General features: G+C 73.6%; 58 protein-coding genes (1 of these 58 running past the window's edge). 22 read left to right on the top strand and 36 right to left on the bottom strand.

Annotation, left to right across the window (positions count from 1 at the left end):
- Positions 1 to 541 carry the 5' portion of a hypothetical protein gene (locus O2V61_RS04620; RefSeq protein WP_269182148.1) on the bottom strand. It extends 479 nt beyond the left edge of the window, so the window shows 541 of its 1020 coding nt (coding positions 1–541); it begins with the start codon at positions 539 to 541; its stop codon lies beyond the left edge, outside the window.
- A gap of 122 nt (positions 542 to 663) precedes the next feature.
- On the opposite strand from O2V61_RS04620, the gene O2V61_RS04615 reads away from it, so the two are divergent.
- The gene (locus O2V61_RS04615; protein WP_269182147.1) at positions 664 to 1293 is read left to right on the top strand and encodes a TetR family transcriptional regulator; all 630 of its coding nucleotides are present in this window, start codon (positions 664 to 666) and stop codon (positions 1291 to 1293) included.
- Positions 1294 to 1497: 204 nt separating this feature from the next.
- Positions 1498 to 3009 carry an MFS transporter gene (locus O2V61_RS04610; RefSeq protein ID WP_269182146.1) on the top strand — a complete coding sequence of 504 codons (1512 nt, stop codon included), beginning with the start codon at positions 1498 to 1500 and terminating at the stop codon, positions 3007 to 3009.
- 46 nt (positions 3010 to 3055) lie between these two features.
- Here O2V61_RS04610 and O2V61_RS04605 read toward each other — a convergent pair whose 3' ends face one another.
- The 7 genes from O2V61_RS04605 to prfB all read right to left on the bottom strand — a co-directional run bounded on the left by O2V61_RS04605 (position 3056) and on the right by prfB (position 9408).
- On the bottom strand, positions 3056 to 4051 hold the full coding sequence (locus tag O2V61_RS04605; RefSeq protein ID WP_269182145.1) for a GNAT family N-acetyltransferase: 996 nt from the start codon (positions 4049 to 4051) through the stop codon (positions 3056 to 3058).
- An 11-nt stretch (positions 4052 to 4062) separates the two neighbouring features.
- A complete protein-coding gene (locus O2V61_RS04600) occupies positions 4063 to 4956 on the bottom strand; it encodes an amidohydrolase family protein (protein ID WP_269182144.1) in 894 nt (297 codons plus the stop codon).
- Complete coding sequence (locus O2V61_RS04595; RefSeq protein ID WP_269182143.1) at positions 4953 to 5873, bottom strand: NADP-dependent oxidoreductase; 921 nt, start codon at positions 5871 to 5873, stop codon at positions 4953 to 4955. The genes O2V61_RS04600 and O2V61_RS04595 overlap by 4 nt, the downstream gene beginning before the upstream one ends.
- Before the next feature lie 5 nt (positions 5874 to 5878).
- A complete protein-coding gene (gene smpB, locus O2V61_RS04590) occupies positions 5879 to 6355 on the bottom strand; it encodes an SsrA-binding protein SmpB (protein WP_269182142.1) in 477 nt (158 codons plus the stop codon).
- Positions 6356 to 6488: 133 nt separating this feature from the next.
- Positions 6489 to 7373, bottom strand: a complete 885-nt coding sequence (gene ftsX / locus O2V61_RS04585; RefSeq protein ID WP_269182141.1) for a permease-like cell division protein FtsX — start codon at positions 7371 to 7373, stop codon at positions 6489 to 6491.
- Positions 7374 to 7430: 57 nt separating this feature from the next.
- On the bottom strand, positions 7431 to 8120 hold the full coding sequence (gene ftsE / locus O2V61_RS04580) for a cell division ATP-binding protein FtsE (protein WP_269171084.1): 690 nt from the start codon (positions 8118 to 8120) through the stop codon (positions 7431 to 7433).
- A 175-nt stretch (positions 8121 to 8295) separates the two neighbouring features.
- Positions 8296 to 9408: a peptide chain release factor 2 gene (prfB, locus tag O2V61_RS04575; RefSeq protein ID WP_269182140.1), complete on the bottom strand. Its 1113-nt coding sequence runs from the start codon at positions 9406 to 9408 to the stop codon at positions 8296 to 8298.
- A 45-nt stretch (positions 9409 to 9453) separates the two neighbouring features.
- On the opposite strand from prfB, the gene O2V61_RS04570 reads away from it, so the two are divergent.
- A complete protein-coding gene (locus tag O2V61_RS04570; RefSeq protein WP_269182139.1) occupies positions 9454 to 9768 on the top strand; it encodes a DUF6343 family protein in 315 nt (104 codons plus the stop codon).
- Positions 9769 to 9795: 27 nt separating this feature from the next.
- On the opposite strand, the gene O2V61_RS04565 is transcribed toward O2V61_RS04570, so the two are convergent.
- The gene (locus O2V61_RS04565; protein WP_269182138.1) at positions 9796 to 11550 is read right to left on the bottom strand and encodes a putative bifunctional diguanylate cyclase/phosphodiesterase; all 1755 of its coding nucleotides are present in this window, start codon (positions 11548 to 11550) and stop codon (positions 9796 to 9798) included.
- Between the two features lie 259 nt (positions 11551 to 11809).
- On the opposite strand from O2V61_RS04565, the gene O2V61_RS04560 reads away from it, so the two are divergent.
- From O2V61_RS04560 to O2V61_RS04550, 3 genes are all read left to right on the top strand, one after another.
- Positions 11810 to 12046, top strand: a complete 237-nt coding sequence (locus O2V61_RS04560; protein ID WP_269182137.1) for a hypothetical protein — start codon at positions 11810 to 11812, stop codon at positions 12044 to 12046.
- Positions 12047 to 12163: 117 nt separating this feature from the next.
- Positions 12164 to 12400, top strand: a complete 237-nt coding sequence (locus tag O2V61_RS04555) for a hypothetical protein (RefSeq protein ID WP_269182136.1) — start codon at positions 12164 to 12166, stop codon at positions 12398 to 12400.
- A 141-nt stretch (positions 12401 to 12541) separates the two neighbouring features.
- Positions 12542 to 12727 (top strand): hypothetical protein, encoded by a 186-nt coding sequence (locus O2V61_RS04550; RefSeq protein WP_269182135.1) that lies wholly within the window; start codon positions 12542 to 12544, stop codon positions 12725 to 12727.
- Between the two features lie 10 nt (positions 12728 to 12737).
- On the opposite strand, the gene O2V61_RS04545 is transcribed toward O2V61_RS04550, so the two are convergent.
- Genes O2V61_RS04545 through O2V61_RS04535 form a run of 3 tightly spaced genes read right to left on the bottom strand, consistent with a single transcriptional unit; the run spans position 12738 to position 16225 of the window.
- On the bottom strand, positions 12738 to 15245 hold the full coding sequence (locus O2V61_RS04545; protein WP_269182134.1) for an FtsX-like permease family protein: 2508 nt from the start codon (positions 15243 to 15245) through the stop codon (positions 12738 to 12740).
- A 3-nt stretch (positions 15246 to 15248) separates the two neighbouring features.
- Positions 15249 to 15992, bottom strand: a complete 744-nt coding sequence (locus tag O2V61_RS04540) for an ABC transporter ATP-binding protein (RefSeq protein ID WP_269182133.1) — start codon at positions 15990 to 15992, stop codon at positions 15249 to 15251.
- Positions 15989 to 16225 carry a hypothetical protein gene (locus O2V61_RS04535; RefSeq protein WP_269182132.1) on the bottom strand — a complete coding sequence of 79 codons (237 nt, stop codon included), beginning with the start codon at positions 16223 to 16225 and terminating at the stop codon, positions 15989 to 15991. The genes O2V61_RS04540 and O2V61_RS04535 overlap by 4 nt, the downstream gene beginning before the upstream one ends.
- Before the next feature lie 198 nt (positions 16226 to 16423).
- Here O2V61_RS04535 and O2V61_RS04530 point away from each other — a divergent pair, with 198 nt between their 5' ends.
- Entirely contained in the window at positions 16424 to 16654 is a 231-nt protein-coding gene (locus O2V61_RS04530) for a hypothetical protein (protein WP_269171075.1), read from the top strand.
- Between the two features lie 58 nt (positions 16655 to 16712).
- Here the strand turns inward: O2V61_RS04530 and O2V61_RS04525 are convergent, their stop codons facing one another.
- Complete coding sequence (locus O2V61_RS04525) at positions 16713 to 18344, bottom strand: ABC-F family ATP-binding cassette domain-containing protein (RefSeq protein WP_269182131.1); 1632 nt, start codon at positions 18342 to 18344, stop codon at positions 16713 to 16715.
- A 427-nt stretch (positions 18345 to 18771) separates the two neighbouring features.
- On the opposite strand from O2V61_RS04525, the gene O2V61_RS04520 reads away from it, so the two are divergent.
- The 3 genes from O2V61_RS04520 to O2V61_RS04510 all read left to right on the top strand — a co-directional run bounded on the left by O2V61_RS04520 (position 18772) and on the right by O2V61_RS04510 (position 21955).
- On the top strand, positions 18772 to 19707 hold the full coding sequence (locus O2V61_RS04520) for a sugar phosphate isomerase/epimerase family protein (RefSeq protein ID WP_269182130.1): 936 nt from the start codon (positions 18772 to 18774) through the stop codon (positions 19705 to 19707).
- Between the two features lie 132 nt (positions 19708 to 19839).
- A complete protein-coding gene (locus O2V61_RS04515) occupies positions 19840 to 21414 on the top strand; it encodes an FMN-binding glutamate synthase family protein (RefSeq protein WP_269182129.1) in 1575 nt (524 codons plus the stop codon).
- 196 nt (positions 21415 to 21610) lie between these two features.
- Positions 21611 to 21955 carry a hypothetical protein gene (locus tag O2V61_RS04510; RefSeq protein WP_269182128.1) on the top strand — a complete coding sequence of 115 codons (345 nt, stop codon included), beginning with the start codon at positions 21611 to 21613 and terminating at the stop codon, positions 21953 to 21955.
- A 23-nt stretch (positions 21956 to 21978) separates the two neighbouring features.
- Here O2V61_RS04510 and O2V61_RS04505 read toward each other — a convergent pair whose 3' ends face one another.
- The 6 genes from O2V61_RS04505 to O2V61_RS04480 all read right to left on the bottom strand — a co-directional run bounded on the left by O2V61_RS04505 (position 21979) and on the right by O2V61_RS04480 (position 26194).
- Positions 21979 to 22446, bottom strand: coding sequence for a hypothetical protein (locus tag O2V61_RS04505; RefSeq protein ID WP_269182127.1), 468 nt, complete (start codon positions 22444 to 22446; stop codon positions 21979 to 21981).
- A complete protein-coding gene (locus tag O2V61_RS04500) occupies positions 22443 to 22850 on the bottom strand; it encodes a TadE/TadG family type IV pilus assembly protein (protein ID WP_269182126.1) in 408 nt (135 codons plus the stop codon). Before O2V61_RS04500 ends, O2V61_RS04505 begins: the two co-directional genes overlap by 4 nt.
- On the bottom strand, positions 22840 to 23046 hold the full coding sequence (locus O2V61_RS04495) for a hypothetical protein (protein ID WP_269160612.1): 207 nt from the start codon (positions 23044 to 23046) through the stop codon (positions 22840 to 22842). The genes O2V61_RS04500 and O2V61_RS04495 overlap by 11 nt, the downstream gene beginning before the upstream one ends.
- 28 nt (positions 23047 to 23074) lie before the next feature.
- Positions 23075 to 24016 carry a type II secretion system F family protein gene (locus tag O2V61_RS04490; protein ID WP_269182125.1) on the bottom strand — a complete coding sequence of 314 codons (942 nt, stop codon included), beginning with the start codon at positions 24014 to 24016 and terminating at the stop codon, positions 23075 to 23077.
- 70 nt (positions 24017 to 24086) lie between these two features.
- Positions 24087 to 24950 carry a type II secretion system F family protein gene (locus O2V61_RS04485; protein WP_269171068.1) on the bottom strand — a complete coding sequence of 288 codons (864 nt, stop codon included), beginning with the start codon at positions 24948 to 24950 and terminating at the stop codon, positions 24087 to 24089.
- A complete protein-coding gene (locus O2V61_RS04480; RefSeq protein ID WP_269182124.1) occupies positions 24947 to 26194 on the bottom strand; it encodes a CpaF family protein in 1248 nt (415 codons plus the stop codon). Before O2V61_RS04480 ends, O2V61_RS04485 begins: the two co-directional genes overlap by 4 nt.
- A gap of 659 nt (positions 26195 to 26853) precedes the next feature.
- On the opposite strand from O2V61_RS04480, the gene O2V61_RS04475 reads away from it, so the two are divergent.
- Positions 26854 to 28119, top strand: coding sequence for a DUF3152 domain-containing protein (locus O2V61_RS04475; protein ID WP_269182123.1), 1266 nt, complete (start codon positions 26854 to 26856; stop codon positions 28117 to 28119).
- A 116-nt stretch (positions 28120 to 28235) separates the two neighbouring features.
- Positions 28236 to 29693 carry a sodium/glutamate symporter gene (locus O2V61_RS04470; protein ID WP_269182122.1) on the top strand — a complete coding sequence of 486 codons (1458 nt, stop codon included), beginning with the start codon at positions 28236 to 28238 and terminating at the stop codon, positions 29691 to 29693.
- Positions 29694 to 29705: 12 nt separating this feature from the next.
- Here O2V61_RS04470 and O2V61_RS04465 read toward each other — a convergent pair whose 3' ends face one another.
- Positions 29706 to 31244 carry an acetolactate synthase large subunit gene (locus O2V61_RS04465; RefSeq protein ID WP_269182121.1) on the bottom strand — a complete coding sequence of 513 codons (1539 nt, stop codon included), beginning with the start codon at positions 31242 to 31244 and terminating at the stop codon, positions 29706 to 29708.
- A gap of 98 nt (positions 31245 to 31342) precedes the next feature.
- On the opposite strand from O2V61_RS04465, the gene O2V61_RS04460 reads away from it, so the two are divergent.
- On the top strand, positions 31343 to 32017 hold the full coding sequence (locus O2V61_RS04460; protein WP_269182120.1) for a DNA alkylation repair protein: 675 nt from the start codon (positions 31343 to 31345) through the stop codon (positions 32015 to 32017).
- Positions 32018 to 32114: 97 nt separating this feature from the next.
- On the opposite strand, the gene O2V61_RS04455 is transcribed toward O2V61_RS04460, so the two are convergent.
- Positions 32115 to 33053 carry an NADP-dependent oxidoreductase gene (locus O2V61_RS04455; RefSeq protein WP_269182119.1) on the bottom strand — a complete coding sequence of 313 codons (939 nt, stop codon included), beginning with the start codon at positions 33051 to 33053 and terminating at the stop codon, positions 32115 to 32117.
- A gap of 94 nt (positions 33054 to 33147) precedes the next feature.
- A complete protein-coding gene (locus O2V61_RS04450; protein ID WP_269182118.1) occupies positions 33148 to 34344 on the bottom strand; it encodes an acyl-CoA dehydrogenase family protein in 1197 nt (398 codons plus the stop codon).
- 110 nt (positions 34345 to 34454) lie between these two features.
- On the opposite strand from O2V61_RS04450, the gene O2V61_RS04445 reads away from it, so the two are divergent.
- Positions 34455 to 35153, top strand: a complete 699-nt coding sequence (locus O2V61_RS04445) for a hypothetical protein (protein WP_269182117.1) — start codon at positions 34455 to 34457, stop codon at positions 35151 to 35153.
- Between the two features lie 16 nt (positions 35154 to 35169).
- Entirely contained in the window at positions 35170 to 35586 is a 417-nt protein-coding gene (locus O2V61_RS04440) for a DUF4190 domain-containing protein (protein WP_269182116.1), read from the top strand.
- A 12-nt stretch (positions 35587 to 35598) separates the two neighbouring features.
- Here the strand turns inward: O2V61_RS04440 and O2V61_RS04435 are convergent, their stop codons facing one another.
- Genes O2V61_RS04435 through O2V61_RS04425 form a run of 3 tightly spaced genes read right to left on the bottom strand, consistent with a single transcriptional unit; the run spans position 35599 to position 38455 of the window.
- The gene (locus O2V61_RS04435) at positions 35599 to 36552 is read right to left on the bottom strand and encodes an HpcH/HpaI aldolase/citrate lyase family protein (protein WP_269182115.1); all 954 of its coding nucleotides are present in this window, start codon (positions 36550 to 36552) and stop codon (positions 35599 to 35601) included.
- Between the two features lie 53 nt (positions 36553 to 36605).
- A complete protein-coding gene (locus tag O2V61_RS04430; RefSeq protein ID WP_269182114.1) occupies positions 36606 to 37535 on the bottom strand; it encodes a DMT family transporter in 930 nt (309 codons plus the stop codon).
- A gap of 38 nt (positions 37536 to 37573) precedes the next feature.
- Positions 37574 to 38455, bottom strand: a complete 882-nt coding sequence (locus O2V61_RS04425; RefSeq protein WP_269182113.1) for a PhzF family phenazine biosynthesis protein — start codon at positions 38453 to 38455, stop codon at positions 37574 to 37576.
- Positions 38456 to 38548: 93 nt separating this feature from the next.
- Between O2V61_RS04425 and O2V61_RS04420 the strand changes: the two genes are divergently transcribed.
- Entirely contained in the window at positions 38549 to 39787 is a 1239-nt protein-coding gene (locus O2V61_RS04420) for a magnesium transporter MgtE N-terminal domain-containing protein (protein WP_269182112.1), read from the top strand.
- The gene (locus O2V61_RS04415; protein WP_269182111.1) at positions 39780 to 40325 is read left to right on the top strand and encodes a DUF1003 domain-containing protein; all 546 of its coding nucleotides are present in this window, start codon (positions 39780 to 39782) and stop codon (positions 40323 to 40325) included. The genes O2V61_RS04420 and O2V61_RS04415 overlap by 8 nt, the downstream gene beginning before the upstream one ends.
- On the opposite strand, the gene O2V61_RS04410 is transcribed toward O2V61_RS04415, so the two are convergent.
- Positions 40318 to 40827 carry an AAA family ATPase gene (locus O2V61_RS04410; RefSeq protein WP_269182110.1) on the bottom strand — a complete coding sequence of 170 codons (510 nt, stop codon included), beginning with the start codon at positions 40825 to 40827 and terminating at the stop codon, positions 40318 to 40320. The genes O2V61_RS04415 and O2V61_RS04410 overlap by 8 nt on opposite strands.
- A 10-nt stretch (positions 40828 to 40837) precedes the next feature.
- The gene (locus tag O2V61_RS04405; protein WP_269182109.1) at positions 40838 to 41476 is read right to left on the bottom strand and encodes a DUF6518 family protein; all 639 of its coding nucleotides are present in this window, start codon (positions 41474 to 41476) and stop codon (positions 40838 to 40840) included.
- A gap of 115 nt (positions 41477 to 41591) precedes the next feature.
- Between O2V61_RS04405 and O2V61_RS04400 the strand changes: the two genes are divergently transcribed.
- A complete protein-coding gene (locus O2V61_RS04400; RefSeq protein ID WP_269182108.1) occupies positions 41592 to 42194 on the top strand; it encodes an acyl-CoA-like ligand-binding transcription factor in 603 nt (200 codons plus the stop codon).
- Between the two features lie 41 nt (positions 42195 to 42235).
- A complete protein-coding gene (locus O2V61_RS04395) occupies positions 42236 to 43813 on the top strand; it encodes an MDR family MFS transporter (RefSeq protein ID WP_269182107.1) in 1578 nt (525 codons plus the stop codon).
- A 48-nt stretch (positions 43814 to 43861) separates the two neighbouring features.
- On the opposite strand, the gene O2V61_RS04390 is transcribed toward O2V61_RS04395, so the two are convergent.
- The 3 genes from O2V61_RS04390 to O2V61_RS04380 are packed head-to-tail and all read right to left on the bottom strand — an operon-like array spanning position 43862 to position 46448.
- Positions 43862 to 44179 carry an AzlD domain-containing protein gene (locus O2V61_RS04390; protein WP_269182106.1) on the bottom strand — a complete coding sequence of 106 codons (318 nt, stop codon included), beginning with the start codon at positions 44177 to 44179 and terminating at the stop codon, positions 43862 to 43864.
- Entirely contained in the window at positions 44176 to 44868 is a 693-nt protein-coding gene (locus tag O2V61_RS04385) for an AzlC family ABC transporter permease (RefSeq protein WP_269182105.1), read from the bottom strand. The genes O2V61_RS04390 and O2V61_RS04385 overlap by 4 nt, the downstream gene beginning before the upstream one ends.
- A gap of 50 nt (positions 44869 to 44918) precedes the next feature.
- On the bottom strand, positions 44919 to 46448 hold the full coding sequence (locus O2V61_RS04380; RefSeq protein WP_269182104.1) for an esterase: 1530 nt from the start codon (positions 46446 to 46448) through the stop codon (positions 44919 to 44921).
- Between the two features lie 296 nt (positions 46449 to 46744).
- Here O2V61_RS04380 and O2V61_RS04375 point away from each other — a divergent pair, with 296 nt between their 5' ends.
- A complete protein-coding gene (locus O2V61_RS04375; RefSeq protein ID WP_269182103.1) occupies positions 46745 to 47905 on the top strand; it encodes an Mrp/NBP35 family ATP-binding protein in 1161 nt (386 codons plus the stop codon).
- A 69-nt stretch (positions 47906 to 47974) separates the two neighbouring features.
- Here the strand turns inward: O2V61_RS04375 and O2V61_RS04370 are convergent, their stop codons facing one another.
- From O2V61_RS04370 to sigE, 4 genes are all read right to left on the bottom strand, one after another.
- The gene (locus O2V61_RS04370; protein ID WP_269171031.1) at positions 47975 to 48370 is read right to left on the bottom strand and encodes a twin-arginine translocase TatA/TatE family subunit; all 396 of its coding nucleotides are present in this window, start codon (positions 48368 to 48370) and stop codon (positions 47975 to 47977) included.
- A gap of 99 nt (positions 48371 to 48469) precedes the next feature.
- The gene (locus tag O2V61_RS04365) at positions 48470 to 49831 is read right to left on the bottom strand and encodes a S1C family serine protease (protein WP_269182102.1); all 1362 of its coding nucleotides are present in this window, start codon (positions 49829 to 49831) and stop codon (positions 48470 to 48472) included.
- A gap of 245 nt (positions 49832 to 50076) precedes the next feature.
- The gene (locus tag O2V61_RS04360; protein WP_269182101.1) at positions 50077 to 50655 is read right to left on the bottom strand and encodes an anti-sigma factor family protein; all 579 of its coding nucleotides are present in this window, start codon (positions 50653 to 50655) and stop codon (positions 50077 to 50079) included.
- Positions 50652 to 51257 carry an RNA polymerase sigma factor SigE gene (sigE, locus tag O2V61_RS04355; RefSeq protein WP_269182100.1) on the bottom strand — a complete coding sequence of 202 codons (606 nt, stop codon included), beginning with the start codon at positions 51255 to 51257 and terminating at the stop codon, positions 50652 to 50654. The genes O2V61_RS04360 and sigE overlap by 4 nt, the downstream gene beginning before the upstream one ends.
- 218 nt (positions 51258 to 51475) lie before the next feature.
- On the opposite strand from sigE, the gene O2V61_RS04350 reads away from it, so the two are divergent.
- Positions 51476 to 52153 carry an O-methyltransferase gene (locus O2V61_RS04350; protein ID WP_269182099.1) on the top strand — a complete coding sequence of 226 codons (678 nt, stop codon included), beginning with the start codon at positions 51476 to 51478 and terminating at the stop codon, positions 52151 to 52153.
- Here O2V61_RS04350 and O2V61_RS04345 read toward each other — a convergent pair.
- Together O2V61_RS04345 and glgC are read right to left on the bottom strand one after the other, a co-directional pair.
- Positions 52150 to 52668: a 2'-5' RNA ligase family protein gene (locus O2V61_RS04345; RefSeq protein ID WP_269182098.1), complete on the bottom strand. Its 519-nt coding sequence runs from the start codon at positions 52666 to 52668 to the stop codon at positions 52150 to 52152. The genes O2V61_RS04350 and O2V61_RS04345 overlap by 4 nt on opposite strands.
- A gap of 6 nt (positions 52669 to 52674) precedes the next feature.
- Positions 52675 to 53895, bottom strand: coding sequence for a glucose-1-phosphate adenylyltransferase (glgC, locus tag O2V61_RS04340; RefSeq protein WP_269182097.1), 1221 nt, complete (start codon positions 53893 to 53895; stop codon positions 52675 to 52677).
- A gap of 327 nt (positions 53896 to 54222) precedes the next feature.
- Between glgC and O2V61_RS04335 the strand changes: the two genes are divergently transcribed.
- Positions 54223 to 56174, top strand: a 1952-nt coding sequence (locus O2V61_RS04335) for a glycosyl hydrolase (protein ID WP_269182096.1), incomplete at its 3' end; no start/stop codon positions are given.

Raw genomic sequence — 56174 nt, 5'->3', positions numbered from 1 at the left:
GGTCGGCGCGGCTGACGGCGGCGGTGTTCCCGGCCCCCGGCGACGCCGCACCCAGGGTGTCGAGCACGATCCGGACGTCGTTCTCGGCCCGGTCGACGCCGTACTCGTAGGAGCAGGCAGCGCTGTTGTCGCCGTCGCACACGCCGTAGCGGTTGCCGCCCAGCCGCGGCCAGGTGGTCACCTGCTCGCGCACCTCGCCGGGGTTGGCGGTGTTCACGTACAGCTGCGCCCGCGGCTGGGCCGGCACGGCACCCGAGGAGTCGTTCGCCCACTCCCACTGGTCGGCCAGACAGGGGTTCTCCGTGGTGGCGATCCCGCCGTTGACGCCGATGACCGCGAACGCCGCGTCGTCGGGCAGCGTCAGGCCGCACTGGGGGTGGGAGACGTCGTACCCGACGGTGGCCTGCACGATCGGGCTCTGCGCCGTGGTGCTGCGACGTTCGGCGGCGGGATCCTCGGCGGCACCGGCTGCCGGCACACCGAGCACCGTGGCGCCCATCGCGGCCGCGGCCACGACGGCCGTCCGCAGGATGCTCCGCATCACGTCGACCCTACGCCTCTCCACGCGCCGGTACAGCCGTCTCGGGACCGGACACCGCCGTCCAGAAACCCGAACGGGGTAAAACTCTGTACTGAGTTCAGGTTCGGGTCTACGGTGCTCCCATGACCGGATCCGGGCGGGAGAAGACCCCGTACTGCCCGGTCGGTCGCGTGCTGGGCCTCCGGGAGCGCAAGAAGCTCGAGGCCTGGCGGACGATCCGCTCGACCGCACTCCGCCTGATCAGCGAGCGCGGGTTCGACGCGGTGAGCGTGGAGGACATCGCCGCCGAGGCCGGTGTCTCCCGGACGACCTTCTTCAGCTACTTCCGCAGCAAGGAAGCCGTCGTCTACGACCTCGATCCGCAGGAGCTGCAGCAGTGGCGCGAGCTCCTGGCGGACGCCCCGGGGGACGAGCCGCTGTGGGAGGCGCTCACCGGGCTCGTCCTCAGCCTGGCGGAGCTCCTCGCCGACCGGCTGCCCCTGCAGAAGCGGCTGTTCCAGCAGTCACCGGAGCTCTGCGACTCGTCGCGGGACGTCTGTGACAGCTTCGGGCCCGACCTGCGGGAGTGGGTCGCCCGGCGCACCCCCGACGGTGACGAGCTGCACGCCGCGCTGGTCCTCAACACCGCCTTCGCCGCGTTCAACACGGCGATCGAGGCCTGGGACCCCGACGACTCCTTCGACCACTTCCTGGACCTCGCCCGCGACTGCCTGCGACTGGCCGGCGGCGGACTGGCCCGATCCGTGAGCTGACCCGCTCTCCACCCCACCGGCCCCGACCCCGCCGGCCCTCCTCCGGCAGGCACTCCGCACCCCGACCGCGCACCGTCGCGCCGTCGCGCCTGCCCGGGCTCCTCCCGCACCACGCGACCGCGCGACGCCGCCCGGCCGTGCGCCCTCCCCTGCCCTCATCCCCTCAGCCCGCACTGCGCCCTGCGCAGGAAGGACGGCTCCGCCATGCCCGCAGACAGCCTCACCACCCCGTCGGGGAGCACCGTCCCCGATGCGCCACCGCCGCCCGCACCGGACACCGAGGGCCCGGACCCCCGCCGCTGGCTGGCCCTCGCCGTCATCGCCGTCGCCCAGCTGATGGTCGTGCTGGACGCCTCGATCGTGAACATCGCCCTCCCCGACGCCGGCCTCGACCTGGGCATCAGCGCGGCCAACATCCAGTGGGTGGTCACCGCCTACACGCTCGCCTTCGGCGGGCTGCTGCTGCTCGGCGGGCGGATCGCCGACTTCACCGGCCGCAAGCGCGCCTTCCTGATCGGCCTGATCGGCTTCGCCGGCGCCTCGGCGCTGGGCGGCCTGGCCCCCAACCAGGAGCTGCTGTTCGCCGCCCGCGGTCTGCAGGGCGCGTTCGCGGCGCTGCTGGCGCCGGCCGCGCTGTCGCTGCTGGCGGTCACCTTCACCGACCCCAAGGAGCGGGCCCGTGCCTTCGGTGTCTTCGGTGCCATCTCCGGCGGTGGCGCCGCGATCGGCCTGATCCTCGGCGGGGTGCTCACCGAGTACGCCTCGTGGCGCTGGACGCTGGGCGTCAACGTGCCGATCGCGCTGGCCACCGCCGTCTTCGCGATCGGCCTGGTGAAGGAGAGCCGCGCCGACGGCGACCGGCGCTACGACGTGCCCGGCGTGCTGCTGTCGGCCGCCGGCCTGGTCAGCCTGGTCTACGGCTTCAGCAAGGCCGCCGAGGAGGGCGTGGGCTGGACCGACCCGGTCACGCTGACCCTGCTGGCCGCGGCCACCGTCCTGCTGGTGTCGTTCGTGCTCTACGAGCAGCGCGCCAGCCACCCGCTGCTGCCGCTGCGCGTGGTCCTGGACCGCAACCGGGGCGGCTCCTACCTGGTCTTCCTGCTGGTGGGCGCGGGGATCTTCGCGATCTTCCTGTTCCTGACCTTCTACTTCCAGCAGACCCTGGGCTACAGCCCGCTGGAGTCCGGCTTCGCGTTCCTGCCCTTCAGCGGCGGGATCATCCTGGGCGCCGGGGTCGTCTCCCAGGTCCTCCCCCGGGTCGGGCCGCGGCCGCTGATCATCGGTGGTCTGGTCGTGGCCGCGCTGGGCATGCTGTGGCTGACCCGGATCGGCGCGACCAGCTCCTACGTCGTCGAGGTGCTCCCCGCCCTGCTGGCGATCAGCCTCGGCATGGCCGCGGTGTTCGTACCGGCGTCCAGCACGGCGCTGGTCGGGGTGGCGAGCCATGACACGGGGATCGCCTCGGCCGTGCTCAACACCAGCCAGCAGGTGGGCGGCTCGCTCGGCCTGGCCCTGCTGAACACCTTCTACGCCTCGGCGGTCACCGGGTACCTGGTCGACAACCCGGGCGCGGCCCCGGGCGAGGCGTTCGTGCAGGGGTACCACGTGGCCTTCATCTGGGCCGCGGTGTTCCTGGCGGTCGCCCTGGTCTTGAGCATCGTGCTGATCCGGGCGAAGAAGGACGACCTGCCCGCCGAGGTGGCCCTGGCCGCCTGACCCGATCGGGAGGGGCCGGCGTCACGACGTCGGCCCCTCCCGCACGTCAGCTCAGGGGCGCCAGCCGCCGGGACCAGGAGACCTGGGTGCGGGCGGTGGTGAAACCCAGGCTCTCGTACAGCCCCAGCGCGCCGGTGACGTTCTCGCTGTCGACCTCCAGACCCGAGGTCTGGCAGTCCTGTGCCGCCGCGGCGTGCATCGCCTCGATGATCACCGCCTTGGAGACCCCCCGGCCCCGCGCGGACGGGAGGACGCCGATCTGGCCGAAGTAGCTCTCCCGGGAGCCGCTGGCCGCGGCGGTCGCCTCGGAGACGTAGGCGAGCGCGTAGCCCAGCACCTCGCCGTCCTCCACGGCCAACACCGACAGGTCCGGGCGGAAGGTCCGCATGCCGGTGAACATGACCTGCCAGGAGGCGACGTCGCGCTCGCTGGAGCCGTAGTGCTCGGTGAAGGCGGCGTTGTGCGCCAGCCGCACCTCCTCGTCCCGGTCCCAGGTGAACGGCACCAGGTCGATGCCGTCGAGCCGGCGCCGCGGCGGCAGGTCGGTGAGCGGCCGCTCCATGTGGAAGAACCAGCGGACCGCCTCCAGCCCGGCCCGGCGCACCAGCGCCTCCAGCGAGGGCATCGTCGTGTACACGGTGGCGGTCAGCCGGGCCGGCGACTCGGGGTTCCGCTCGGCGTGCAGCTCCTCGCCCCGCCCCAGCTGCCAGGCCAGGAGTGCCCGGCCGATGCCCCGGCCCCGCCACTCCGGCAGCACCCGACCCTGCAGGTGCACGCCGTAGGCGTCCCGGAACGTGGGGGGCGCGATCGTGGTGGCGTAGCCGACGACGGTGCCGTCCGCCGTGCTCACCAGCCGGGTGTCCTGCTCCAGGTCGACCAGGTCACTGACCCACAGCCCGGTGAGGTCCTCGGGCGACTCGTGCAGCCCCGTGTCGTCGACCGCCTCCGCAACGGCGAGCAGTTCGGCGACGACAACGGCGTCGTCGGGACGGATGGGGCGGGCGGAGAGGCCCTCGGGCAGGGCCAGCGGCGCAGAGTTCACGAGGCCCGAGGTTAGGCGGTGACCCCGAACAGCCGTGCACCGTTGTGCCAGAGGACCGCCCGCAGCCACTCCTCCCCCAGGCTCAACCGGTGCAGCGCGGCCAGCTGGTGGGCGTAGGGGTACGGGATGGCCGGGAAGTCGCTGCCGAGCACCACCTTGTCCCGCAGCGCCGCCAGCCGGGGCAGCAGCGCCCGGTCGAAGGGCATCAGCCGCTCGGTGAAGTCGGTGGCGAACATCGTGGTGTCCAGGTGCACGCGCTCGTACCGCTCGGCGAGGTCCAGGAACGACGCGTACTCGGGCATCCCGAGGTGCGCGATCACCAACTGGAGCCGCGGGTGACGATCCAGCAGGCCAGCCATCGGGGCCGGGCCGGTGTGCTCCCCGCGCAGTGGCCCGGAGCCGCAGTGGATGACCACCGGCGTGCCGGTGTCCTCCAGCCGAGCCCACACGTCGTCCAACAGCGGGTCCCGCGGGTCGAAGGCGCCGACCTGCACGTGCACCTTGAACACCCGGGCGCCGGCGTCCAGCGCCTCCTCCACGTACCGCTGCGCGTCCGGCTCCGGGTAGAACGTCGCCGAGTGCAGCACCTGCGGGTGCCGCGCCGCGAACGCGGCCGCCTCGTCGTTCAGCCAGGCGGCCATCCCCGGCCGGTGCGGGTAGGGCAGCGTCGGGAAGGCGCGGACGCCGAGGGCCGCCAGCACCGCCAGCCGCTCCTCGACCGGCAGCGCGTACGTGACCGGCCAGGGCGCCCCGTAGTGCGTCTCCGCCTCGGCGAAGTACTGCCAGACCTTCGCCTGCACCCGCTCCGGCAGGAAGTGCACGTGCACGTCGACCAGCCCGGGCAGCCCGAGCTCCCGCCAGTACCTCGGGACGTCGTCGTCCGAGACCGGCGGGCCGACCGTCACAGCGTGATGACGACCTTGCCGCGCACGTGCCCGCCGGCCACCAGCCGCTGGGCGTCGGCCGTCTGGGCCAGCGGGAACGCCTTCGCCACCGCCACCCGCAGCTGCCCGGCGTCGGCCATCCGGCCGAGCTCCTCCAGGTCGTGCCGCTCGGGACGGACGAAGACGTACCGGCCGCCGAGGTCGCGGACCACCGGGTCGACGACGCTGGCGATCCGCTTGGGGTCGCGTACCTGGTCCGGGGCGTCGCCGAGCGCCGGCCCGCCGATCAGGTCCAGGACGGCGTCCACCGGCTCGGACAGCTGGGCGGAGATCGGCCCGGCGTTGTAGTCCAGCACCTCGGCGGCGCCGGCGTCCCGCAGGAAGCCGTGGTTGCGCGGGCTGGCGGTGCCGATGACGTGGGCGCCGAGCGCAGCGGCGATCTGGACGGCGAAGAAGCCGACCCCGCCGGCGGCCCGGTGCACCAGCACCCGGTCGCCCTCGCCGACCTCGAGCGCCTCGGTCAGCGCCTGGTAGGCGGTCAGCCCGGCCAGCGGCAGCGCAGCGGCCTCGGTGAACCCGAGCGAGTCGGGCTTGTGCGCGATGCAGCGCTGCGGGGCGGGCACGAGCTCGGCCGCCGTCCCCCACTGGACGTCGTCCCGGCGCAGGTACCCGAAGACCTCGTCGCCGGGGGCGAAGTCGACCACCGCCGGCCCGACCTGCTCCACGACACCGGCCAGGTCCCAGCCCGGCACGATCGGGAAGTGGTGCGGGAAGAAGCCGGCCAGGCCGCCCTCCCGGATGCCCATGTCGACCGGGTTGACGCCGGCCGCGCGGGTGCGGACCAGCACCGTGTCCGGCCCCACCGGGGGCTCGGGCAGGTCGTCCCGCAACTGCAGGACCGATTCGTCACCGAACCGGTCGTAGGCGATGCCGCGCATGGAGGTCAGCGCCGTCCCTTCACGTAGCGGCCGAAGGCGCGTTCCATCTCCCGGCGGGAGTCACGCTCGGCCAGGTCCTGGCGCTTGTCGTAGCTCCGCTTGCCCTTCGCGAGCGCGAGGGTGGCCTTGACCTTGCCGTCCTTGAAGTACAGGTCCAGCGGGACGAGCGTGAGCCCGCCCTCCTTGGTCTTGCCGATCAGCTTCTCGATCTCGGCGCGGTGCATGAGCACCTTGCGCTTGCGGCGCGGGGCGTGGTTCGTCCACGTGCCCTCGGTGTACTCGGGGATGTGCACGTGCTGCAGCCAGACCTCACCGTCGTCGACGCTGGCGAAGCCGTCGACGAGCGAGGCACGGCCGGCACGCAGGCTCTTCACCTCGGTGCCGGTGAGCACCAGGCCCACCTCGTAGGTGTCCAGGATCGAGTAGTCGTGCCGCGCCTTCTTGTTCTGGGCGATGAACTTGCGCCCCTGTTCCCGCGGCATGCCCCCAGGCTACCGGGCGGCTCACCGGGAGCGCTGCCGAGAAACGATCATGGAGCCGCGGTGCCGACGCGCGGGCGGTGACCGGCGCGTCGCCACCACAGCTCCATGATCGCCGCGGAGGTGGGGCTGGGGGCTACAGGCGGACGTAGAGGCGCAGGGTCACGTAGGCGGCTACGGCGGCCAGGCCGACCCCGGCGGCGGCGATGATCGGCGAGATCGCGATGATCGCCGACCAGTCGACCGGCGGGATGATGCCCGCCTTGATCGGGCCGGCCAACGTCTTGTCGACGAACAGGATCTTGGTCAGCACCAGACCGCCGATCGCCAGCCCCGCACCGATCAGGCCGGCGAGCGCCGCCTCCAGGATGAACGGCAGCTGGGTGTACCAGCGGGAGGCGCCGACCAGTCGCATGATGTTGGTCTCGTTGCGTCTGTTGAACGCCGCGAGCTGGATCGTGTTGGAGATCAGCAGCAACGCGGCCAGGGCTTGCACGAGGGCCACCGCCAGCGTGCCGTTGCGCGCCCCGTTGAGCAGGCTGAACAGCCGGTCCAGGAAGTCGCCCTCGTCGCGGACCTCGTCGACGCCGGCCGCCCCGTTCGGGAACTGCTCGGCGATGACCGGGTACCGCTCGGGGTTGACCAGCTCGACCCGGAAGCTCTCCGGGAGCGCGTCCTCCGGGGTGTTCGCGATCAGCGCCGGCTGTTCCTGGAACTGCTGGGTGAAGCGCTGGTACGCCTCGGCGCGGGTCTCGTAGATGTAGTCCTGCACCTCGGGCGAGGCGTCCAGCTGCGCGGCGATCGAGTCACGCTGCTCATCGGTGACGTCGTCGGCGAGGTAGATCGAGACCTGGATCTTGTCGTAGTAGATCTCGCGCATGTCGCCGATCATGTTGGCGATCAGCAGGCCGGTGCCCATGAGGCCCAGCGAGATCCCCGTGGTGAGGATCATCGCGACCGTCATGGTCAGGTTCCGACGCAGCCCGGCAGCCACCTCGGAGAGGACGAAGTTGACGCGCATCAGTTCCCTGTCGTGTTCTGCGGTGCGACGGTCATCGGCTGGTCAGCGACCCGCACCTCAACGACCCACGCCGTAGACGCCGCGGCTCTGGTCGCGGCTGACGACGCCGTCGCTCAGCTCGATCACGCGGCGCCGCATCGAGTCGACGATGTGGTAGTCGTGCGTGGCCATCACCACGGTGGTGCCGGTCCGGTTGATCCGCTCCAGCAGCAGCATGATGTCCTGGCTGGTCTCCGGGTCCAGGTTGCCGGTGGGCTCGTCGGCCAGCAGCACCAGCGGCCGGTTCACGAACGCCCGGGCGATCGCCACCCGCTGCTGCTCACCACCGGAGAGCTCGCTGGGCAGCCGGTTCTCCTTGCCGTCCAGGCCGACCATCTCCAGCACCTCGGGCACGACCCGCTTGATCGTGCGCTGGGGCTTGTTGATCACCTCGAGGGCGAAGGCGACGTTCTCGGCGACCGTCTTGTTGCGCAGCAACCGGAAGTCCTGGAAGACGCAGCCCATGGTGCGGCGGAGCTTGGGCACCTGCCACTTGCTCATCGTGTTCAGGTTCTTGTCGTTGACCGTGATGACGCCCTTGGTGGGGCTGTCCTCCTTCAGCAGCAGCCGCAGGAAGGTCGACTTGCCCGAACCCGAGGAGCCGATGAGGAAGACGAACTCCCCCTTGTCGATCTGCATCGAGACGTCGTCCAGAGCCGGCCGAGGACTGGTCGGGTAGATCTTGGAGACGTGTTGCAATTCGATCACGAGGGGCCACGGTACCTGCCCGGCGCCGGCGGATGATCCGTTCGCCCGGCGCGTCCCGCAACCTCATGGACGGACAGTGAGCAACGGGCGCCCCGGCCGCCGGGCGCGGTCACCCAGCGTGCCGCCGGCCCGGGTCCGGCTGTGGCCGGTCTCTCCCCCGCCCCGCCGCAGCCGGTCAGTCGAGCTCGGCCGTCTCCTGCTGCCGGCGCCACCGGATCCCGGCCTCGATGAAGGCGTCGATCTCCCCGTCGAGCACGTTGCTCGGGTTGCCGGTCTCGACCTCGGTCCGCAGGTCCTTGACCATCTGGTACGGGTGCAGCACGTAGGAGCGCATCTGGTTGCCCCAGCTGCTGCCCTCGCCCTTGAGCGCGTCCATCTGGGCCCGCTCCTCCTGCTTCCGGACCACCAGCAGCCGGGCCTGCAGCACCCGCAGTGCCGCCGCCCGGTTCTGGATCTGGGACTTCTCGTTCTGGCAGGAGACGACGATGCCGGTCGGGATGTGGGTCATCCGGACGGCGGAGTCGGTCGTGTTGACGCTCTGCCCACCCGGGCCGGAGGAGCGGAAGACGTCGACCCGGATCTCGTTCTCCGGGATGTCGACGTGGTCGGTCTGCTCGACGACCGGCAGCACCTCCACGCCGGCGAAGGAGGTCTGCCGGCGGCCCTGGTTGTCGAACGGGGAGATCCGGACCAACCGGTGCGTGCCCTGCTCGACCGAGAGCGTCCCGTAGGCGTAGGGGTGCTTGACCGCGAAGGTCGCCGACTTGATCCCGGCCTCCTCCGCATAGGAGACGTCGTAGACCTCGGTGGGGTACCTGTGCCGCTCGGCCCAGCGCAGGTACATCCGCATCAGCATCTCGGCGAAGTCGGCGGCGTCCACGCCCCCGGCCTCCGAGCGGATGGTGACCAGCGCCTCGCGCTCGTCGTACTCCCCGGACAGCAGGGTGCGCACCTCGAGCTCGTCCAGGACGGTGCGGATGCTCGCCAGCTCCCGCTCGGTCTCGGCGGTGGTGGCCTCGTCGCCCTCCTCGGCCGCCATCTCGTGCATCAGCCCGACGTCGTCGAGCCGGCTGCGCAGCTCCTCCACCCGGCGCAGGTCACCCTGCAGGTAGGACAGCCGCGAGGTCACCGCCTGGGCGGCCTCGACGTCGTTCCAGAGGTCGGGTGCGGAGGCCTTCTGCTCGAGCTCGGCCACCTCCCGACGCAGGTCATCGACCCGCATCACGGCCTCGATGGACTTCAAGGTCGTGTCGAGTTCGTCCAGGACGACGGAGAAGTCAGCAGCCACGTCGATCCAGGGTAGTGCGCCGCGCCACCGGGTACCTCCGGCGGCATGAGCACGTCACCGCCGGACGACCGGCGCAACCCCGACGACCTCACCGAGTACGAGCGCGACCACTTCCCGCACGGGATCCCCGAGTCCCAGCCCAGGTACCAGGAAGGCGGCGCCGGGAACGCCCGCAGCGCGCTGACCCTGCGGCTGGCGCTGGCGACCTTCGGGCTCGTGTTGTGCGCCGTCCTGGCGGTGCTGGCCTTCCTCGCCGATGCCCCGCTGGTCTTCCCGATCGCCCTGGCCGTGCTGGCGGTGATCGCGCTGGTCGACCTGGTGGTCGTGGCCCGCCGCAAGCTGCGCGGCGAACCGGGCTGACCGCGCGCGGGTGCCGGCCGCCGGGGCTCAGGCGCTCTGCAGGCGGGCGCGGAGAGCGCGACGGGCAGCCCGCCGGATGGCCAGCCAGTCGGCCACCTGGGCGGCCGGCATGGGCCGGGCGATGTGGAAGCCCTGCGCATGGGTGCAGCCCAGCTCGCTGACCAGCGCGAGCTGACCGGCGGTCTCCACGCCCTCGGCGAGGCTGCGCATGCCGCAGGCGGCGGCGAGCCCGACCACGGCCGCGATCGCCGCCGCGGACTCGCTGCGCCGCACCTCGATCCCGGCGATGAGGCTGCGGTCCAGCTTCAGGATGCCGGCCGGGATCGACACCAGCTGGCTCAACGAGGAGAAGCCGCTGCCGAAGTCGTCGATGCACACCTCGACCCCGGTGACGCGCAGCTGGGCGAACTGGGCCGCCGCCCGGAGCGGGTCCTCCGCGACGCTGGTCTCGGTGAGCTCGAGCACCAGCCGCTCCGGCGCGAGCCCCGCGGCCTCCAGGGCGTCGTGGACGTCGGCGACGAGGGTGCCGGTGGCGAAGTGCGCGGCGCTGATGTTCACCCCGGTCACCAGCGTGAGACCGGCCCGGTCCCAGGCCGCGGCCTGCCGGGTCGCCTCGGCCAGCACCCACCGGGTCAGCTGGATGACGACCCCGGTCTGCTCGGCCAGCGGGATGAAGTCGCAGGGCATCAGCAGACCGCGCTCGGGGTGCTGCCAGCGGACCAGCGCCTCCACGCCGGAGACCTCGCCGCTGGGCAGGTGCAGCACCGGCTGGTAGTGCAGCACCAGCTGGTCGGACTCGATCGCTGTCCGCAGTTCCGCGGCCACCAGCACCTTCTGCTCGACGGCGCTGCGCAGGTCGGGGCTGAACACCCGCACCCGGTTGCGGCCGGCCGCCTTCGCGGCGTACATCGCCAGGTCGGCGTCCCGGACCAGGTCGGTGGAGCGCAGGCCGGGGTCGCCGCCGGGCGCGGTGGCCACGCCGATGCTCACGGTCAGCCGGGTGACCCGCTCGCCGAGGTCGAACGGCTCGTCGAAGGTGCTCTGGAAGCGCTCGGCCAGCGCGAGGGCGCCGTCGACGTCGCAGTCGCGGCAGAGCACGACGAACTCGTCGCCGCCGAGGCGGCCGACGGTGTCCTGGCCCCGGGTGCGACTGGTCAGCCGGGTGGCGAGCTCGCGGAGCAGGTGGTCGCCGATCTCGTGGCCGAGCGTGTCGTTGACGTCCTTGAAGCCGTCGACGTCCAGGAACAGCACGGTGACCGGGCCGCGGTCGACGCGGCGCAGCTCGGCGGAGATCAGGTCGTGCAGGTGGGCCCGGTTGGGCAGGTCGGTGAGGTGGTCGTGCCGGGCCTGCCAGGACGACGCCCGCTCGGCCTCGACCCGGGAGGTCACGTCGGTGTGGGTGACCACCACCCGCCCGGACCGGTCGGCGCGGGAGGCCTGCAGGTGGTACCAGCGCACCCCGGTCACCGTGGCCAGCGCGTAGTCGGCCGAGACCGAGGTCCGGGCACCGGCGGACAGCTCGCGCAGCTGGTCGATGCGCTCCCGGTTCGCCGTGTCGTCGGACAGGCTGAGCATCACCGCGAAGTAGTTGCCGCCCACGCCGACCCGGAGGCGGTCGTCGTCGAGCAGGTCGCCGGCGGCCTGCCAGGCGGAGTTGACCAGCAGCATCGTGCCGTCGGCGTCGATCAGGACCGTCGGTGAGGGCAGTGCGTCCAGCACGCCGGCCACCAGCCCGGCCTGCGCCTGTTCTCCGCCGTCCCGGTGCCGGACGTCGATCGGCAACTGCGGGGCACTCCTCGCTCGCGGCACGTCCACCTCCTGTGCTCGTTCGTCACGGAGCCTCTCGTGCGCACTCCCTGGCCGTTCCTGCCCCCGCCAGACCATCGGCAACAGTGGGCACAGCTGGAGATCCGCCACGCCGGTCAGCCCGGAAAGAGTGAACACCGGCAGCTCTGATCCGGCGTGTCCCGGCCACCGATGCCCGCCGGTGTGCGTGTCGGCGGGGGTGTAGACCTGCCGACGCTCCGGGTAGGGCGACGCCATGAGCGAATCAACGACGATCGAGCTCGGTGGCGAGGAGTACCTGGTGATGCGGGAGGGCGACACCCTCAAGCTCGGCCGCCGGGTGGGCGGGGACACGACCTGGCTGGACGACGTCGACGTGCGCCAGCTCCCCGCACCGGCCCAGGAGGCCCTCGATCGCGGCGAGCACGGCGACCAGACGCTGCAGACCGCGCTGCTCGGCGTCGTCCAGGCCGAGGCCAACCGCGGCGGCTGACCGACCGCGTGATCACCCTTCGCCGCTGACCGGATCCGGAGTGCGATCTCGGCAGCAGAGGGGGACGCTGGTCTCCTGAGGGCCACCGCCGTCCCTCGGGCCAGGAGGTCGATCCGCATGACCGTTCGGTACCGCTGCGACCGGTGCGCCGAGGTGTCCGACTCCGCCGCCGCCGTCGGCTGGGTCCAGGTGCAACCGCTGGGTGCCCACCCGCTGCTGCCGGAGGAGCCCACCCACCTGTGCCGGCTCTGCTGGGCCCGCACGACGGCCCGGGAGCCGGTCCGGGTCGGCTCCGGCGGCGAGGAGATGCCGCAGGTCAGCGAGCACGCCCAGAACCGCGACACGCTCCAGTGACCCACCTCGAGGCCGGAGGTCCCTCGACGCGGGACCTCCGGCCTCGGGTGCTCGGCTCCCGCGCTCCCTAGCGTCCGGATCGGGCGCTGACCACGGCGCCCAGGTCATCGGCCGGCACGGCCGACGTCTCCGGGAGTCCGCATGAGCGTGTCCGTCGAACAGCGCACCCACCCTGACACCGAGCAGTCCACGCCTGCGCCGACGAGGCCGGGGCTCGGCGACCGCAGCTGGGTGCTGTGCCTCGGGGTGCTGGTGGTCACCGCCCTCCTCTTCGCCGCGATGATCGCGATCACCGCGCTGGCCGGCGGGGACGGCTTCCCGAACTGAGCACCCCGGTTCACCCCTGGCTGGCGAGCGCGTCGCCCGGCGGGACCCGCAGCGCGGACCGGGTCGGCAGTTCGATGGCCAGGAACGCGATGCCGATGACGACGAGCGCCGTGACCGGCAGCAGCCAGCCGGGCCCCGACGGCCAGGGACGGCCGAGGAACCCCAGGCCCAGCAGCGCCAGCGGCACCGCGGAGACCAGCACGCCGGCCGCGACCGCCGCACCGGAGACCAGCGCCGCCTCGCGTCGCATCATGGTGCGGACCTGCCGCGGCGTGGTGCCGGTCAGCCGCAGGGTGGCGATCTCCCCGCGCCGCTGGGCGGTGGCCGCGACCAGCGCGTTGGCGATGCCCAGCAGCAGGTAGCCCAGCAGCACGCCGATGACCGCGAGGTTGATCCAGACCTCCGGGGGCGCAGCGGGGCGGTCGCCGGCGACCCCGCCGCCGGACACCGTCACGCCGGGCCGGTCGGTCAGCCCGGCGAGCGCCCGGTCGGTCGCCGGGTCGCCGTCGGTGCGCACCAGCAGGCTGTCGGCCAGGCCGCCGGTGGTGTGCCCCGCGGCCAGGTCGGCGGAGAGGACGACCGGGCCGAAGCCCAGTTCCCGGTCGTAGACGGCGACGACCCGGGCCGCCACCGGTGCGCCGTCCCCCAGGGTCAGCTGCACCTGGTCACCGAGGCCGACGTCCCGGGCGCGGGCGCCGCCACTGCCGACGGCGACGGTGGCGCCGGTCAGGTCGGCCAGGTCGCCCTCCCGCACGCCGAGGTCGAGCACCGCCGCCCCGGCCGGGGGCAGCACCAGGGCCGGCCCGGCGGTCAGCTCCTCCTCGCCCAGCAGCCGCTCCGGCCAGAGCACGGTCGTCGAGCTGACCGGGGCGACCGCCTCCACGCCGGGGACGGCCTGCACCTCGCCGAGCAACCCGGCGGGGATGCCGCCCAGGGCGGGGGCGACGACCGTCGTGTCGGCGAGGGTGCCCGCCCGGGTCTCCTCCGTGGTCGCGTCGATCACGGTCGTCTGGGCGAACGTGTAGGTGAGGACGAACACGACCGCCATGGCCAGGGTGGTGATCGCCCCGGCGGAGCGCATCGCGTAGCCGTGCAGGTTGGCGACCGCCAGCCACCCGGGCGCCGAGGTGCCGGCGGGCAGCCGGCGGGCGAGGCCCCCGGTGACCCGGCGGAGCAGGGTGGGGCCGGCCATCGCCAGTCCGATGGCGGCGACGATGCCGGCCAGCGAGGTGGACGCCGCGCCGATCGGCGACTGCGCCAGCAGCGGGGGCACCGCGAGCGGCAGGGCGGCGGCGATGAGCAGCAGCCCGGCGCGGTACCGGCCGCGCGAGGAGGTCCGCGGGCCGGTCCGGGACTCCGCCAGCAGCTGGGTCACCGGCTCCCGGCTGGTCCGCCAGGTGGCGGAGCGGGCGGCCACCTGGACGACGAGGAGCAGCAGGGCCGCGGCGGCCAGCGCCGGGAGCGGACCGACGGTCAGCGGCAGCGCGTCGGGGAGCTCCCCGATCTGCACCAGCAGGCGACGGAACTGCCCGGCCAGCAGGTACCCGAGGGCGATGCCGGGCACGAGGGCGACCGCCGCGACGACGGCCGCCTGGCCGGCCACCAGCCGGCGCAGCTGCCGCGGGGTGGTGCCGATGGCGCGGAGCAGGGCCAGCTCGCGGCGCTGCCCGCCGATCGACACGGTCAGCGCCCCGGCCACCACGAACCCGACGATCAGCAGCGGCACACCGGTCAGGGAGGAGGCCAGCACGACCAGCAGGGACCGGGCGGCGGCCACCTCGGGCAGGGACACGTCGCCGCGGGCATCGCCGGTGCTGACGATCGTGCCGGCGGGCAGCAACGGGCGGACGGCGTCGGCGACCGCCTGGGCGTCCCCGGCCACCTGGAGGCCGATCAGGTCCACGGTGTCGGGCCGCCCGGCCAGCTGGACGGCCCGGTCGTCGTCGACCAGGACACCCGCGCCGGCCGGGACCACCGCGCTGATCCGGGCGTCGGAGGCGCGCCCGGCCAGCACGACCCGCACCGGGTCGCCGGGCCCCACGCCGGCTGCGGCGGCGATCGCCGCGTCGACGGCGACCTCCTCCGGACCGGTCGGCGCGGTGCCGGTGACCTCCGGGTCGTCGAGCAGGCCGACCGACGACCAGCCGTGCCCGGCGGTCACCGGGTCGGCGGTGCCGACGACGTCCCCCTCGGCGTCCAGGACCGCCGCCGGGAAGCCGACGTCGGCGACGGCGGCGTCCACCCCGGGCAGCCGGCCCAGCTCGTCGACCAGCGTGGCGGGCACCCGGCCCCGCTCGGGCAGGGCGACGGCGAGGTCGGCGCTGGGCCGCACCGTCTGGTCGGCGGAGACGACCACCTCGGCGCCGGCGAGCCGGTCGACGGGCAGGTGCGAGCGCAGCCCGGACTCGGCCAGCACACCGGTGCCGGTGACGATGGCCGCCCCGCCGAGCACCGCGACGAAGACGGCGAGGGACGCGGTGAGCCGGGTGCGGGCCAGGCGCAGGGCGAGCGCGAACACCGCTCAGCCCTCGCGCAGCGCGACGAGGCGCCCGGCCAGGTCAGCGGCGGTCGGCTGCTCGAGGGTGTCGACGACCCGGCCGTCGGCCATCACCAGGGCTCGGTGGGCGCGGGCGGCGGCGGCCGGGTCGTGGGTGACCAGCACGACCGTCTGCCCCAGGTCGTCGACCAGGTCGCGGAGCAGGTCGAGCACCTCCGCGGCGCTGTGCAGGTCCAGGGCGCCGGTGGGCTCGTCGGCGAAGACGACGGCGGGCCGGGCGACCAGGGCGCGGGCGATCGCGGCGCGCTGCTGCTGGCCGCCGGAGAGCTCGGCCGGCCGGTGGTCCAGCCGGTCGCCCAGGCCCACCCGGTCGACCAGGTACTGCACCCAGACCCGGTCCAGCGACTTCCCGGCCAGCCGCAGCGGGAGGGTGATGTTCTCGGCCACGGTGAGCGCCGGCAGCAGGTTGTAGGCCTGGAAGACGAAGCCGATCCGGTCGCGGCGCAGCTCGGTGCGGCGGGTCTCGTCGAGCCCGCCGATCGCGGTGCCGTCGAGGAGGACCTCCCCGCTGGTCGGGGTGTCCAGCCCGGCGGCGACCTGCAGCAGGGTGCTCTTCCCCGAGCCCGAGGGCCCCATGACGGCGAGGAAGCTGCCGCGCGGCACCTCGACCGTGACGTCGTCCAGGGCGCGGACGCCGTGGGGGTGCGTCTTGGTCACCCGGCTGAGCGCGACGGCGACGGTGGTCGCCGGGGCGAGGGCGGTGCTCATCGCTGCCGCACGTGCAGGCTGATCAGCGTGATGCCGCTGACGGCGGTCAGCAGGCCGAAGCCGATGCTCACCGCGAGCGGGACGGCGCTGAACGAGGTGACGCTGTTCCCGGCGATGCTGGCCACCAGCACGATCCAGAGCAGCGTGCGCAGCGGGCGGGTCGGCTCCGGTGCCTTGCTGCGGTCGACGGGCTGGGCGGTGGGCGCGGGGTCCAGGCGGTACGGATCGGGCACGGGGGGCTCCTCGGTCGGTCTGGTGTCCCCACCGATGCTGGTCGTGCGGAGCCCGCTCTCCGATCCCCTGACCTGGCCTCTTGCGGTGCAGCAGGCGCTACCTCGGGCTCCGGGGCCGGTCGCCGGTGTGACGAGCCATCGCACGATCAACGCCCCATCGCAGTCTGATCGTCATGTTCCTGCGGCAGGCTGCTGCCCATGACGGCGAGCCTCTCCACGATCGGGACCGACCTCACCGCCACCCACGTGGCGTCCACGGCGCACGACCCGCGCAGCAGCGACCAGGTCACCCATGCCGTCGCCCGCCCGGTCGTCGACGGTCTGGACCAGTCGGTCTGTGGCGTGCTGGTGTCCGCCGTCGCCGATCAGGACTGGACGACGTTCTCCGGCACCGACCGCTGCCCGGAGTGCACCCGCATCGCCGGCTGACGTCGTGGCGCTCCCCCGTTGGTCACTGGGCGCTGCCTCGATCGCCTTGAGGCAGCGCTCAGTGACCAACGGCGTCCTCGTGGAGGCGGCCTGACGCCAGGCGCAGCCTCCGGGTGAGGGCCAGGTCGGTCAGGAAGCTCTCGTCGTGGCTGACCACCACGAACGCGCCCCGGTAGGCCGCCAGCGCACTCACCAGCTGGGCGACGCTGACCAGGTCGAGGTTGTTGGTCGGCTCGTCGAGCAGCAGCAGCTGGGGCGCCGGCTCGGCGTGCAGCACGCAGGCCAGCGTCGCCCGCAGCCGTTCGCCACCCGACAGCGCCCGGACCGGCAGGTGCGCCCGGCTGCCGCGGAACAGGTACCGGGCCAGCAGGTTCATCCGCTCCGCCGCCGGCATCGCGGGTGCCGCGTCCGCCAGCGCCTCGGCAACGGTGCGGTCGTCGTCGAGCAGGTCCAGCCGTTGAGAGAGGTGGGCGACCCGGCCGTCGGCCCGCCGGACCTCCCCGGCGTCGGGCGTGAGGTCCCCGGTCATCAGCTGGAGGAGTGACGACTTCCCGGCGCCGTTCGCGCCGGTCAGTGCGATCCGCTCCGGGCCGCGGACGGTGAGGTCGACGCCGCCCTCGGCGAACAGCGCCCGCTCCCCCAGCCGCAGCTGCAGCCCCTCGCCGGCGAACACGGTCCGCCCGGTGGGCACTGCGGTGCCGGGCAGCTCCAGCACGATCGCCCGGTCGTCGCGCAGCGCCCGTTCGGCCTCGGCCAGCCGGGTCCGGGCGCCGTCCAGCCGGGCGGCGTGCACGTCATCGGCCCGGCCCGCCGTCTCCTGCGCGGTCCGCTTCATCTTCCCGATGAGGATCTTCGGCAGGCCGGCGTCCTTGACGGTGCGGGCGGCGTTGCCGGACTTCCGCTGCGCCCGCTCCCGGGCCTGCTGCCGCTCCCGCTTCTCCCGCTCGAGCTGCTGCTCGGCCGTGCGCACGTCCCGCTCCACCGCCTCCTGCTCGGCGCGGACGGCGGCCTCCCAGTCGGTGAAGCCGCCGCCGTAGGTGCGCAGCTCGCCGCGGTCGAGCTCGGCGATGCGGTCCATCCGGTCGAGCAGCGCCCGGTCGTGGCTGACCACGAGCAGGCAGCCCGGGAAGTCCTCGAGCGCGGCGTGCAGGGTGCGCCGGGCGTCGCCGTCCAGGTTGTTGGTCGGCTCGTCGAGCAGCAGGACGTCGGGGCGCGCGAGCAGCTGCGCGGCCAGGCCGAGGGTGACGACCTGCCCGCCGCTGAGGGTGTCGAGCCGGCGGCCCAGGGGGACGTCGCCGAGGCCGAGCCGGCCGAGCTGGGCACGGGTGCGCTCCTCGACGTCCCAGTCGGTGCCGATGGTGTCGAAGTGCTCGTCGGCGGCGTCACCGGACTCGATGGCGGCCAGGGCGGCGAGCACGGGCGCGACGCCGAGCACCTCGGCGACGGTCAGGTCACCGGCCAGCGGCAGCGACTGGGGCAGGTACCCGAGGACGCCGTCGACGGTGACCGTGCCCGCGGCGGGCCGGAGCTCGCCGGCGATCAGCTCGAGCAGGGTGCTCTTGCCCGCGCCGTTGGGCGCGATCAGGCCGGTGCGGCCGGGGCCGACCGTGCAGGAGAGCCGGGTGAAGACGGGGGTGCCGTCGGGCCAGGCGAAGGACAGGGCGGAGCAGACGACGGAGGCGTCGGGCACGGCGGGACCTCTGCGGGGGACGCGGGCGCCTGTGGCAGCCCGGCGGTGGACGAGGACGAGCGGAGGCTCCGGCGGCTGCTCGCCTGCCGGACACATCCCGGGGTTCACCCGGAGATGTCGCCGCTGCCACCCATGTCGCTGCTCCCTGGTCGAGGACTGCTGCCCGGCACGCTAGTCACCGGCGGGCCGGGCCGTCACGCCGATTTCGGCCCCGGCCTGGCCGGCGGAACAGCAACGTGCAGGTGACCGCGGCGCGCCCGGAGCAGCCCTCTCCTTCCGCCCGGCCTCGTCCCACTTCTGCTTTGCATCTGACACAAGTGGCCCTAGGTTGTGGCGCACGCCACAGTCGCGTCTTCTCCGCCCCAGCCAGCGGGCGGCCTCCCAGCGGCGGTGTCGTGTGCCCACGTGACCAGCCAAGGGGGAAACCGTGAAGTTGCCGATCGGCCTGCGGGCCGTGCTCGTCGCCGTCCTGTCCGCGTTGCTGTTCGTCGGCCTCGCCGGCACAGCGACCGCCGCCCCGCCCGGCAAGGGCTCACCGGACCGGGAGTGTGCCGAGCGCGGCGTGCCGCTCAGCAAGATCTCGGTCCAGCTCTACACGTTCGCCGATTACCTCAACAGCGGTACCGATGAGCAGGCGCAGCACGAGGAGGTCCTGCGCCGGCTGGCCGAGATGGGCTACCGGAACGTCGAGCCGTACACGCTGAGCGGCTGGACCGCCGAGGAGTACGCGGCCCTGCTGGACGAGTACGGCCTCAAGGCGTCGGCCCGGCACGTCGACGTGGGCTCCCCCGCCAACCCGGCGGACATCGCGCAGATCATCGCGGACAACCGCACCCTCGGCATCACGTACTTCGGCTCCGGCAGCACCGCGGGTGCCCCGTGGATCGGTGAGCTCGAGACCGAGGCCGACTGGATCGCGTACGCCGAGTACCTCGACGCCGTCGGTGAGCAGGCGCGCCAGGCCGGCCAGACGCTGTTCATCCACAACCACGACTTCGAGTTCACCACCGTCTTCGGCGACCGCACCGCCTTCGACATCCTGATGCAGCACACCCAGAAGAAGAACGTCGTCTCCCAGCTCGACCTGTACTGGGTGGCCTTCGCCGGCCTCGACCCGGTCGAGGTCGTCGAGGAGTACGGCAAGCGGATCCAGCTGCTGCACGTCAAGGACCTCAACCCGGAGCTGGAGAACCGGATCGAGATCGTCGGCCGTGGGTCGCTCGACTTCCCGGCGATCTTCGACGCGGCCCACCGCGTCCGCTACCACGTCGTCGAGCACGACCCGCGCTTCGGCGACCCGACGTTCGACCCCTTCGAGGCCGCAGAGGTGGGCCTGGACTACCTCACCTCCGTCACCTACTGAGGCAGCACCATCCCGGAGGGGGCGGTCCCGGTTCACCGGGGCCGCCCCCTCGCGCCTGTCCGACTGGATCCCCGTCGCAGGGTCCGGCGGTGAACCGGTCCCGAACCGGCTGCAGGCGGGTCATAGTGGGACATGACCTGGGCCACCCGCGCCGCGGCCGCCGGACTCTCCGCCCTCGCCGGGGTCGCGGCCCGCGATCTGCTCCAGCGTGAGCACACCCTGCTGCGCAACTTCCCCGTGCTCGGTCGCGCCCGCTACCTGCTGGAGTCGATCGGCCCCGAGCTGCGGCAGTACCTGGTGGCCGCGAACAACGACGAGCGGCCGTTCACCCGCGACCAGCGGCGCTGGGTCTACGCCTCGGCGAAGAGGGAGAACAACTACTTCGGCTTCGGCACCGACAACGACCTGGAGTTCACCGCGGGCTACCCGGTGATCAACCACCGCACGTTCGGCCACGCCGTCCCGACCACCACCGTGCAGGCCGGCCATGGGTCCCCACTGCCCAGTGCGAAGGTGCTCGGTGCCGCCCGCGGCCGGGCGCACGCGTTCCGGCCGCAGTCGGTGGTCAACATCTCCGCGATGAGCTTCGGCTCGCTGTCCGGCCAGGCGGTCGAGGCGCTCAACCGCGGCGCCGCGCTGGCCGGCTGCCTGCACAACGCCGGCGAAGGCGGCATCTCCAGGCACCACCGGCACGGCGGTGAGCTGGTGTTCCAGCTCGGGACGGCGTACTTCGGCTGCCGCGACGAGCACGGCCGCTTCGACCTGGCCCGGCTCACGGACCTCATCGCCTCCGCCCCCGTGCGGGCCCTGGAGATCAAGCTGAGCCAGGGCGCCAAGCCCGGCCTGGGCGGAGTGCTGCCCGCGGCCAAGGTCTCCGCCGAGATCGCCGAGACCCGCGGCGTCCCGGAGGGCGTGGACTGCATCAGCCCGTCGCGGCACGCCGAGTTCACCGACACCGACAGCCTGCTGGACTGGGTCGAGCTGCTGGCCACCGAGACCGGGCTGCCGGTCGGCATCAAGTCCGCGGTGGGCGACATGGGCTTCTGGCACGAGCTCACCGAGCTCATGGCGACCACCGGCCGCGGCGTGGACTTCGTGACCATCGACGGCGGCGAGGGCGGCACCGGCGCGGCGCCACTGATCTTCACCGACTCCGTCTCGCTGCCCTTCCAGCTGGGCTTCGCCCGGGTCTACTCCACCTTCGCCCGGGCCGGGCTGCACGAGCAGGTCACCTTCATCGGCGGCGGCAAGCTCGGCCTGCCCGACAACGCGGTCATCGCCTTCGCCCTCGGCTGCGACCTGGTCAACGTCGCCCGCGAGGCGATGCTGGCGATCGGCTGCATCCAGGCGCAGAAGTGCCACACCGACACCTGCCCCACCGGCGTCGCCACCCAGAACGCCTGGCTCGCCCACGGCCTGGACCCGACTCTGAAGTCGGTCCGGGCGGCCACCTACATCCAGACGCTGCGGCGCGACCTGATCAGGGTCGCCGAGGCCTGCGGCGTGGAGCACCCCGGACTCATCGACACCTCGGCGGTGGAGATCCTCACCGGCCGCACCGCCTCACGCCCGCTGACCGAGGTCTACGAGTACGAGCCGACCTGGGGACTTCCCTCGGCGGCCGACCGCGAGCAGATCGTCCAGCTGATGACCGGCGAGGCACCGCAGGGCGGCAGCGCCCCGCCGTCCACCACCGCCACCGGCTGAGCCGGCCTAGTTCGGACGGCTCTCCGCTCAGCCGTCGTCCTCTGGTCTTCTCCAGCCATCGAGAGCAGCATGGAGGGACTGTCCAAGCGAGTTGAGGACGGCCATGGACATCCATCGGCTGGGGCGTGCAACTGCCAGGGGCACCGCTGTGGCTGCAGTCTGGGGCATCGCCAGTGCGGCGCTCACACGGTTGCTCATGCGCGCGATCGCCCTGGTGACCGACGGAGCTACGGAGTTCAGCTGGGTGGGGACCGTTGGGATCACGGTCTTCTACGTCGTGGTCCTGCTGCCGGGCGCGATCGCCCTCGCCTACGAGCCGGGGCGCTTGGCCTCGGTCCTCTTCGCAGCCGGAGTCGCCTTCCTGGCATTCGAGGTCCTGGCCATCGGCATCTCCGACGTCGCCGCCCATGCCGAAGGCTTGACCCCGTGGCGATGGGCCGGTGTGGCCGCTCTCGCTGTCGCCATGATCGCCGTCTATGCAGCGCACGTGACCCTCGTGCATCGAGGAGCACTGAGGGCGAACCACCCGGTGCGTACCTGACACGTGCGCCCCTCCTCGCGAGGTCAGCCGTCGACGTAGCGGTCGCGTTCGACGAGGAACTGCCCGGTCGCGGTGTTCGCGTCGATGAACTCAGGCAGCAGCGGGATCCGCACCGTCACCGTCACGCACACCGAGAACTCCTCCCCCGGCACCAGCGACGGCGCATAGCTGCCCGCCGCCTCGCATCCCGAGCCCGCCGGCGCGTAGGCCAGGACGACGTCGGTCGCCTCCACCGACTGGTCGGCCACCGCGATCGCCACCGCCGCCTCCGCCCGCGCCTGCCCGGTCGCCACGTCCGGTGCCATGGCGATCGCCCGCCCGGCCTCCCGGGCCGCAGCGTTGGCCGCGAACACCCCGCGCTGGACGGCGGAGAAACCGGCCACGATGTAGACCAGCGGCAGGAACACCACCAGCGCGATGAACACGAACTCCACGATCGCCGACCCCTGCTCGCCGCCGCCGACACCCAGCCGCGCACGGATCCACCTCACGGCGTCTCCGCCACCGAGCGCCCGGTCGCCGACAGCGGCAACAGGTCACCCAGCGGGCCGAAGAGACTCGGCACCGCACCGGCACACCGGACGACGACCAGCGTCAGCCCGCTCTCGTCGACCTCCTGCACCGACTCGCACGCCAACCCCGCCGCCGTCCCCGTCGACGTCGCCTGCCCGACGATCTCCAGCGTCCGGGCCGCCCCGGCCTCAGTGGGCACGCCGGCGTTGGCCGCGTACCGGGCCCCCTGCTGCGCGCTGGCCACCACCACGTTGCGCAGGTGCACGTAGACCGCCACCTGCAACACCGCCAGCAGCAGCGCCACGATCAGCACGCCGACCAGCACGAAGTCGACGACCGCGCTCCCCCGCTCACCGTCGTCCGTCAGCCGCTCACGGCGCACTCGTCACGGACTCCAGCGCGTTCGACACCGCCTCCACGATCGCCGCGCGGAACGGCACGAGGATCGCCAGCACCAACGCGGCGGTCATCACCGTGATCATCACCCAGCCCGGGACGTCGCCCCGCTCGGGATCGTCCTCCCGCAGCCGGGCCGCCAGCGCAGCCAGCGCGGTCAGAAGGAACGCGTAGGCACGCATCCGTGGTCCTCTCTGTCGGTCACCGGCGTCACTGCGCCAGCGAGACGATGCTGATCAGCCCCGGGTACAGGGCGAACAGGACGGTGACGGGCAGCACCAGGAACACGACCGGGACCATCATCGCGATCTCCTTGCGCCCGCCTGCTTCCAGCAGCCGGCGCTTGCCGGCCTCCCGGACGTCGGCGGCCTGGGCCCGCAGCACCTCGGCCAGCGGGGTGCCGCGCTCGATGGCCACGATCAGGCCGTCGACGAAGCGGGCCAGCGGGTCGAGTGAGGTGCGGTCGGCCAGCTGCTGCAGCGCATCGACCAGCGGCACCCCGGCGCGGGCCCGGGCCAGCGTGGCGCCCAGCTCCCGGGCCAGCTCACCGCCGGAGAGCCGGGTGACCCGGGCGATCGCCGCGGTCGGGCTCTCCCCCGCCGTCACGGCCAGCGCCAGCAACTCGGCCACGACCGGGAACTCGGCCAGCAGCAGCTCCTCGCGTCGCTGCACCTGCTGGGTCAGCCACCAGTCACGGCCGAGCACCCCGCCGACCAGCCCGGCCACGCACAGCAGCACGACCGACAGCAGGTTCACCGACCCGGTCAGCGCCGAACCGGCAACCGACAGGACGGCGGCGCCCAGCAACCCGAGCCCGCCCCACACGACCTGCTCGATCCGGAAGTCCTCGACGCTCGTGTCGGCGTTCAGCGCATCGAGCCGCCGCCGCACCGCCACCCGGCCCCCGAGCAGCCGGTCGACGTGCCGGGCGCCGTCGGCCAGCACCGGCCCGAACACCCGCCGGGCGGCGCTGAGCAGCCCCGGCTGGGTGGCCGTGCCCAGCAGCCGGGACGGCGCCGGGCTGTCGTGCACGTAGGGCGCGAGCCGGTCGACCAGCCGCACCTGCCGGAACGGCGGGGAGAAGCTCACCGCCAGCAGCACGCCGGAGGCCGCGACCAACCCGAGCAGCATGCCGATCAGCCCGGCGCTCACGACGACATCACGCCGCTGCGCGGCCCGTTCGTTCCGCTCCTCGCTCGCTGGCGCTCGCTGCGATGCTCACTCACTGGAGCACCCGCACGTCCTCGGGCAGCCGCCCGATCTTCAGCATCAGCCGGTAGGCCAGCAGGCACACCCCGCCGCCGATGAGCAGCAGCGCCGTCCCGACCGGGGTGTCGTAGGCGGTCAGGGTCTGCTGCTGGGTGGCGAGCAGGAGCAGCACCACCCAGGGCGCGGCGACGGCCAGCCGGGCAGCCTGGATCACCCATCCCTGCCGGGTCTCCAGCTCCGCCCGGGCCCGGGCGTCCTCGCGGAGGAACGCGGCCAGCGTGCGCAACACCCGGCCCAGGTCGCTGCCGCCCACCTCGCGCGCCACCCGCAGCGTCTCCACGATCCGATCACCCACCGGGTCGGCCAGGTCGTCCTTCAGCCGGTCGAGCGCGTCGCTGAACCGGCCGCTGGACCGGTGGTCGGCGGCGAACCGGGCGAAGGAGCCCCGCAGCACCTCCGGGCCTCGGACGGCGAGCGCCGACAGCGCCTCGGGCAGCGACAGCCCGGCCCGGACCGCCGACGCCAGGTTGTCCACCACCTCCGGCCAGACCTCCCGCAGGTCCGCCCGGCGCTTGGCGGCCAGCCGGCGCACCAGCAGGTACGGCACCGCCGAGCCGAAGACGCCGAACGCCAGGCTGATCGTCACCGTCTGGGTGGTCAGCAGCACCAGCAGCAGCGCGGCGACACCGAGGGCGACCTGCAGCGCGAGCAACTGGGCGGAGTTGATCCCGGTGAGCCCCGCGGCGGCCAACAGCTGCTGACGCCGTCCCGGCCGGGACGTGCCCGCGCGGCGGACCGGCGCACGGGCGCCGCTGCGCCAGATGAGCAGCAGCCCGACGCCGAGGGCCAGCCCGAGCAGGCCACCGGGCACGCTCACGCGGTCCGCCGCTCGGCCGGGTCACCCAGCAGTGCGGTCAGATCGAAGCCGTGGGCGGCGTAGCGGTCGGCGTGCGGCGGGTAGCCGTCGGCGCGTACCAACCGGCCGTCGCGGGTGGTGAAGACGTCGGCGGTCTCCACGATGCTGCCCTCCGTGCGGCCGGACAGCGCCACGACCTCGCGCAGCCGCCGCGCACCGCTGGGCTCGGTGCCCACGTGCACCACGAGGTCGACGCTGGAGGCCACGGTCGGGACGACGAAGGCGTGCCCGATGTTCTCCCCGGCCAGCAGCGGCAACGTGCACATCTTGACCACGGCCTCGCGGGCACTGTTGGCGTGCAGGGTGCACATCCCCGGGAGTCCGGAGTTCAACGCGATCAGCAGGTCCAGGCACTCCTCCTGGCGCACCTCGCCGACGACCAGCCGGGAGGGCCGCATCCGCAGCGCCTCCTTCACCAGCCGGCGCAGCGGGATCTCCCCGGCGCCCTCGAGGTTGGCCTGCCGGGTCTGCATCGCCACGACGTCGGGCAGCGGCACCCGCAGCTCGAACACCTCTTCGCAGGTGACCACGCGCTCGCGGGCCGGCACCGCCGCGCACAGGCAGTTCAGCATCGTGGTCTTGCCGGCCTGGGTCCCGCCGGACACGAGGATGTTGAGCCCGGCGGCGACGGAGGCCTCCAGGAAGCGGGCCACCTGCGAGGTGAGCGTGCCCAGCGCGACCAGCTCGTCGAGCGAGTGCGCCTGCAGCACGAACTTCCGGATGTTCACCGCCATGTGCCGCCGCGTCACGTCCGGGATCACGACGTGCAGCCGGGACCCGTCGGGCAGCATCGCGTCCACGAACGGGGTGGACATGTCGATCCGTCGACCCGAACTGCGCAGCATCCGCTCGACCAGGTCCGCCAGCTGCCCGGCGCCCAGGATCGTCGTCGTCAGCTCACTGCGGCCGCGGCGGGCGACGAACACCCGCCCCGGCTCGTTGACCCAGATCTCCTCGACCTCCGGGTCGTCCAGCCACCGTTGCAACGGCCCGTAGCCGGCCACCCGGTCCAGCACGTCCCGGACGACGCCCTCCTGGTCGCCCACGGGCGGCAGCGTGGAGGACAGCGAGCGCTCGGAGTAGTCGGCGACCACGTCCCGCACGAGCATCCGCACCGGCCCCGGATCGCCGAACGGGTCCAGCCCTCGGCGGCGGATCAGCTCACGGACCTCGCCGTCGACGAGTTCGACGGCAGAGCTCGCCACCGGCACGACACCCCCGTTGAGCAGCCACTTGGTCAGATGAGTCCAGCGACTGTAAGGGGACGATCACGTCTCGCGGGGAGCCCTGTGGACGAAGAGTGACCACTCAGCCGCAGGGTTCACCCGTTCAGGCGACGCCTGCGGCCAGGCCGCCCAGCAGTCCTCCCCGCGTCGGCTACCGCCTGCGCCGTTTGGCCACCTTGCGGCGGGTGGCGACCGCGAACGTGAGGAACGCCAGCACCACCAGTGCGGCGAGGATCAGGACCAGGACCAGCCAGGTGCCCACAGGACCCACCTCCGTCGGGTAGACGTCCGAGCATCCCAGCGAACCGGCCTCGATGGCGAGCGCCTCGAGCGGCGGCCACCCGCCCCTCCGATCCCTCGGCCATGCGCACCCTGTGCCATCCCCTGTACGTGCAGTCGCTGTAAGAAGAGCGCCACGTGATTCGTCCTGCGCGTCGATGGCCACCTCGCGGCTGCGGGATCCGCCCACCAGCGCGCTGGTGGGCTCGCGTACTGCCCGGCCGGCTCGCTACCGTGCAGGCCGAAGTCGAACGCCGAGGATCGAACGCACCAGCACCGCGAGCCTGCCCATTGCCAGGCTCACCCGGGACTCACGCACAGCCGCGCGACCGCGCGGCCGGCGAGGGATGAGGCGGCAGATGAACCGGTACGTGAGAGTCGGTCTGATCGCGCTGATCGCGATCGCGACGGTCCTGACCCCGGGCGCCAGCACAGCCCAGGCGGTGGAGCGGACGGTGACCTACACCGTCTCCACGCGCGGTGCGGTCGCCGGCGATCTCGGCCACTTCTCCGCCGTGGCGGCCGACACGCTCGCCGACCACCGCGGCTGGGCCCTCGGCGGCACGCTCGCCTTCCAGCAGGTCCCCTCCGGCGCCGACTTCGACCTCGTCCTCGCCTCCCCCGCCGTGGTGGGGAACGCGGCGCCCGGCTGCAGCAGCACCTGGAGCTGCCGGGTCGGTCGGACCGTCTACATCAACGACGAGCGGTGGCGCCTGGGCACGAGCTCCTGGACGCTCGGGCTCCCGCTGTACCAGCAGTACGTGATCCTGCACGAGGTCGGGCACTGGCTCGGCCTGGGCCACCGGGACTGCCCGGGAGGGGGCCAGACGGCCGCGGTGATGCAGCAGCAGTCCATCTCGCTGCAGGGCTGCCTGGCCAACGTCTGGCCGCTCATCGCCGAACGGGAGCAGGCCGGGCGCAACCAGGGCGTGTCGGTGAACTGGTCCGCCATCGAGCAGCTCTACCGGGCGCTGGGCCAGGCCGACGGTGCGCTCGGTCCCCCCGTGACCTGGGAGAAGCCGACTCCGGACCAGGTCGGCCAGTTCCAGCACTACGCCGGCAGCGGCGGCGCCTCCATCTACTGGACCCCCGACACCGGAGCCCACGAGGTCTACGGCGCCATCCGAGGCCGCTGGACAGACCTCGGCTGGGAGACCGGACCACTGGGCTACCCGGTGACCGGCGAACGCCCCACCCCCGACGGCATCGGCCGCTACAACCACTTCAACGGCAGCGGCGGCGCCTCCATCTACTGGACTCCCACCACCGGAGCCCACGAGGTCTACGGCGCCATCCGCGCCCGCTGGACAGACCTCGCCTGGGAGACCGGACCACTGGGCTACCCGGTGACCGGGGAACGGGCCACCCCCGACGGCGTCGGGCGCTTCAACCACTTCAACGGCAGCGGCGGCGCCTCCATCTACTGGACCCCCGACACCGGAGCCCACGAGGTCTACGGCGCCATCCGTGCTCGCTGGTCGGAGCTGGCCTGGGAGGCGGGGCCAGTGGGCTACCCGGTGAGCGGGGAGTACGCCGTCGAGGGCGGGCGCCGCAGCGACTTCCAGGGCGGGTCGATCGTGTGGGACCGGGCCACGGGCAGCACCGAGGTGCTGTTGGCGGACTGACCGCCGCGCCGAACAGGGGTTGTCGGCGGGCACGTGAGCCGCCAGGGTGTTCCCCACCCGTCGGGGACCACCAGGCGTGACCGGTCCCCCACACGGACTCACACGTGGGAGGCACCGTGTCCGCCGACGTCATCGGGCTCAGCCTGTTGGTGCTGGGCGTCCTGCTCCTGGTCGCCAAGCTCATCCGGATCCGCTCGCGGATCGCCCAGAAGCTCTTCCTCCCCAGCTCGATCATCGGCGGCTTCCTGGCCCTGCTGATCGGCCCGGAGGTGGTCGGCTCGATCGCCGAGGCGATCGGCGGGGAAGGCGCGCCGCTCACCGGCGGGCTGTGGCCGGCCGAGTTCCTCGACGTCTGGGCGTCGCTGCCCGGCCTGCTCATCTCGGTGGTCTTCGCGACGCTGTTCCTCGGCGAGCGCATCCCCAAGGTGAAGGAGGCCGCCGAACTGGCCGGCCCGCAGCTGGCCCTCGGCGTCACCATGGCGTCCGGCCAGTACGTGATCGGGCTCCTGCTCGCCGTCCTCCTGCTGGTGCCCTTCCTCGGCCAGGACCCGATGGTCGGCGCGCTCATCGAGGTCGGCTTCGAGGGCGGTCACGGCACCGCGGCGGGGCTGGGCGACACCTTCGCCGAGCTCGGCTTCCCCGAGGGGCAGGACCTCGCGCTCGGCCTGGCCACGGTGGGCGTGGTCGCCGGTGTCGTCGTCGGCATCGCGCTGATCAACTGGGGGGTGCACACCGGCCGCGCCGAGGTGCTGGAGAGCGATGCGCAGACCTCGCTCGCCGAGCAGCGCGGGCTCTACGAGCGGGAGGAGCAGAAGCCGGCGGCGATGCTGACGGTGCGCACCGCCTCGGTCGAGCCGCTGGCCATCCACTTCGCCATCGTCGCCGTGGCCATCCTGGTCGGGCTCGCCCTGCTGGAGGGGCTGCAGGCGCTGGAGCGGCTGCTGTGGGCCGACACCGTCGAGCTCTTCGAGTACGTGCCGCTGTTCCCGCTGGCGATGATCGGCGGCGTCGCGGTGCAGAAGCTGGTCGACCGCTTCGACTACACCGGCATCGTCGACCGGCAGATGATGCTGCGGATCCAGGGCATCGCGCTGGACCTGCTGATCATCAGCGCCCTGGCGACGCTGTCCATCCAGGCGATCGCGGACAACTGGGTGACCTTCCTGCTGCTGGCCGTCGCCGGACTGTCCTGGAACGTCGGGGTCTTCGTCTTCCTGGCCCGCCGGATGATCCCGCGGTTCTGGTTCGAGCGCGGCATCGGCGACCTCGGGCAGTCCCTCGGCGTCACGGCCACCGGACTGATCCTGATCCGGGTCGCCGACCCCAACGCCGCCACCCCGGCGATGGAGGCCTTCGGCTACAAGCAGCTGGCCTTCGAGCCCTTCTTCGGCGGCGGCCTGGTCACCGCGGCGTCGCTGCCGCTGATCGCCCAGTTCGGCGCGGTCCCGCTGCTGGTCTTCATGGCCGTCCTGCTGGCCGTGTCACTGGGGATCGGCATCTTCTACTTCGGGCGTCGCTCACCGGCCGAGGAGGAGGCCCGGGTCGCGGACAGCTCACCCGACGGCGGCCCCTGACCCGGCGGCGGGTCAGCCGCGCGGCAGGACGGCGTCGATCAGGTGCGGCCCGGGCTCGGCCAGCGCGGCACGGAACTGCTCGGCCAGCTCCTCCGCCGTCCTCGCCCGGGTGGCCGGCACGCCCATCCCGGTGGCCAGCGCGACGAAGTCCAGCGCCGGCCCGCCCAGGTCCAGCAGCTTCCCGGCGCGCTCCCCGCCGCCGGCCGCCCCGACGCTCTCCAGCTCGCCGGCCAGGATCGCGTAGGCGCTGTTGTCGCAGATGACGGTGGTGACGTCGAGACGCTCGCGGGCTTGGGTCCACAGCGCCTGGATCGTGTACATCGCGCTGCCGTCGGCCTGCAGCGAGACCACCGGCCGGTCCGGGCAGGCCACCGCGGCACCGACCGCCACCGGCATGCCCTGCCCGATCGCGCCACCGGTGAGGGTCAGCCAGTCGTGCGCCGGCGCACCGACGGTCGCGCTGGGCAGGAAGTGCCCGCTCGTCAGCGCCTCGTCGACGACGATCGCCCGCTCGGGCAGCAGCGCGCCGACCACCTCGGCGAGGGCCTTCGTGTCCAGCTCCCCGGTGGGCAGGTCCGGACGGCGCGCCTCGGCCAGCTCCGGGACGGCGTCCGGGGCGGTCAGCTGGGCCAGTGCCTGCAGCGCCGCGACGCCGTCCTCCCCCGGGGCGGCCAGCACGTGCACGGTGCAGCCCTCGGGCACCAGCCGGCCGTCCATGCCGGGGTAGCCGAAGAACGCCACCGGCTCGGCCGCGCCGACCAGCACCAGGTGCTGCACGCCGTCCAGCTGCTTCCGGGCGCTGTCCGGCGCGTAGGGCAGCTTGAGGACGTCGGGCAGCCCGGCCCCGCGCTGCATCCGCGCGGGCGACCGCTGGGACAGCAGCCGGGTGCCGGTGCCCGCGGCGACCTGGGCAGCGGCCCGCAGCCCGGGCTCGAGCACCGCGTCGCCGCCGAGGAAGAGCATCGTCGAACCGCCGAGCACGCCGGCCACCTCCTCGACCAGGGAGGCCGGCACCTGCGGGAGCGGACGCCGCGCCGGGACGGCGGCCACCCGCGCCCCGTCGCTCCAGGAGACGTCGGCCGGCAGCACGAGGCTGGCCACCTGACCGCGGGCGGCGGCGGCGATCGCGTCGGCGGTGTCCGCACCGACCTCACTGGTCGCCAGTGACCGGCGCACCCACCCCGACACCGTGCCGGCCAGCGCGTCGATGTCGGACTCCAGCGGTGCGTCCAGCCGCTTGTGGGTCAGCGCGTGGTCGCCGATGACGTTGACCAGCGGCGTCCGTGCCCGGCGGGCGTTGTGCAGGTTGGCGATCCCGTTGCCCAGCCCCGGCCCCAGGTGCAGCAGCGTGGCCGCCGGCGAGCCGGTCATCCGCGCGTACCCGTCGGCGGCGCCGGTGGCGACCCCCTCGAACAGGGTGAGCACGGCCCGCATCTCCGGGACGTCGTCCAGCGCCGCGACGAAGTGCATCTCCGAGGTGCCGGGGTTGGCGAAGCAGACGTCCACCCCGCCGTCGACCAAGGTGCGGATGACTGCCTGCGCGCCGTTCACGGGACCTCCCGACCAGGGCCGCGCACCGGCGGGCGACCTCCCGGCAGCCTCGCACGGGGACTCCCGGGCGGCGATCCGACTGCGGCAGGATCACCGGCGTGGCCGCTGCCGACCTGGTCCCCGAGGTGCGTGCCGCGTTGCGGGCGGCCGCGGACCCCGAGCGGGGCCGGGCGATGCAGGCCTACCTGAAGACGGCGGAGCCCTGCCTCGGGGTGCGGCTGCCGGAGGTCCGCCGGATCGTCCGGGCCGCCGCGGCGACGCACCCCGCGGACGTCGAACGGGCAGCAGGTCAACTGTGGCAGGAGGCGTCCGCCCGGGAGGAACGGCACGCCGCCATCACGCTCACCGGTCTGCCGGCCTCCCGCGGCGACCTGCGGCTGCTGCCGCTGTGCGAGGAGATGATCACCACGGGCGCGTGGTGGGACCTGGTCGACGGCGTCCAACCCCGGGTCCGCGACCTGCTGCTCGCCCACCCGGCGCAGCTGCGGCCGGTGCTCCAGAGCTGGGCGCGGAGCCCGGACCGCTGGCTGCGGCGAAGCGCCGTCATCGCCCAGCTCGGCGCCAAGGAGCGCACCGACACCGCGTTGCTCACCGAGGTGATCGAGGTCAACGCCGACGACCCGGAGTTCTTCGTCCGCAAGGCGATCGGCTGGGCGCTGCGCGAGCACACCAAGACCGACCCCGACTGGGTGCGCCGGTTCCTCGCCGAGCACGAGCTCAGCCCGCTCTCCCGCCGGGAGGCGGCCACGCACCTGGGCAGCTCAGCCGGCTGACCCGCAGCAGTCGCACTCCCCCGTGCAGCCGCACGACCAGAGCGACCCCCACGAGCGCCTGCGGCGCCGACGTCTCATGCGGGCCTTCCTACCGCGGTCAGAAGGTGAGGACCAGCCGTCCCCGCACGCCACCGGCCTCGAGCCGGCGGTGGGCCTCCGCGGCCTTCGCCGCCGGGAAGGTCTGCGCCACGCGGAGGGTGATCTCGCCCTTCTCCACCTGCTCGCGCAGCCGGTCCAGCTTGGCGTGCTCCTCGGCGTAGTCGCGCACCATCACCGGGAACACCCGCAGGTCGCGCTGCCCGTCGCCGCGGTAGCCGCGGACCGTCGCGACCGCCCCGCCGTCCTTCACGGCGGGCAGGACGGCGGCGTCCTGCACCGAGCCGTCGGCCAGCCCGTCGACACCGTCGGGGAACTCCTCGCGGATCCGCGCCGCGACGTCGTCCCCCCGCCGGACGACGACGTCGGCACCCAGGTCGCGCACCAGCTGCTCGTCCTCGGCCTTGGCGTCGGCCACCACCGTCAGCCCCTCGCCCTTGGCCAGCTGGACGACGTAACCACCGAACGCCCCGGCCGCGCCGGTCACGGCGAGCACCTGGCCCGGCTGCAGCGCCATCCGGTCCAGCGCGAGCCGGGCGGTCAGCCCGTTCATCGGCAGCGTGGCCGCCGCGGCGTCGCCGACGCCGTCGGGGGCGCGGGCGATCGAGCCGGCGGGCAGCACGACGTCCTCGCGGTAGCCGCCGTGGGCACCGGTCGGGACGACGACGCCCATCACGTGCTCACCGACGTGGATGTCGGTGTCCGCGCCGTCGCCGATCTCGTCCAGCACCCCGGCGACGTCCATGCCGGGCACGTAGGGGAACTCCTTGACCGGGTCACGCTGTGCGTAGGTGCCGTTGCGCGCGTAGGTGTCGGTCGGGTTGACCGCTGCGGCCGTCACCCGCACGCGCACCTGTCCAGGACCCAGCGGCTCCTGCGGCACGTCGACCAGGCGCAGGGCCTCCGGTCCACCGAACTCCGTCACTCCTGCAGCTCTCATGCCGAGTGCAAGGCGCCCACCCCCCGCCGATGTTCCACCTGCCCCTGGCCCTGGCCCCACCAAAATGGCCATTTTGGTGGACCCGGGGGACCGGTCAGCGCTTGCTGGCGTACTCCTTGAGCAGGCCGCGGCTGATGATCGTCTTCTGGATCTCGCTGGTGCCCTCGCCGATCAGCAGGAACGGCGCCTCGCGCATCAGCCGCTCGATCTCGTACTCCTTGGAGTAGCCGTAGCCGCCGTGGATGCGGAACGAGTCCTGGGTGACCTCGCTGGCGAACTCGCTGGCCAGCAGCTTGGCCATGCCGGCCTCGACGTCGAAGCGGGCGCCGGAGTCCTTCAGCCTGGCTGCGCGCACCATCATCGTGTGGGCCGCCTCGACCTTGGTGGCCATCTCGGCGAGCTTGAAGGCGATGGCCTGGTGCTGGGCGATCGGCTTGCCGAAGGTCTCTCGCTGCTGGGCGTAGGAGATGGCCAGCTCGAAGGCCCGGATCGCGACCCCGCAACCCCGGGCGGCGACGTTCACCCGGCCGACCTCGACGCCGTCCATCATCTGGTAGAAACCGCGCCCGGGCTGCCCGCCGAGGACCTTGTCCGCGCCGATCCGGAACCCGTCGAAGCTGGCGTCGGTGGTGTCGATCCCCTTGTAGCCCATCTTGTCGATGCGCCCGGGGATGGCGAAGCCGGGCAGCCGCTCGCCCAGGCCCGGGGTCTTCTCCACCAGGAACGTGGTCATGTTCTTGTACGGGGAGTCGCTGCCCTCGTCGGTCTTGACCAGGAAGGCGACCAGGGTGGCGTTCTCCCCGTTGGTCAGCCACATCTTCGAGCCGCTGATCACGTACTCGTCGCCGTCCCGGGTGGCCTTCGTCCGGATCGCCGCGACGTCGCTGCCCAGCTCCGGCTCGGACATCGAGAACGCGCCCCGCAGGTCGCCGGTGGCCATCCGCGGCAGGTAGTCGGCCTGCTGTTCCGGGGTGCCGTGCTGGGTGATCAGGTGCGCCACGATGAAGTGCGTGTTGATGACGCCGGAGACGCTCATCCAGCCGCGGGCGATCTCCTCGGCGACCAGCGCGTAGGTCAGCAGCGACTCCCCCAGCCCACCGAACTCCTCACCGATGGTGAGCCCGAAGATGCCCATCTCCGCCAGCCCCTCGACGATCTCCGTCGGGTAGAGGTCCCCGTGCTCCAGCTCCTGGGCCCTGGGGATGATCTCCTTGTCCACGAATCTGCGGACCGTCGACAGGATCTCGATCTGGACGTCGGTCAGGTCCGCGGTCTGGGCCAGGCGGGTCATGCGCACGCTCCTCGGGACGACGGTGTCTCGGTTACCGGCGAGTATGGGGCACGGCCGGGCCGGTCCTGCGGCGTCTCGGCCGCCCAGCTGCAGCGGTTACCGTCGCTGTGGTGACGCACCGCCATCGCCTCCTCGTCCCCGTTGCCGTTGCCCTCCTGGCGGTGGCCGGGTGCGGGGCCAGCGAGGAGCCCGCCGACGCTGCGGCGACCAGCGCGGGCACCGCCGAGCCCGCCCCGGCCGGCGCGGCCGCCGAGGCGGCGGCAGCGGCCGACCCCGCCGCCGCACAGGACCCGGCCCGGGCGATCGTGGCCACCGCCCTGCGGGCAGCCGACCTCCCCGGGGGCTGGTCGGTGCAGGCCAACCCGGTCCCCTCGGACGCCGACCTGGCGGGGAACCCCAGCCTCGACGGCATCTGCGGCTACACCTTCGCCTCCGAGTCGCAGCGGACGGCGAAGCAGCCCGTCGTGGGGCTGGACGCCGAGGGCACCGCGCAGCTGTCGTCGGAGGCGATCGCCTACGCGACCCCGGCCGCCGCGACGGCCGCCGTCCAGGAGCTGGTCGAGGCGTTCGCCCGCTGCCCGGTCGAGGAGTACACGTTCGAGCCCGGCCCGAGCGCGGAGGGCCTGGCCGCCAACAGCGTGGTCTTCCAGTACCGCCTCGGCGACGGCACCACCCAGGTCGTCCTCGCCCAGGCGCGGGGCCAGGTGCTCTCGGTGCTGATCGGCGACGATCCCGAGATCACCGCCGCCGCGGGCCGGTCGATCGCGACCCGCATCGCCGCGTTGCCTGCCGAGGCGATCGGCGCCTGACCGGCACACTGACGCGGTGAGCCAGGACGACTTCTACCGCGGGGACCCGCCCGCCCACGGGCCGCCGCCGCCCTACGCGCCACCTGGCCACGGACCCCCGGCCTATGGACCACCCGCCTACGGACCACCGGGTTACGGACCGCCGGGTTACGGACCGCCGGCCTACGGACCGCCCGGGTACTGGCCGGGCTGGCAGCGGCGGACCAACCAGCTGGCGATCGTCGCCCTGGTCGCCACGTTCCTCTTCGCGCCGGTCGGCCTGGTGCTCGGCCTGCTGGCCCGCGGCCAGATCCGGCGGAGCGGCGAGCAGGGCGACGGCCTGGCGCTGGCCGCCGTGATCGTCGGCGGCCTCGGCACCACGTTGATGGCGACCGGGCTGGTCGTCTGGATCGGCCTGCTCGCCTCGATCAGCGACGGCGCCTTCGCCCCCTGACGGCGCTGCTGGTCAGCTCTCCGGCGGGGTGAAGGTCGAGGTGCGGGACATCCCGGCCGCGCGCCCCTTGCCGGCGATCACCAGCGCCATCTTCCGGCTGGCCTCGTCGATCATCTCGTCGCCGAGCATCGCCGAGCCCTTCTTGCCGCCGGCCTCCGAGGTGGCCCACTCGTAGGCGTCGAGGATCAGCTCGGCGTGGTCGTAGTCCTCCTGCGACGGCGCGTAGATCTCGTTGGCCGCGTCGATCTGCCCCGGGTGCAGCACCCACTTGCCGTCGAAGCCGAGCATCGCCGAGCGCTTGGCCACCTCCTCGAACGCGGGCACGTCGCGCACCTGCAGGAACGGCCCGTCGATGGCCTGCACCCCGCGGGCCCGGGCGGCCATCAGGATCGTCATGAGGATGTGGTGGAACGGGTCGCCCGGGTAGTCCGGGTGCAGGGCACCGACCACCAGCGAGCGCATGCCGATGCTGGCCATGAAGTCGGCCGGGCCGAAGATGATCGTCTCGATCCGGTCGCTGGCGAAGGCGATGTCGTTGACGTTGATCAGGCCCTGCGCGGTCTCGATCTGCGCCTCGATGCCGATCCGGCCGACCTCGAGGCCGTTGCTCTTCTCGATCTGGGTGAGCAGCAGGTCCAGCGCCTTCACCTGGGCGGCATCGGCGACCTTCGGCAGCATGAGGCAGTCGAGCTCGGCGCCGGCACCCTCCACGACCTCGACGACGTCGCGGTAGGTCCACTCCGTCGTCCAGTCGTTGACCCGGACGGTGCGGATCGTGCTCCCCCAGCCGCCCTCGTTCAGCGCGGCGACGATGTTCTTCCGCGCCCCGGGCTTGGCCAGCGGGGCGCAGGCGTCCTCGAGGTCGAGGAAGACCTGGTCGGCCGGGAGGCTCTTGGCCTTCTCCAGGAACCGGGGGTTGCTGCCCGGGACGGCGAGGTTGGAACGACGGGATCGGAGCTCGGCCACGGTGCCTCCGCTACTGGTCGACGTTGGTTACCGGAGAGTAGCGACGTCCCGGATCAGACCGGGTCGGCCTCCGGGGTCGGGCGCCCGCCGCGGATCACCAGCGCCACCCCGATCACCACGGCGATCATCCCGGGCAGCGCCAGCAGCGGCGGGACCTGCTGCAGCAGCACCAGCGCGACCAGGAGCGCGCCCGGCACCTCCAGCAGCACCGCCAGCCCCACCACCGTCGGGCCCACCGAGGAGAGCACCAGGTTCAGCAGCGTGTGCCCGAACAGCTGCGCGCAGACGGTGATCGCGGCGATCAGCCACCAGTCCCGCGCGCTGAAGCCGGCCAGCGGCACCCCGACGACCAGTGCGGCGAGGGCGAGGACCACCGCACACGTCGAGTAGCAGACGACGGCGTAGGCCGAGGTGGTCAGCCGCTCCCGCGCCCGGGCCCCGGCGAGCATGTAGCCACCGGCGCAGATCGCCCCCAGCAGCGCGAGCCCGTCACCGGCCAGCGCCGTCCAGGACACGGTGACGTCGACCCCGGCGATCAGCGCGGCGCCGAACACCGCCAGCGCCAGCCCCCACCACACCTGCCGGGGCAGGTGGACGCCGGAGACGCGGGCGGCGAGCGCCGTCCAGATCGGCGTCGTCGTGACGAGTGCGGTGGACGCGGCGACCGTCGTCATCGACAGGCTGGGCAGCCAGGCGGCGAAGTGGGCAGCGAGGAAGAGCCCGGCGACGACGGAGCTGACCAGCTGCCGGGGTCGCAGGCCGGTCAGCGTCGCGCGCTCGCGCAGCAGCAGCACCGGCAGCAGCAGGACGGCACCGGCGGCGTTGCGCCAGAAGGCGATCGCCAGGAACGAGGTCGCGACCATGGCGGTGAGCGGGCCGGAGAACGACACCCCGATGACGGCCACCGCCATCAGCGCGACGTCCCGGCCACCCGGCCGGTGCACCGCCCAGGGCGACACCGACGGGGCGGCGGGATCGGTCACCGCTCGCGCCGGTGACCGGGGCGGGGCGGCGGGATCGGTCACCGCGCCGGGACCCGGATGGTGCCGCTGGCGATCGGCAACACGGTGCCCGCGACGGTGGCCGCGGTGGCCCGGCCGCCGGCCGCGGTGACCGTGCAGGACAGCACCGACGGCCGGCCGAGCTGCTCGCCCTGCCGGATCGTGTACCCCGTCGTCCCGTCCGCGGGCACCAGGCCGGTCGCCGCCAGCCAGACCCCCGCGCCCAGCGCCGCCGAACCGGTGGCCGGGTCCTCGCCCCAGCGCAGGTCGCCGGCGAACACCCGGGCGTACGCGGTGGCCGTGCCGGCGTCCCAGCTGAGCACCGAGACGCCCTCCCCCACGCCGAGCAGGTCCAGCGCGCCCTGGTCCGGGCGCGCCCGGTCCACCGCCCCCGGGTGCACGGCCAGGTAGGCGAAGGGCAGGCCACAGCCGGCCACGTGCACCGGGGAGTCGGCCAGGTCCGCGGCGGACAGCCCCAGCGCGGCCGCCAGGACGGCGGGCTCCGGCCCCGGTTCGAGGGTCGGCCGGCCACCGTCGAGGGACGCCCCCGCGTCGTCCACGGTCAGGTCGAGGACGCCGACGCCGCACTCCTGGCGCACCTGACCGGCGGGCAGCCGACCGGTGCGGACCAGCGTGTGCGCGGCCCCGACGCTCGGGTGCCCGGCGAAGGGCAGCTCGGCGAACGGAGTGAAGATCCGCACCCGGTAGTCGGCGTCGGAGGTGGTGGGCGCGCAGAGGAACGACGTCTCCGAGAGGTGGAACTCGAAGGCCAGCGCCTGGCACTGCTCGGTGGTCAGCCCGTCGGCGTCGAACACCACCGCCAGCGGGTTGCCGGCGTAGGGCCGGGGCGCGAACACGTCCACGACCTCGTAGCTGAGTCGATCGGGTCCCGGAGCCGCCACGACGGCGACGGTAGCCTTCCGCTCCGGTGGCCGAGATCCCGAGGTCACCGCCGGCCACTGGTCCCGGGACCGACGCAGCATCGAGGAGGGCCAGTGACGACGGTGACGAGGGCGTACGTGTCCCGGGTGGCCGGGCTGACCGTCTTCGACCCCAACGGCGACCGGGTGGGCAAGGTCCGCGACGTGCTGATCGCGCTGCGGGTCGGCACCGCCGCACCGCGCGTGCTGGGCCTCATCGTCGAGGTGGTGCCGCGGCGCCGGATCTTCTGCCCGATGGGCCGGGTCACCGGCGTGGACTCCGCCTCGGTGCGGCTGTCCTCGGGCACGGTCAACCTCAAGCGCTTCGAGCAGCGGGCCGGGGAGACCCTGGTGCTGGGCGAGCTGCTGGACCGGCGGGTGGTCATCCAGGAGTCCGACCGGCCGGCCGCCGTCGTCGACGCCGCCATCGAGCAGACCCGGACCGGTGACTGGGTCGTCTCCCGCCTCGCCGTCCAGGAGCCGGGCCGGCTGGGCCGCCGCGGGCAGCTGCACCAGCTGGCGTGGGACGAGGTCAGCGGGCTCGCCCTGCCCGAGACCGGGCAGAGCGCCGAGACGCTGATCGCCACCTACCGCGAGCTCAACGCCGCCGACGCGGCGCATGCCCTGCAGGAACTGCCGATCAAGCGGCGACACGAGGTCGCCGAGGCGATGGACGACCCCCGGCTGGCCGACGTGCTCGGCGAGCTGCCCGAGGCCGACCAGATCACCATCCTGGGCACCCTGAAGGAACGGCGGGCCGCCGACGTCCTGGAGGAGATGGACCCCGACGACGCCGCCGACCTGCTGGCCGAGCTCTCCACCCTGGACCGGGACCGGCTGCTCGAGCTGATGGAGCCGGACGAGGCCGAGCCGGTGCGCCAGCTGCTGAAGTACTCCGAGGACACCGCCGGCGGGATGATGACCAGCGAGCCGGTGATCCTCGCCCCCGACGCGACCATCGCCGAGGCGCTGGCCCGGGTCCGCACCCCCGAGCTCTCCCCGGCGCTGGCCAGCCAGGTCTACGTCTGCCGGCCGCCCTCGGCCACCCCGACCGGGCGGTACCTGGGGCTGGCGCACATCCAGCGGCTGCTGCGCGAGCCGCCGTCCGGCCTGGTCAGCGGGGTGCTGGACGACCTGGAGCCGCTGCGCCCGGAGACGCCACTGACCGAGGTCACCCGCTACTTCGCGACCTACAACCTGGTGGCCGCGCCGGTGGTCGACCCGCAGGGCCGGCTGGTGGGTGCGGTCAGCGTCGACGACGTCCTGGACCACCTGCTGCCCGAGGACTGGCGCGAGAGGTCCCGGCGTGGCTGAGGCCGAGCGGCGCGCCGACCTGCGACTGGACCAGCCCCGCACCGCCCGGGGCATCGGCAGCTTCCTGCGGCTGGACCCCGACGCGGTCGGCCGGTTCGCCGAGGGGATCGCCCGGTTCCTGGGCACCGGCCGGTTCCTGGCGGTGCAGACGATCCTGGTGATCGTCTGGATCGCGCTGAACGTGGTCGCGGTCGACCTGCGGTGGGACCCCTACCCGTTCATCTTGCTGAACCTGGCCTTCTCCACCCAGGCCGCCTACGCCGCACCGTTGATCCTGCTCGCGCAGAACCGGCAGGCCGACCGCGACCGGATCCAGGCCGAGGAGGACCGCAACCGCGCCGCGCAGACCCGCGCCGACACCGAGTACCTGGCCCGGGAGCTGGCGTCGCTGCGGGTGTCGGTCGGCGAGCTGGCCACCCGCGACTTCATCCGCGGCGAGCTCAACCGGCTGGTGCCCGAGGGGCCGGACGACGAGGCCGCCGAGCGCAAGAAGAAGAGCAAGAAGCGCCGCGAGGCGGCCGGCGACCCCGTCAGCTGACGGGTCGGTCGCGGACCGCGGCGAGCGTGGCGGCGACCGGGTCGCCTCCGGCGGTGTCGACGACGGTGTGCCGGTCGTGCCACTGGTCGACCCGCCGGGCCCGCACCTGCTCCCAGGTCGGGACGACGTGGCCGGCGAGGTCGGCGGAGCGCTCCTCGACCCGGCGCCGGTGCTCGGCCCGGTCGGTGCAGATCAGCCGCACCCAGTGCACCGGGACCCCGTGCCGGGTCGCCAGGTCCCGGAACGGCCGGCGGGCGGCGGCGACGTCGAAGACCGCGTCGACCAGCACGTCGGTGCCGGCGGTCAGGCAGGTGTCGGCGGCGGCCAGCGCCAGGGCGTAGCCGTGCGCGCCGACGTCGTCCGGTCCGGCGACCAGCTGCTGCCGGACCAGCGCCGTCTCGAAGGCGTCGATCCGCAGGTGTGCGGCCGGCAGCGCGGCCGCGACGACGCGGGCCACCGTCGTCTTGCCCACCCCGGGCAGACCACCGATCACGACGAGCACGCCAGGCCCCTCACACGAACCGCTGCAGCAGGTCCAGCGCCCGCGGCGCCAGCCAGACCGCCGGGACGGCGAGGGCGCCGGCCCACAGCCGGGTGCGCGAGTCGCGGGGCAGCACCGCCACCAGCACCACGGCGGTGACCAGCTCGGCGACCACCTGCACCGGCCGGTCTGGCAGCTCCAGGCCGGGCTGGACCCACTGCAGCCACAGCTGGCGGGCCGCGCCGCTGCCGAGCACGAGACCGGCGGGGACACCCAGCAGCGCCCCGGGCAGCCGGCCCGACCGGTGGGTGGCCCAGTGGACGGCGGCGCCGGTGGCCGGCACCGCCGTGGCCGAGAGCAGCAGCCAGGCGACCAGCAGCCGGGCGGACCAGCCGAAGTCCAGCACCAGCGCGGCCCACGCGTAGTAGGCGACGGTCATCGCGGCGAAGAAGACCCCGGCGCGGGCCGCGGCGGCGGGCACCGTGGGCGCCCGCCAGCCGATCAGCGCGACGACGAGCACCCAGGCCGCGGGGTAGGTGCCGAGGTCGGCCGCCCACCGCCAGCCCGACTCGTCACCGGCCTTCGCCGCGACGCCCGCGACCGCGCCGGCCGCCGTGGCCAGCAGCAGGGGTGCCTTCCTGCGGGCGGTTGCCTCGGTGGTCGCCGTCACGGGTCCGATCGTGCCGTCGCCGGCGGTCTCCCGGGGCCAGCCGCGCCGCACTGCGGTGATCGACTGCACACCGAGCAATCTTGCACAGTGTGCAGTGATCGGCCATGCTGTGCCGGTGACCGAGCGAGGGCTGCGTGAGCGGAAGAAGGCCGACACCCGGGCCGCGCTGGCCGCGGCGACCCTCCGGCTGGCGATCGAACTCGGCTGGGAGAACGTCACCGTCGAGGCCATCGCAGCAGCGGCCGACGTCTCCTACCGGACGTTCTTCAACCACTTCTCCGCCAAGGAGGAGGCGTTGCTCTTCCCGGCTGGGCCCGACCGGCCACGGCTCTCCGCCCGGCTGCGCGCCCAGCCGGCCGGCACCGGCGTGCTCGCCGCCGCGCGTGCGGCCCTGCACGAGGACCTCACCGTCCTGGAGAGCGATCCCGCGGCGCTGCGCGACTGGATCACCGTGGTCGCCGGCATCCCTGCACTGCTCCCCCGACTGGTGGAGATCGGCGCAGCCGACGAGCGGGAGGTCGCCGTGGCGATCGCCGAACGGACCGGTCAGGACGCCGGCACCGACCTGTACCCCTGCCTGCTCGCCGGAGCGCTGTCCGCCGCCGTCCGGACGACCTTCTCCCGCTGGCACGCGCAGCACGGCGCCGTCCCGCTCACCGCCCTGCTCGACGAGGCGCTGGACGCACTGGCCGCCGGCCTGCCCGAGCCCGGCCGCTGACCTCCTCATCCCCACCGATGCACAGCACTGACAGGAGCACCATGTCCACGACCACGGAGACCGGCGGAACCGGCGCGGCCAGCACCGAGGCCAGGATGAGCCGACGGGAGGTCCTCCAGGCGCTGTCCGGCCTGATGGTGGGCATCTTCGTGTCCATCCTGGCCGCGACCGTCGTCTCCAACGCCCTGCCGGTGATCATCGCCGACCTCGAGGGCAGCCAGTCGATCTACACCTGGGTGGTCACCGCCGAGCTGCTCGCCATGACGGCCTCCGTGCCGCTGTGGGGCAAGCTCGCCGACCTGGTGAGCCAGAAGCTGCTGGTGCAGCTCTCGCTGACCCTCTTCGTCGCCGGGTCGCTGCTGGCCGGGTTCTCCCAGGACACCACGATGCTGATCGTGGCCCGGGTGGTCCAGGGCATCGGCGCCGGCGGCCTCACCGCGCTGGTGCAGATCGTGATGGCGGCGATGATCCCGCCGCGTGAGCTGGGCCGGTACGCCGGCATCTTCGGCGCCGTGTTCGCCGTCGCCACCGTCGCCGGGCCGCTGATCGGCGGCGTCATCGTGGACACCGCGTGGCTCGGCTGGCGCTGGTGCTTCTTCATGGGCGTGCCGTTCGCCCTGCTGGCGATCGTGCTGCTGCAGAAGACGCTGAAGCTGGAGCAGGTGCGCCGCCGCGACGTGAAGATCGACTGGCTGGGCGCCCTGCTGATCACCGCGGGGGTGAGCACCCTGCTGATCTGGGTGACCCTGGCCGGCAACGACTTCGACTGGTTCTCCGGCACGACCGCGCTGATGGTCGGCGGCGCCGCCGTGCTCCTGGCGCTGGCGCTGTTCGTCGAGTCGCGGGTGGCCGAGCCGGTCATCCCGCTCGGCATCTTCCGCAACCGCACCGTCGCCCTCACCACGCTGGCCAGCGCGCTGGTCGGGATCGCCCTGTTCGGCGGCACCGTCTTCCTGTCCCAGTACTTCCAGATCTCGCTGGGCTACTCCCCCACCGAGGCCGGGCTGCTCTCGCTGCCGATGATCGGTGGCCTGCTGGTCTCCTCCACCGTCGCCGGCGCGCTGATCACCAAGACCGGCACCTGGAAGCGGTTCCTGGTCGCCGGCGGCGTGCTGATGACCCTCGGCTTCGGCCTGCTGGCCACCATCGACGCGCAGACCTCGATCTGGCTGCTCGGCGCGTTCATGGTCGTGCTCGGCGTCGGCGTCGGGCTGCTGATGCAGAACCTGGTCCTGGCCGCGCAGAACGACGTGCCCGCCCGGGAGCTCGGCTCGGCCACCTCGGTGCTGTCGTTCTTCCGCAGCCTCGGCGGCACGATCGGGGTCAGCGTGCTCGGCGCGGTGCTCGCCAGCCGGGTGGCCGGGGACCTGGCCGTGCTGGGCGGCGGAACCGAGGGCGGCGAGACGACCGTCCCCGACGTCTCGACCCTGCCGCCGGAGGTCGCCCGGGTGGTGCAGGACGCCTACGGCAACGCCACCGCCGAGCTGTTCCTGATCGCCACCCCGCTGGCCGCCCTCGCCCTGCTGGTGGTGCTCTTCATCAAGGAGAAGCCGCTGAAGACCACCAGCGGCGCGGAGCGGCTGGCCGAGGAGCAGGCCCAGCTGCCGCTGGCGCACTGACCGCTCGGGCTGCCGTGCCGCCGATCACGGGCACGGCAGCCCGCGAGATCAGCCGGTGAGGACGTGCACCAGCGCGCCGGCCGCACCGGCCAGCACCAGGACGACGATGAACGGGGCCCGCAGCGCGAGCGCCACCGCCGCCACCGCCAGCCCGACCAGCCGGCCGTCGACGACCAGGTCGGGCCCCGACGTCGCGGCCTGGACGGCGACCAGCGCGGCCAGCAGCGCCGCCGGGACGAACTCCACCACCCGGGTCACCCACGGCCGCTCGACCCAGGCCGCGGGCACCGAGAGCCCGGCCAGCTTCAGCAGGTAGCAGCCCAGCGAGCCGGCCAGCACCACCGCCCACAGCGCCCCGCTGCTCATGCGGTCGCCGTCCGCCGCGGCCGACCGGCCAGCGCCACCGCGACCACGGCCAGCACCACCTGCACCCCGGCCGGCACGAACGGGGTGAGCGCCAGCGCGATCACCGCGCCACCGAGGGCCACCCGCCGCTGCACGCCCGGCTCCCGCGCCGAGCCCTGCAACCGCGGCCACAGCAACGCCAGGAAGGCCGCCGGCACGACGGCGTCCAGCGCGGCCTGCGCCGTCTCCCCCAGCGCCGCGGCCCCCAGCGACCCGACCAGCGTCGTGACGTTCCAGCCCAGGTAGATGGTCGCGCCGGTGACCCAGAACGCCAGCCGGCCCAGCTCCCGGTCCGGTGCGGCGACCGCCATCGCCGTCGTCTCGTCGATCACCCAGTGCGCCGCCCCGGCCCGGCGCAGCCAGCCCCGCGGCGCCAGCATCGGGGCCAGCCGGACGCCGTAGACGGTGTTGCGGGTGCCGAGCAGCAGGGCGCTGCCCACGGCGGAGAACGCTCCCCCACCGGCACCGAGCACGCCGATCATCGCGAACTGGGAGGCGCCGGTGAACATCAGCGCCGACGTCGCCACCGCCTGCCAGGTGTCCAGCCCGGCCCCGGCCGCCGCCGCACCGAAGGCGACCCCGTACAGCCCCACCGCCACGCCCAGCCCGACGGCGTCCCGGAGCGTGGCGGTGCGGGCGGAGGACGGCACGGGCCGACCCTAGGCGGACCCCGGGTCGGCCAGCGCCGCAGGCACGGGGGTCAGGAGCCGGCGCCCACCGGCTCCTCGGCCACCGGGCAGCCCGGGAAGAGGTCCCGGGTGCCACCGGTCTGCGGCACCGTGAACGCGCACCCCAGGTCCGCCTCGGCCACCGCGTTCCGGTTCAGCACGTCCTCACCTGCCGGCCGCACCACCGGGCCGCCACCCTCGAGGGACTCGACCCAGGTCACCAGGTCGGTGAAGGTCTGCGCCGCCTCCTCCGGGCTGAACTCGCAGTGCCCGACCGACCGGACCGTCCGCTGCACCAGCAGCCCGCCGGTGCCCTGGAGCGCGGCCTCGGCGGCGTAGATCCGCTGGTGCTCGAACGGCACGAACATGTCACCGATGGTGTGCACCGACAGGACCGGGACGGAGAAGCCGGCGTCCAGCTGGATGATCGGCGCCTTCCCGGTCTCCTTGCGGGTGCCCGGCGCCGCCTCGACCCGCTCGATCCGGGAGTTCAGCGTCGAGCCGTCCGGGAAGGTGAAGGTGGTCGGGTACAGCCGGTCGGCGTTCTCGGCCACCGAGCCGGCGGTGAGCCCACCCAGCGTCCCGGTCGGGTCGTCGGCGAACCGGCCCAGGTTGAAGGTCAACCCCTCCCAGTAGGTGAAGGCGGCCTCGTCAGCCGGCCGGGGGCCGCCGGTCAGGTCGATCACGACGTCCCGGAAGGTCTCCCCCCGCTCGGTCAGCTCGGGGTTGGGCCCGGTGGGCGAAGTCGGCAGCCCCAGGGTCGTCTTGATCTCGGCGATCGCGGCCTGGTAGTCCTCGGTCGAGGTCACCGGGTACGCGTCGACCTCGGCCAGCGTCTGCGCCACCAGGTTGTAGTCCAGTCGGATGTCGAACTGGGCCAGGTCCCCCATCACCCCGCACATCGGCGCGGCACCGGCCCAGTCCACCCGCTGCCGCTCCACCAGGGCGCCGATGATGTGGCCGCCCATGGACACCCCCTGCAGCCAGCGGTCGTCGGCCGGGGCGACGAGCCGGTCGAAGAGCTGGGCCAGCCGTTCCGTCGAGGTGACCCCGGCCCGGATGTCGTACCGGTTGGCGGAGTAGGACGACGCCGCCCAGGCGTAGCCCGCGTCGATGTAGGCCTGGCGCAGCTCGAAGGAGGGGCTGTCCACCCAGAGCACCGTCCCGGTGCCGCGGTAGCCGTGCTCCCAGAACACGACGTCCCCGTTCCAGCCCTCGGTGGGCACCTCGATCCGGTAGCCGGCGCCCTTCTCCACGCCGGTCAGGACGCGGGTCCGCGGCTGGCCCGCCGCGTCCAGCAGCGGGGTGAACGCCTCGCCCGGCTGCCCGGTCGCGGGGTCGTAGTCGAAGGCCGGGTCGGCGACCGTCCACTCGATGTCCCGGGCGGGCACCGCCGGCAGCGACGGCGACTGCTGGACCTCCTGGAACCCCGGGGCGACCGGACCCTCGGGTCCGCGTGGGTGGTCCGTGGCACCGGCGGTGCCGGCCCACCCGCCGACCAGCAGGGTCGCGGCGGCGGTGACCGCGCAGAGCCGGGTGGAGCGGTGCTGGAACTGGGTCATGAGGACGTCTCCCGAACTGCTCGACTGTGAGCTGCGCCACTGGGCGCCTCATCATGACCAGGCACCGCAGCGGTGTCATCCGGTGACCCTCGGGCACCGGCGGGTCGTGCCGGGCGCGCCGGACGGCCATCAGCCGCCACCGGCCGTCGTCCCCCGGCAGGTCCGAGGTCGGCCGGTTCACACCCGCTGGCCCGGGGCGGGTCGATCAGCCGCCGTACAGTGGGGCTTGCCCGCGCGCGGGCCCCCCGCAGGGGCCCGGAATCCGCAGGCTCCCCGTCGAAGGAGACACAACGCGCATGTCCGACACGCTGACCGGATCCCCGGAGCTGGACGCCGTGAACGCGGCGCTGGCGACCGTCCAGGACCCCGAGATCAACCGTCCGCTGCCCGAGCTGGGCATGGTCAAGGACGTGCAGATCGGCGTCGGCGGCGACCCGGGCGCGGTGCGCATCGAGGTCTACCTGACCGTCGCCGGCTGCCCGATGCGCGAGACCATCACCAACCGCGTCACCCAGGCCGTCTCCGCCGTCCCCGGCGTCACCTCCGTGTCGGTCGGCCTGGACGTCATGAGCGACGAGCAGCGCACGGAGCTGCGCAAGACGGTCCGCGGCAGCGACACCGCCGAGCCGGTGATCCCCTTCGCCCAGCCCGGCTCGCTGACCCGGGTCTACGCGGTCGCCTCGGGCAAGGGCGGCGTCGGCAAGTCCAGCGTCACCGTCAACCTCGCCGCCGCGCTGGCCAAGAAGGGCCTGTCGGTGGGTGTCGTGGACGCCGACATCTACGGCCACTCGGTGCCCCGGATGCTCGGCGTGGACGACAAGCCGACCCAGGTCGACAACATGATCATGCCGCCGCAGTCCTACGGCGTGAAGGTCATCTCGATCGGCATGTTCACCCCGGGCAACACCCCCGTGGTCTGGCGTGGCCCGATGCTGCACCGCGCGCTGCAGCAGTTCCTCGCCGACGTGTGGTGGGGCGACCTGGACGTGCTGCTGATGGACCTCCCGCCCGGCACCGGTGACGTCGCGATCTCGGTGGCCCAGCTGGTGCCGAACGCCGAGATCCTGGTCGTGACGACGCCGCAGCTCGCCGCCGCCGAGGTGGCCGAGCGGGCCGGTGCGATCGCCACCCAGACCCACCAGCAGGTCGTCGGGGTCGTGGAGAACATGTCCTGGCTGGAGCTGCCCGACGGCTCCCGGATGGAGGTCTTCGGCTCCGGCGGTGGCCAGGCCGTCTCCGACGCGCTCACCAAGACCCTCGGTGCGCGGGTGCCGCTGCTGGGCCAGATCCCGCTGGACACCCGGCTGCGCGAGGCCGGCGACGCCGGTGCGCCGATCGTGCTCGCCCAGCCCGACGCCCCCGCCGCGCAGTCGCTGTCCGCGATCGCCGACGCCCTCGCCGTCCGTCAGCGCGGGCTGTCCGGCATGTCGCTGGGGCTGACCCCGGTCACGCGCTAGTCACCTCGGCACGACAGAGGCCGGTCACCCCGCGGGGGTGACCGGCCTCTGTCGTCTCGGGGATCGTGCTCAGGTGGCGTCCACGTCGAACGGCGGCGGGGTGCTCGCGTCCCGGCTGCCGGTCATCTGCCCTGCCGTGGCACGGGCCCCCGCGGCGGTCGCCCCGGCGGCCGTCGCCCCGGCAGCGGTGCTCCCGGTGCGGGCCGGGGCGTCGTCGTCGCCCATCAGCTGGGACCGGATGAAGGTCTTCGGGTGGTACTGCCGCAGGTCGATGTCGCGCAGGTGGTCGAAGTCGTCGCCCAGGGTCTCGTGCAGCTGCCCGCGCACCCCGGTGACCGCCTCACGCGCCTTCTTCAACCCGCTGGCCGCGTCCTTGGCCAGCGTGGGGAGCCGGTCGGGGCCGAAGATGAACAGCGCCGCCAGCGCCAGGACGACGATCTCGCCCCAGCCGATCGAGTCGAACACCGCTCCTCCTCGCGCCCACCGCGCACCGCGGTCGTGTCCAGCGTAGGTGGACCGGCTTGCCGCCAGGAGACCCGCAGCCCAACACCACGTGTCGGGGCGTCAGGCCACGCCGAGGGTGACGTCGACCTCGCGGGAGCTGCCACCCCGCACCAGCTCCAGCGTGACCGTCTCGCCCGGCTCGTGGGCGTCGACCTCGACGGCCAGCTCCTCCGAGCTGCGCACCGGCTCGCCGTCGACCGCGATCACCACGTCCTGCTCCTGCACCCCGGCCTCGGCGGCACCGCTGTCCGGCTCGACGTTGAGCACCAGCGCCCCGTCGCGGGTGCCGTCGGTCACCGAGCGGGCGTTCACGCCCAGCGAGGCGTGCACCGCCGTCCCGGTGCTGATCAGCTCCTCGGAGATGTCGCGCACGGTGTCGATCGGGATGGCGAAGCCGAGGCCGATCGAGCCGCCGGTGGTGCCGTTGCCCCCGACCGACGCGATCGCGGTGTTGATCCCGATGACCGCGCCGGTGGCGTCGACGAGCGCACCTCCGGAGTTGCCCGGGTTGATCGGCGCGTCGGTCTGCACCGCGCTGATCACGGCGTTGGTGTCGCTGCCCTCGCCGGACAGCCGCACCGGGCGGTCCAGCGCGCTGACGATGCCGCTGGTGACCGTGCCGGCCAGGCCCAGCGGGGAACCGATGGCCACCACCGGGTCGCCGACGACCAGGTCGCTGACGCTGCCGAGGGACGCCGCGACCAGACCGGGCTTGTCCACCTTGAGGACGGCGAGGTCGCTGGCCGGGTCGCGGCCGACGATGCGGGCGGTCGAACCGCTGCCGTCGCTGAAGACCGCACGGATCTCCGCGCCCTCGACGTCGGCGGCACCGGAGATCACGTGGTTGTTGGTGACGAGGTAGCCGCCCTCGGCGTCCACCACGACGCCGGACCCGGTGGCACCTGCGCTGGCCAGCCGGACCTCGATGGAGACCACGGCGGGCATGATCCGGTCGGCGATGTCGGCGATCGAACCGGGCTCCCGGCTGGTGCCCGGGGACACCTCGGAGAGCTGGGTGCCCTCGGCGAGCAGCGGGGCCTCGTCGGCCGTCCGGCCCAGGTACCAGGCGGTCGTGCCACCGACCATGCCGACCAGCAGCAGGCTCAGCAGCGCCAGCACGGTCAGCCGGACCGACAGGTCGCGCACCCGGACCTTGCGGCGGCCCTGCGGGTCCAGCACCACCGGGGCGGACTGCTGCGGCTCCTCGGGGTACTGCGCCGGCGCACCGAGCGCAGCGGGTGCGTGCGGGTCCCGCCACGGGTCCGCCGCGGCGTCGGGCTTCCAGAACGGGGCGGCGGCGGTGCGCCGCCGCGCGGGGCGGCCACCCGGGGGCTCGCCCAGACCGGTGGCGCCGCCCCGCGGCGCGAACGCCCGCAGCACCGCCTCCGGGGGCGGCGGAGCCGACGGCCGGGGTGCAGGCACCGGGCGGTCGGCACCGAACGAGCCCTCGACCGCGGCCGGCCGGCCGAACGCGGCCTGCTGCTCGGGCTGAGGAGCCGCGGCGGGCGGGGTGCTGGACTGCAGCCGGGAGTCGGTCGGCGCGAAGGCGCCGGTCGTCCCTGCGGGTCGGGCGTAGGCCGCGGACTCGTGCTCGGGCCGGCCGGGGGCGTGGTCGGCGCCAGGGAGCCGTGGGCCGGCGTCGGACGGCTCGGTGCCGGGCGTCGTGCTCAGGGCGTCCCACCATCCGCCGCGGCGGTGCGGGAGCCGACGGTGAACGCCCGCACCACCGGCGGGACGATGTCGGTGCGCTCGGTCGGTGCCGTGTACCGGACGGGGCCGGCCACGGGCTCGCGGCCCGGGAGATCGGCGGTGGGCAGGTTGACGGCGAGCACCGCGACGCCCAGGCCGAGCCCGGCCAGCGCCCCGGTCATCCCCCGACGCAGCCACCGGGCGCCGCCGTCGGAACGGGGTGCCGCCTCGGTGGGCGCGAGCGGGATCGCCCACGAGCCACCGGCGCCGGTGGCGGTGAGCCCGTCCGCGCCGGCGCTCAGCGAGCCCAGCCCGCCGCCGGGGCCGGCGGCCGTGAACGGGATGGCCTGCAGCCGGGAGAGGAGGTCACCGGGGACCGCGACGTCGACGCCGTGCTGCAGCGCGTCCTTGGCCTCGCGCTGCGCGGCGACCGCCATCCGGCACTGCGCGCACCCGGTCAGGTGCCGGGCCGCCCGGTTGGCGGCGCCGCCGGAGAGCTCTCCGTCGACGAGGGCGGCGATCGCCTCCTGGGCGAGGTGGCTCTCCGGGATGCTCACGACACCTCCACGGCTGGGACGGGCCGACCCGGGGCGAGGTGGGCCAGCGCCTCGCGCAGCTGCACGCGACCGCGGTGGATGCGGCTGCGGACGGTGCCCAGCTTGATGCCGAGGGTCGCCGAGATCTCCTCGTAGGTGAGGCCCTCGATGTCGCACAGCACGACGGCGACCCGGAACTCCGGGGACAGCGCGTCGAGTGCGGCCTGGATCTGCGGGTCGAGGTGGGTGTCCGCGTAGACCTGCTCCGGGGACGGCGCCGAGCCGGGCAGCCGCTCGGTGTCCTCGGGGAGGGCGTCGAAGCGGATGCGCTGCCGGCGACGCACCATGTCCAGGAACAGGTTGGTCGTGATCCGGTGCAGCCAGCCCTCGAAGGTGCCCGGCGAGAAGTCGGCGAGCGAGCGGAACACCCGGACGAAGGTCTCCTGGGTGAGGTCCTCGGCGTCCTGCTGGTTGCCCGAGAGCCGGTAGGCCAGCCGGTAGACCCGCGCGGAGTGGTCACGGACGACCTGCTCCCAGGTGGGGGCCACCCAGCCCTCGGCGGCGGCAGCCGCGGGCTCGCGGTCGGCAGGGGCCGCCGACCCGGTCGCGGAGGGCTCGGTCACGGCCTCAGGATCGCAGACGGCCGCGCTCGACACCTCCCCAGCGGGGGTGGGGCGCTGACTGGTGGTACGCGAGAGACGCACGTCCAGTGCAACGGCCGGGCGCGCCCGGTGTTCCCGCGCAGCGCGAACACACAGCCGGTTGCCAGGCAGCCGGCCGGCCGCGTCGGCCGGCCCACCCGGCCGGGCGGGCACCCCGCCCGCGCCACTACCCTCGCCCGGTGACCAGCGTTGCCGGACCGCCCCCCACCGGCGGTACCCCGACCGACGCGGCGGGCTATGCCGACGGCTTCGCCGCCGAGACCACCGCCCAGGCCGCCGCCCGCCAGCGTGCTCTGACCTCGGCCGATGCGTTCGGGACCCAAGTCCCGGTCGAGCCCGCCGTGGGCGCGACGCTCTCCGTGCTCGCCGCGGCCTGCGACGCCCGCTCGGTGGTGTCCATCGGCAGCGGCGGAGGGGTGGCCGGGCTCTGGCTGCTCCAGGGGATGCGCCCCGACGGCGTCCTCACCGCCCTGGACGCCGACCCGACCGAGCTCCGCGCGGCCCGGCAGGCCTTCACCGAGGCCGGCGTCCCCAGCGGACGCACCCGGCTGATCTTCGGCACTCCCGGCGAGGTGCTGCCGCGACTGTCCCCCGGGGCCTACGACCTGGTCAGCTGCGCCGGCCCGCCGTTGGAGTACGCCAGCAACCTGACCGGTCTGCTGGGGCTGATCCGGCACAGCGGGTCGCTGATCTGCCACGGTCTGCTCGCCGAGGACAGGATCGCCGACCCCGCAGCCCGGGACGCGCAGACCGTCGCCTGGCGCGAGATCGCCCGGACCCTGCGCGAGGACGAGACGCTGACCTCCGCGGTGCTGCCGATCGGCACCGGCCTGCTGGTCGCCACCAAGCGCTCCTAGCCCGGAACAGCACCCCCGCCGAACGGGGCCTCCGCCTCCGCGGCCCACGGCCCGCCCAGGTACCGCCACAGCCCCAGGCCGCGGGCGGTCACCGTCTCCGGGACGAAGGCCGCGGCCAGCTCGGTGTGCAGTGCTCGCGCGGTGTCCGGGGCGACCTTGTTCTGCACGGTCACGTGCGGGCGGGACCACTGGCGGTCCTGCCGGGTCAGCCACGGGTCGAAGGCGTCGGCCAGGTCGGCGCGCAGGGCGAGCAGCTCCGGGGACGCCAGGTCGAGGGCCACGCCGCGGCCGAGGAAGCGCACCCCGGTCACCGCGACCTCGAACGGCGGCCGCGCGGCGCTCGCCGCCAGCTCGCGGCCGACGGCCGCCCGGTGCTCGCCGGGCAGCGCGTGGAACAGCGTCACGTGTGCCTGCAGGTGGTTGCGCTCCGGCGGGAAGTGCGCCGCCCGCAGCCGGTCGAACCGCTGCTGCGCAGCGTCGTCCAGCAGCAGCGTCACGATCAGCGGTGCCGACACGGCCGGCTACAGGATCGCGCGGGAGCCCTTGCCCAGGACGGTGATGCCGGTCGCGGTCACGTGGTACCGCTCCCGGTCCCGCTCGGGGTCGACACCGACCTGCGCACCGGGCGGGACGACGACGTTCTTGTCCAGGATGGCGCGGCGCACGACGGCGCCCTCACCGATGTGGACGCCGTCCATCAGCACGCTGGCCTCGACCCGCGAACCGCGTTCCAGCCGGACGTTCGGCGCGACGACCGAGCCGTGCACGGAACCGCCGTCGATGATCACCCCGGCGCTGACCATCGACTCCTCGGCCCGGCCGCCCAGCACGAACTTGGCCGGCGGGAGCATCGGCGGCAGCGTGTAGATCGGCCAGCGGTCGTTGTAGAGGTTGAAGATCGGGCTGACCGAGACCAGGTCCATGTGCGAGTCGTAGTAGGCGTCCAGCGTCCCCACGTCGCGCCAGTAGCCGTGGTCGCGCTCGGTCTCCCCCGGCACGGCGTTGCTGCTGAAGTCGTAGACGTAGGCGTCGCCGGCGTCGGCCATCATCGGCATGATCGACCCGCCCATGTCGTGCACCGAGTTCTCGTCGGCGGCGTCGACCCGCAGGGCCTCCAGCAGCGCGTCGGTGGTGAAGACGTAGTTGCCCATCGAGGCGAAGGTCTCGTCCGGGCTGCCCGGCATCCCCGGCGGGTCGGCCGGCTTCTCCAGGAACTGGCGGACCTTGCCGTTCTCGTCGGCGTCGATGACCCCGAAGGCGGTCGCCTCCTGGCGCGGCACCCGCAGGCCCGCGACGGTCACACCGGCGCCGGTGGCGAGGTGCTGGTCGATCATCTGCGACGGGTCCATCCGGTACACGTGGTCGGCACCGAAGACGACGACGATCTCGGGCCGGTCGTCGTAGATCAGGTTGAGGCTCTGGTAGATCGCGTCGGCGCTGCCGGTGTACCAGCGCGGGCCCAGGCGCTGCTGCGCCGGCACCGGGGTGATGTAGCTGCCCAGCAGCGTCGACATCCGCCACACCGTGGTGATGTGCCGGTCCAGCGAGTGGCTCTTGTACTGGGTGAGCACCGCGATCCGCCGGATGTCGGCGTTGACCAGGCTGGAGAGCACGAAGTCGATGAGCCGGTAGTTGCCCCCGAACGGGACGGCGGGCTTGGCCCGGTCCTGGGTCAGCGGGGCGAGCCGCTTCCCCTCACCACCAGCAAGGACGATGCCGAGCACCCGAGGACCACCACGCATGGACGGACCGTAACGGCTCAGGGCCGGCTACGCGTCCGCAGGCCCGCCGTCTCACTCCTCCGATGCAGTCGCCGCCCGGTGCGGGAAGTGCCCGGACGCGCTCGGAACGACTGCTGTATCACTTTCTGTGCACAACTGATCGACGGCGCGTGACAGCGTGGTGGCCGTCGGGGGAGGATCTGCCCTGACCCGATCAGCGCCGAGGACGCCGACTGACCGGGGGCCCCGCACGTCGACTGCCGCAGTTCGAACGGTCGCCGAGGTCCACGCACCACCGCCGCCCGGTACCTGCCGCGTGCGGCGGCCAGCTCGCACAGAGGTGACCCCATGGACACGACAGCCACCTGGTCCGACCACCGGCTCCGGCACCGCACCGGCGTCCTCGTCACCGCCGTGCTGGCGCTCAGCGCCGTCTTCGCGTTCCTGGCCCCGGCCGCCGACGCGGCGTGCACACCCGATCCCACGCTGTGCCCGCAGCGGATCTACGTCGGCGCGTCGGCTCCCGGGGTCCCCCGTGACCCCGCGGCCCTCGATGCGTTCACCGACGCGACCGGCGTGTCCCCCAGCAGCGCCATGTTCTTCCTCGACTTCGGCGGTCAGGTGGACACCGCTGCGTTGCAGCGGCTGGCCGCTGAGGACCGGCTGCCGATGATGACGTGGGAGCCGTGGACCCACACGAGCCCGACGACGAACCCGTACTCGCTGCAGGCGATCGCGGCCGGCGAGTTCGACGCCTACCTGACCGCGCAGGGCCGGGCGCTCGCCGCGGTGGGGTCCCCCGTCGCCGTGCGCTTCGCCCACGAGATGAACGGCAGCTGGTACCCGTGGGGTCAGGGTGTCAACGGCAACCAGCCCGCCGACCACGTCGCCGCCTACCGGCGCGTGCACGACGTCGTCACAGCTGCGGGCGCGACCAACGTGGTCTGGACGTGGTCGCCCATCACCGTCACCTCCCGGCCGAACGTGCCCCTGGCTCCCCTCTACCCGGGGGACGAGTACGTGGACTGGGTGGGTCTGAGCGTGTACTACAGCGTTCCCGGGACGACCTACGCCACGACGGTGCCCTCCACGATCCGCGAGCTCGACCAGTTCGCCGCCGACAAGCCGATCTACGTGGCCGAGACCTCGGTGCTGCCCGGTGCCGACCGGCCGGCGATGATCCACGACCTGATCAGCGGGCTCCTGACGATCCCCCGACTGGTCGGCCTGACGTGGTTCAACCACGACACCAAGCACGACTACCGCATCGACAACGACCCACCGGCCGCAGCCCAGTTGGCAGCGGAGCTCGCCTCCCCCTGGTTCGGGGGCGCCGGCCAGCTCGACGCGCCCGTGGTCGCGCCACCGCTGGTCCTGACCACGTCCACCCTCACCGGCACGGCACAGGTGGGCCAGACCCTCACCGGCACGGCAGGGACGTGGCGTTCGGCGAGCGGCTCCGGGGAACTGAGCACCGCCCGCCGCTGGTTCCGGTGCAGCGACGCCGTCGCGACCACCTCGTGCGCCGAGACGTCCGTGAGTGCGACCACCTACCCGCTGGGGCCCGGAGACCGCGGCCACCACCTGCGGTTCGCCGAGACGGGCACCAACGCCGCAGGGTCGACCGTGGCGTGGTCGACCGCGACCGCTGCCGTGCTGCAGACCCCGGTGACGCCGCCCGCGCCCGCGGTGGAGTCCCGGGACGGCGCCGTCAAGCTCACCTTCCCCACCGCCTCGGCCACCACCACCCACTGGCAGGTCCTGCTCGACGGCGTCCCCCGGCCCCTGGTCCCGGTCAGCAGCACCACCTACTGGATCACCGGACTCACCAACGGCACACCCCACCGCGTCGGCCTGGCCGCGGTGGACGCCTCAGCGACGGACTCCCTCTCCTCGGCCCCCACCACCGGCACCGCGGTGCCGATGGGCACCCCCTGGACGCCCTACACGACCGTTACCGGCAGCACCCTCACCGTCAAACTGCCCACCACCGCACCCACCGGCGCCACCGGCTGGCACCTCACCGTCGGCACCACCACCCGCACCCTCCCGCTGACCACCACCAGCGCCGAGTTCACCGACCTCACCACCAGCACCCCCTGGGCACTGCGCGCCACCGCCGGGGACTGGAACGGCCAGCCCAACCTCTCCCTCCCCGCCACCGGCACCGCCACCCCCGCCACCCCACCGGCGACCCCGTCCGCAGCCGCAGTGGAGTCCCGGGACGGCGCCCTCAAGCTCACCTTCCCCACCGCCCCGGCCACCACCACCCACTGGCAGGTCCTGCTCGACGGCGTCCC

This window comes from Modestobacter sp. VKM Ac-2985 (assembly GCF_026967925.1).
In the GTDB taxonomy this organism is placed as follows: domain Bacteria; phylum Actinomycetota; class Actinomycetes; order Mycobacteriales; family Geodermatophilaceae; genus Modestobacter.
Note: the sequence above shows the minus strand (reverse complement) of the source record. Positions and strands in the feature narration are given on the sequence as shown.

Excerpts from the sequence above, each read along its gene's own strand:
- ftsX (WP_269182141.1), bottom strand. The coding sequence starts at position 7,373 with ATGCGCGTCAACTTCGTCCTCTCCGAGGTGGCTGCCGGGCTGCGTCGG.
- O2V61_RS04560 (WP_269182137.1), top strand. The coding sequence starts at position 11,810 with ATGAGCGAATCAACGACGATCGAGCTCGGTGGCGAGGAGTACCTGGTG.
- O2V61_RS04375 (WP_269182103.1), top strand. The coding sequence starts at position 46,745 with ATGTCCGACACGCTGACCGGATCCCCGGAGCTGGACGCCGTGAACGCG.
- O2V61_RS04530 (WP_269171075.1), top strand. The coding sequence starts at position 16,424 with ATGACGGCGAGCCTCTCCACGATCGGGACCGACCTCACCGCCACCCAC.
- O2V61_RS04380 (WP_269182104.1), bottom strand. The coding sequence starts at position 46,448 with ATGACCCAGTTCCAGCACCGCTCCACCCGGCTCTGCGCGGTCACCGCC.
- O2V61_RS04495 (WP_269160612.1), bottom strand. The coding sequence starts at position 23,046 with ATGCGTGCCTACGCGTTCCTTCTGACCGCGCTGGCTGCGCTGGCGGCC.
- O2V61_RS04450 (WP_269182118.1), bottom strand. The coding sequence starts at position 34,344 with ATGACCCGCCTGGCCCAGACCGCGGACCTGACCGACGTCCAGATCGAG.
- O2V61_RS04390 (WP_269182106.1), bottom strand. The coding sequence starts at position 44,179 with ATGAGCAGCGGGGCGCTGTGGGCGGTGGTGCTGGCCGGCTCGCTGGGC.
- O2V61_RS04515 (WP_269182129.1), top strand. The coding sequence starts at position 19,840 with ATGACCTGGGCCACCCGCGCCGCGGCCGCCGGACTCTCCGCCCTCGCC.
- O2V61_RS04475 (WP_269182123.1), top strand. The coding sequence starts at position 26,854 with ATGAACCGGTACGTGAGAGTCGGTCTGATCGCGCTGATCGCGATCGCG.
- O2V61_RS04395 (WP_269182107.1), top strand. The coding sequence starts at position 42,236 with ATGTCCACGACCACGGAGACCGGCGGAACCGGCGCGGCCAGCACCGAG.
- smpB (WP_269182142.1), bottom strand. The coding sequence starts at position 6,355 with ATGCCGCGGGAACAGGGGCGCAAGTTCATCGCCCAGAACAAGAAGGCG.
- glgC (WP_269182097.1), bottom strand. The coding sequence starts at position 53,895 with ATGCGTGGTGGTCCTCGGGTGCTCGGCATCGTCCTTGCTGGTGGTGAG.
- O2V61_RS04595 (WP_269182143.1), bottom strand. The coding sequence starts at position 5,873 with ATGCGCGGCATCGCCTACGACCGGTTCGGTGACGAATCGGTCCTGCAG.
- O2V61_RS04610 (WP_269182146.1), top strand. The coding sequence starts at position 1,498 with ATGCCCGCAGACAGCCTCACCACCCCGTCGGGGAGCACCGTCCCCGAT.
- O2V61_RS04510 (WP_269182128.1), top strand. The coding sequence starts at position 21,611 with ATGCGCGCGATCGCCCTGGTGACCGACGGAGCTACGGAGTTCAGCTGG.
- O2V61_RS04570 (WP_269182139.1), top strand. The coding sequence starts at position 9,454 with ATGAGCACGTCACCGCCGGACGACCGGCGCAACCCCGACGACCTCACC.
- O2V61_RS04550 (WP_269182135.1), top strand. The coding sequence starts at position 12,542 with ATGAGCGTGTCCGTCGAACAGCGCACCCACCCTGACACCGAGCAGTCC.
- O2V61_RS04540 (WP_269182133.1), bottom strand. The coding sequence starts at position 15,992 with ATGAGCACCGCCCTCGCCCCGGCGACCACCGTCGCCGTCGCGCTCAGC.
- O2V61_RS04615 (WP_269182147.1), top strand. The coding sequence starts at position 664 with ATGACCGGATCCGGGCGGGAGAAGACCCCGTACTGCCCGGTCGGTCGC.
- O2V61_RS04455 (WP_269182119.1), bottom strand. The coding sequence starts at position 33,053 with ATGAGAGCTGCAGGAGTGACGGAGTTCGGTGGACCGGAGGCCCTGCGC.
- O2V61_RS04555 (WP_269182136.1), top strand. The coding sequence starts at position 12,164 with ATGACCGTTCGGTACCGCTGCGACCGGTGCGCCGAGGTGTCCGACTCC.